The 57,671-nt window shown below is 38.0% G+C and carries 57 protein-coding genes and 1 riboswitch (1 of these 58 running past the window's edge); of the genes, 39 read left to right on the forward strand and 18 right to left on the reverse strand.

The genetic code is table 11. The features are described 5' to 3' along the window. Positions 1–521 precede the first annotated feature (521 nt). The 11 genes from NC797_RS13050 to pepF all read left to right on the forward strand — a co-directional run bounded on the left by NC797_RS13050 (position 522) and on the right by pepF (position 13,773). Positions 522–2,225, forward strand: a complete 1,704-nt coding sequence (locus NC797_RS13050; protein ID WP_272437236.1) for a peptide ABC transporter substrate-binding protein — start codon at positions 522–524, stop codon at positions 2,223–2,225. Between the two features lie 144 nt (positions 2,226–2,369). Next, a complete protein-coding gene (opp3b, locus tag NC797_RS13055; RefSeq protein WP_272437237.1) occupies positions 2,370–3,299 on the forward strand; it encodes an oligopeptide ABC transporter permease in 930 nt (309 codons plus the stop codon). Between the two features lie 2 nt (positions 3,300–3,301). Further along, on the forward strand, positions 3,302–4,447 hold the full coding sequence (gene opp3C, locus NC797_RS13060; RefSeq protein WP_272437238.1) for an oligopeptide ABC transporter permease: 1,146 nt from the start codon (positions 3,302–3,304) through the stop codon (positions 4,445–4,447). A gap of 16 nt (positions 4,448–4,463) precedes the next feature. Continuing rightward, entirely contained in the window at positions 4,464–5,522 is a 1,059-nt protein-coding gene (locus tag NC797_RS13065; protein WP_272437239.1) for an ABC transporter ATP-binding protein, read from the forward strand. Further along, complete coding sequence (locus NC797_RS13070) at positions 5,519–6,451, forward strand: ABC transporter ATP-binding protein (RefSeq protein ID WP_272437240.1); 933 nt, start codon at positions 5,519–5,521, stop codon at positions 6,449–6,451. Before NC797_RS13065 ends, NC797_RS13070 begins: the two co-directional genes overlap by 4 nt. Positions 6,452–6,682: 231 nt before the next feature. Continuing rightward, positions 6,683–7,903 carry a putative glycoside hydrolase gene (locus tag NC797_RS13075; RefSeq protein ID WP_272437241.1) on the forward strand — a complete coding sequence of 407 codons (1,221 nt, stop codon included), beginning with the start codon at positions 6,683–6,685 and terminating at the stop codon, positions 7,901–7,903. Positions 7,904–8,210: 307 nt separating this feature from the next. After that, positions 8,211–8,804 carry a GNAT family N-acetyltransferase gene (locus NC797_RS13080; RefSeq protein ID WP_272437242.1) on the forward strand — a complete coding sequence of 198 codons (594 nt, stop codon included), beginning with the start codon at positions 8,211–8,213 and terminating at the stop codon, positions 8,802–8,804. Between the two features lie 324 nt (positions 8,805–9,128). Then, positions 9,129–9,524, forward strand: coding sequence for a transcriptional regulator SpxA (gene spxA / locus NC797_RS13085; RefSeq protein ID WP_272437243.1), 396 nt, complete (start codon positions 9,129–9,131; stop codon positions 9,522–9,524). 385 nt (positions 9,525–9,909) lie between these two features. Then, positions 9,910–10,581 (forward strand): adaptor protein MecA, encoded by a 672-nt coding sequence (gene mecA, locus NC797_RS13090; protein WP_272437244.1) that lies wholly within the window; start codon positions 9,910–9,912, stop codon positions 10,579–10,581. A 109-nt stretch (positions 10,582–10,690) separates the two neighbouring features. Then, positions 10,691–11,887: a competence protein CoiA gene (locus NC797_RS13095; RefSeq protein WP_272437295.1), complete on the forward strand. Its 1,197-nt coding sequence runs from the start codon at positions 10,691–10,693 to the stop codon at positions 11,885–11,887. A gap of 86 nt (positions 11,888–11,973) precedes the next feature. Beyond that, on the forward strand, positions 11,974–13,773 hold the full coding sequence (gene pepF / locus NC797_RS13100) for an oligoendopeptidase F (RefSeq protein ID WP_272437245.1): 1,800 nt from the start codon (positions 11,974–11,976) through the stop codon (positions 13,771–13,773). 970 nt (positions 13,774–14,743) lie between these two features. Here pepF and NC797_RS13105 read toward each other — a convergent pair. The 5 genes from NC797_RS13105 to NC797_RS13125 all read right to left on the reverse strand — a co-directional run bounded on the left by NC797_RS13105 (position 14,744) and on the right by NC797_RS13125 (position 18,889). Further along, the gene (locus tag NC797_RS13105) at positions 14,744–15,442 is read right to left on the reverse strand and encodes a hypothetical protein (protein WP_272437246.1); all 699 of its coding nucleotides are present in this window, start codon (positions 15,440–15,442) and stop codon (positions 14,744–14,746) included. A gap of 986 nt (positions 15,443–16,428) precedes the next feature. Next, positions 16,429–16,629 (reverse strand): site-specific integrase, encoded by a 201-nt coding sequence (locus NC797_RS13110; protein ID WP_272437247.1) that lies wholly within the window; start codon positions 16,627–16,629, stop codon positions 16,429–16,431. A 211-nt stretch (positions 16,630–16,840) separates the two neighbouring features. Further along, the gene (locus NC797_RS13115) at positions 16,841–17,734 is read right to left on the reverse strand and encodes a ClpXP adapter SpxH family protein (RefSeq protein WP_272437248.1); all 894 of its coding nucleotides are present in this window, start codon (positions 17,732–17,734) and stop codon (positions 16,841–16,843) included. Further along, entirely contained in the window at positions 17,731–18,132 is a 402-nt protein-coding gene (locus tag NC797_RS13120; protein WP_272437249.1) for a globin domain-containing protein, read from the reverse strand. The genes NC797_RS13115 and NC797_RS13120 overlap by 4 nt, the downstream gene beginning before the upstream one ends. Positions 18,133–18,310: 178 nt before the next feature. Then, positions 18,311–18,889, reverse strand: a complete 579-nt coding sequence (locus tag NC797_RS13125) for a CYTH domain-containing protein (protein ID WP_272437250.1) — start codon at positions 18,887–18,889, stop codon at positions 18,311–18,313. A 157-nt stretch (positions 18,890–19,046) separates the two neighbouring features. Here NC797_RS13125 and yjbM point away from each other — a divergent pair, with 157 nt between their 5' ends. The 3 genes from yjbM to NC797_RS13140 all read left to right on the forward strand — a co-directional run bounded on the left by yjbM (position 19,047) and on the right by NC797_RS13140 (position 21,436). Next, the gene (gene yjbM / locus NC797_RS13130; protein WP_272437251.1) at positions 19,047–19,661 is read left to right on the forward strand and encodes a GTP diphosphokinase; all 615 of its coding nucleotides are present in this window, start codon (positions 19,047–19,049) and stop codon (positions 19,659–19,661) included. A gap of 38 nt (positions 19,662–19,699) precedes the next feature. Then, positions 19,700–20,500, forward strand: a complete 801-nt coding sequence (locus NC797_RS13135) for an NAD kinase (protein WP_272437252.1) — start codon at positions 19,700–19,702, stop codon at positions 20,498–20,500. A gap of 96 nt (positions 20,501–20,596) precedes the next feature. After that, positions 20,597–21,436 carry an RluA family pseudouridine synthase gene (locus NC797_RS13140; protein WP_272437296.1) on the forward strand — a complete coding sequence of 280 codons (840 nt, stop codon included), beginning with the start codon at positions 20,597–20,599 and terminating at the stop codon, positions 21,434–21,436. 205 nt (positions 21,437–21,641) lie between these two features. On the opposite strand, the gene prpE is transcribed toward NC797_RS13140, so the two are convergent. From prpE to NC797_RS13170, 6 genes are all read right to left on the reverse strand, one after another. Continuing rightward, positions 21,642–22,382: a bis(5'-nucleosyl)-tetraphosphatase PrpE gene (gene prpE / locus NC797_RS13145; RefSeq protein WP_272437253.1), complete on the reverse strand. Its 741-nt coding sequence runs from the start codon at positions 22,380–22,382 to the stop codon at positions 21,642–21,644. Positions 22,383–22,682: 300 nt separating this feature from the next. Further along, positions 22,683–24,113 (reverse strand): aldehyde dehydrogenase family protein, encoded by a 1,431-nt coding sequence (locus NC797_RS13150; RefSeq protein WP_272437298.1) that lies wholly within the window; start codon positions 24,111–24,113, stop codon positions 22,683–22,685. Positions 24,114–24,166: 53 nt separating this feature from the next. Further along, positions 24,167–25,042 (reverse strand): dihydrodipicolinate synthase family protein, encoded by an 876-nt coding sequence (locus tag NC797_RS13155; RefSeq protein ID WP_272437254.1) that lies wholly within the window; start codon positions 25,040–25,042, stop codon positions 24,167–24,169. Positions 25,043–25,120: 78 nt separating this feature from the next. Then, entirely contained in the window at positions 25,121–26,320 is a 1,200-nt protein-coding gene (locus NC797_RS13160; RefSeq protein WP_272437255.1) for an NAD(P)/FAD-dependent oxidoreductase, read from the reverse strand. Then, positions 26,320–26,652 carry a (2Fe-2S)-binding protein gene (locus NC797_RS13165; RefSeq protein WP_272437256.1) on the reverse strand — a complete coding sequence of 111 codons (333 nt, stop codon included), beginning with the start codon at positions 26,650–26,652 and terminating at the stop codon, positions 26,320–26,322. The genes NC797_RS13160 and NC797_RS13165 overlap by 1 nt, the downstream gene beginning before the upstream one ends. Positions 26,653–26,654: 2 nt before the next feature. Beyond that, on the reverse strand, positions 26,655–26,921 hold the full coding sequence (locus NC797_RS13170; RefSeq protein WP_272437257.1) for a (2Fe-2S)-binding protein: 267 nt from the start codon (positions 26,919–26,921) through the stop codon (positions 26,655–26,657). Between the two features lie 306 nt (positions 26,922–27,227). Here NC797_RS13170 and nhaC point away from each other — a divergent pair, with 306 nt between their 5' ends. Further along, positions 27,228–28,649: a Na+/H+ antiporter NhaC gene (nhaC, locus tag NC797_RS13175; protein WP_272437258.1), complete on the forward strand. Its 1,422-nt coding sequence runs from the start codon at positions 27,228–27,230 to the stop codon at positions 28,647–28,649. Between the two features lie 137 nt (positions 28,650–28,786). Here the strand turns inward: nhaC and NC797_RS13180 are convergent, their stop codons facing one another. Then, on the reverse strand, positions 28,787–30,532 hold the full coding sequence (locus tag NC797_RS13180; protein ID WP_272437259.1) for a sigma-54 interaction domain-containing protein: 1,746 nt from the start codon (positions 30,530–30,532) through the stop codon (positions 28,787–28,789). A gap of 184 nt (positions 30,533–30,716) precedes the next feature. Between NC797_RS13180 and NC797_RS13185 the strand changes: the two genes are divergently transcribed. The 9 genes from NC797_RS13185 (at position 30,717) to NC797_RS13225 (ending at position 41,399) form a co-directional block, all read left to right on the forward strand. Further along, entirely contained in the window at positions 30,717–31,895 is a 1,179-nt protein-coding gene (locus NC797_RS13185) for an NAD(P)/FAD-dependent oxidoreductase (RefSeq protein WP_272437260.1), read from the forward strand. Next, positions 31,892–32,914 (forward strand): 4-hydroxyproline epimerase, encoded by a 1,023-nt coding sequence (locus NC797_RS13190; RefSeq protein ID WP_272437261.1) that lies wholly within the window; start codon positions 31,892–31,894, stop codon positions 32,912–32,914. The genes NC797_RS13185 and NC797_RS13190 overlap by 4 nt, the downstream gene beginning before the upstream one ends. A gap of 12 nt (positions 32,915–32,926) precedes the next feature. Continuing rightward, on the forward strand, positions 32,927–33,862 hold the full coding sequence (locus NC797_RS13195; RefSeq protein WP_272437262.1) for a proline racemase family protein: 936 nt from the start codon (positions 32,927–32,929) through the stop codon (positions 33,860–33,862). 485 nt (positions 33,863–34,347) lie between these two features. Continuing rightward, positions 34,348–36,387, forward strand: coding sequence for a hydantoinase/oxoprolinase family protein (locus tag NC797_RS13200; protein ID WP_272437263.1), 2,040 nt, complete (start codon positions 34,348–34,350; stop codon positions 36,385–36,387). Next, complete coding sequence (locus tag NC797_RS13205; RefSeq protein ID WP_272437264.1) at positions 36,384–38,138, forward strand: hydantoinase B/oxoprolinase family protein; 1,755 nt, start codon at positions 36,384–36,386, stop codon at positions 38,136–38,138. The genes NC797_RS13200 and NC797_RS13205 overlap by 4 nt, the downstream gene beginning before the upstream one ends. A 13-nt stretch (positions 38,139–38,151) precedes the next feature. Continuing rightward, on the forward strand, positions 38,152–38,592 hold the full coding sequence (locus NC797_RS13210) for a DUF3830 family protein (protein WP_272437265.1): 441 nt from the start codon (positions 38,152–38,154) through the stop codon (positions 38,590–38,592). A gap of 41 nt (positions 38,593–38,633) precedes the next feature. Continuing rightward, a complete protein-coding gene (locus tag NC797_RS13215) occupies positions 38,634–39,974 on the forward strand; it encodes a purine-cytosine permease family protein (RefSeq protein ID WP_272437266.1) in 1,341 nt (446 codons plus the stop codon). 92 nt (positions 39,975–40,066) lie between these two features. Further along, entirely contained in the window at positions 40,067–41,176 is a 1,110-nt protein-coding gene (locus NC797_RS13220) for a M24 family metallopeptidase (protein ID WP_272437267.1), read from the forward strand. Between the two features lie 127 nt (positions 41,177–41,303). Beyond that, complete coding sequence (locus NC797_RS13225) at positions 41,304–41,399, forward strand: putative holin-like toxin (protein WP_272437268.1); 96 nt, start codon at positions 41,304–41,306, stop codon at positions 41,397–41,399. 292 nt (positions 41,400–41,691) lie between these two features. Here NC797_RS13225 and NC797_RS13230 read toward each other — a convergent pair whose 3' ends face one another. Then, positions 41,692–42,867 carry an FtsW/RodA/SpoVE family cell cycle protein gene (locus NC797_RS13230; protein WP_272437269.1) on the reverse strand — a complete coding sequence of 392 codons (1,176 nt, stop codon included), beginning with the start codon at positions 42,865–42,867 and terminating at the stop codon, positions 41,692–41,694. Positions 42,868–43,152: 285 nt separating this feature from the next. Between NC797_RS13230 and mgtE the strand changes: the two genes are divergently transcribed. From mgtE to NC797_RS13245, 3 genes are all read left to right on the forward strand, one after another. Further along, positions 43,153–44,520: a magnesium transporter gene (gene mgtE / locus NC797_RS13235; RefSeq protein ID WP_272437270.1), complete on the forward strand. Its 1,368-nt coding sequence runs from the start codon at positions 43,153–43,155 to the stop codon at positions 44,518–44,520. A gap of 287 nt (positions 44,521–44,807) precedes the next feature. After that, on the forward strand, positions 44,808–45,584 hold the full coding sequence (fabI, locus tag NC797_RS13240) for an enoyl-ACP reductase FabI (RefSeq protein WP_272437271.1): 777 nt from the start codon (positions 44,808–44,810) through the stop codon (positions 45,582–45,584). A 650-nt stretch (positions 45,585–46,234) separates the two neighbouring features. Further along, positions 46,235–46,882: a CotO family spore coat protein gene (locus tag NC797_RS13245; RefSeq protein WP_272437272.1), complete on the forward strand. Its 648-nt coding sequence runs from the start codon at positions 46,235–46,237 to the stop codon at positions 46,880–46,882. 301 nt (positions 46,883–47,183) lie between these two features. On the opposite strand, the gene NC797_RS13250 is transcribed toward NC797_RS13245, so the two are convergent. Continuing rightward, positions 47,184–47,654 (reverse strand): CotY/CotZ family spore coat protein, encoded by a 471-nt coding sequence (locus NC797_RS13250; protein WP_272437273.1) that lies wholly within the window; start codon positions 47,652–47,654, stop codon positions 47,184–47,186. Between the two features lie 219 nt (positions 47,655–47,873). On the opposite strand from NC797_RS13250, the gene NC797_RS13255 reads away from it, so the two are divergent. From NC797_RS13255 to NC797_RS13270, 4 genes are all read left to right on the forward strand, one after another. Further along, entirely contained in the window at positions 47,874–48,056 is a 183-nt protein-coding gene (locus NC797_RS13255; protein ID WP_272437274.1) for a hypothetical protein, read from the forward strand. Between the two features lie 91 nt (positions 48,057–48,147). Then, positions 48,148–48,363, forward strand: coding sequence for a hypothetical protein (locus NC797_RS13260; RefSeq protein ID WP_272437275.1), 216 nt, complete (start codon positions 48,148–48,150; stop codon positions 48,361–48,363). Positions 48,364–48,435: 72 nt separating this feature from the next. Beyond that, the gene (locus NC797_RS13265; RefSeq protein WP_272437276.1) at positions 48,436–48,708 is read left to right on the forward strand and encodes a hypothetical protein; all 273 of its coding nucleotides are present in this window, start codon (positions 48,436–48,438) and stop codon (positions 48,706–48,708) included. Between the two features lie 22 nt (positions 48,709–48,730). Further along, positions 48,731–49,630, forward strand: a complete 900-nt coding sequence (locus NC797_RS13270) for an MBL fold metallo-hydrolase (RefSeq protein WP_272437277.1) — start codon at positions 48,731–48,733, stop codon at positions 49,628–49,630. A 25-nt stretch (positions 49,631–49,655) separates the two neighbouring features. Here the strand turns inward: NC797_RS13270 and NC797_RS13275 are convergent, their stop codons facing one another. The 4 genes from NC797_RS13275 to NC797_RS13290 all read right to left on the reverse strand — a co-directional run bounded on the left by NC797_RS13275 (position 49,656) and on the right by NC797_RS13290 (position 52,289). After that, complete coding sequence (locus NC797_RS13275; RefSeq protein WP_272437278.1) at positions 49,656–50,333, reverse strand: DUF421 domain-containing protein; 678 nt, start codon at positions 50,331–50,333, stop codon at positions 49,656–49,658. 128 nt (positions 50,334–50,461) lie between these two features. Further along, on the reverse strand, positions 50,462–50,884 hold the full coding sequence (locus NC797_RS13280; protein WP_272437279.1) for a GNAT family N-acetyltransferase: 423 nt from the start codon (positions 50,882–50,884) through the stop codon (positions 50,462–50,464). Between the two features lie 8 nt (positions 50,885–50,892). After that, the gene (locus NC797_RS13285; RefSeq protein ID WP_272437280.1) at positions 50,893–51,408 is read right to left on the reverse strand and encodes a YjcG family protein; all 516 of its coding nucleotides are present in this window, start codon (positions 51,406–51,408) and stop codon (positions 50,893–50,895) included. Between the two features lie 155 nt (positions 51,409–51,563). Further along, positions 51,564–52,289, reverse strand: coding sequence for an alpha/beta hydrolase (locus NC797_RS13290; RefSeq protein WP_272437281.1), 726 nt, complete (start codon positions 52,287–52,289; stop codon positions 51,564–51,566). A 620-nt stretch (positions 52,290–52,909) separates the two neighbouring features. Beyond that, a riboswitch (cyclic di-GMP riboswitch) is annotated at positions 52,910–53,003 on the forward strand. A 102-nt stretch (positions 53,004–53,105) separates the two neighbouring features. Here NC797_RS13290 and NC797_RS13295 point away from each other — a divergent pair. The 8 genes in view from NC797_RS13295 to NC797_RS13330 are tightly spaced (at most 47 nt apart) and all read left to right on the forward strand, a layout consistent with a single transcriptional unit that may run on beyond the window. After that, the gene (locus NC797_RS13295; protein ID WP_272437282.1) at positions 53,106–53,468 is read left to right on the forward strand and encodes a DUF192 domain-containing protein; all 363 of its coding nucleotides are present in this window, start codon (positions 53,106–53,108) and stop codon (positions 53,466–53,468) included. Further along, positions 53,465–53,644 (forward strand): Flp family type IVb pilin, encoded by a 180-nt coding sequence (locus NC797_RS13300; protein WP_272437283.1) that lies wholly within the window; start codon positions 53,465–53,467, stop codon positions 53,642–53,644. The genes NC797_RS13295 and NC797_RS13300 overlap by 4 nt, the downstream gene beginning before the upstream one ends. A 47-nt stretch (positions 53,645–53,691) precedes the next feature. Beyond that, entirely contained in the window at positions 53,692–54,207 is a 516-nt protein-coding gene (locus NC797_RS13305; RefSeq protein WP_272437284.1) for an A24 family peptidase, read from the forward strand. After that, a complete protein-coding gene (locus NC797_RS13310) occupies positions 54,204–54,587 on the forward strand; it encodes a TadE/TadG family type IV pilus assembly protein (protein ID WP_272437285.1) in 384 nt (127 codons plus the stop codon). Before NC797_RS13305 ends, NC797_RS13310 begins: the two co-directional genes overlap by 4 nt. A 9-nt stretch (positions 54,588–54,596) precedes the next feature. After that, positions 54,597–55,502, forward strand: coding sequence for a Tad domain-containing protein (locus NC797_RS13315; protein WP_272437286.1), 906 nt, complete (start codon positions 54,597–54,599; stop codon positions 55,500–55,502). 9 nt (positions 55,503–55,511) lie between these two features. Further along, positions 55,512–56,180, forward strand: coding sequence for a Flp pilus assembly protein CpaB (gene cpaB, locus NC797_RS13320; RefSeq protein WP_272437287.1), 669 nt, complete (start codon positions 55,512–55,514; stop codon positions 56,178–56,180). A 23-nt stretch (positions 56,181–56,203) separates the two neighbouring features. Next, on the forward strand, positions 56,204–57,031 hold the full coding sequence (locus NC797_RS13325) for an AAA family ATPase (protein ID WP_272437289.1): 828 nt from the start codon (positions 56,204–56,206) through the stop codon (positions 57,029–57,031). Continuing rightward, positions 57,028–57,671, forward strand: the beginning of a protein-coding gene (locus NC797_RS13330) for a CpaF family protein (RefSeq protein ID WP_272437290.1). Its footprint extends 790 nt past the window's final position; 644 of the gene's 1,434 nt are visible here — the first part of the coding sequence; its start codon is at positions 57,028–57,030; its stop codon lies beyond the right edge, outside the window. The genes NC797_RS13325 and NC797_RS13330 overlap by 4 nt, the downstream gene beginning before the upstream one ends.

A 57,671-nucleotide genomic window follows, 5' to 3' on the forward strand; every position in this document is an offset into this window, starting at 1 on the left:
TGGCACGATTGAAGTTAACAAGAACATCCGTAATGGCGTTGACATATGTAACGGCTATCTTGTTTTTATAGACTCGATTAGAGAAGTACGTTTTTGTGCCCATCGCCATTCTCCTTTCCCTTCATAATTAAATTTTATCAGAACAAATGTTCTAAGTCAAGAAATTTCATCTCCTTCGGTGGGGCGATTCATCCCCCACTTATTATTGGTGTTACCCACCTTCACATAATGGAAGTGGGGGTCTTCTCGCCCGTAAAAAGATAAAAGGTGCTATATTTCTCAATACGGATATTAAATAAGCATAATTTGACGAATATATAGTGCTTTGACTGTAGATTCTACTTTCATTTTATAGGTATAAAGTACTAATTTGCGTAATCAGAACGTAATGTTTAAGCGGTTTCATGAAAAATATTTAAAAAAACTAATGCAAACAGTTGAGAAAACTTGTATAATTCGAATTGTGGATGTTACATCTGCGTAAAGATTTAGAAAATTCAATTAGGGGAGGTCGTTTCTTCATGAGAAAGAAAAATTGGCTTTTGCTTGTACTAGCCTTAGTACTAAGCGTGTTTCTTGCAGCATGTTCTGGTGGTTCAGAAGAAGGCGAAGGAACAGATGAAGGTAATACTGAAAGTGAAAGCGAAGGTACAACAGAAGAAGGCGGAGAAGAAGCCGCTGAAGTAGAACAAATATTGCGTATCACCGACAGTACGGAAATTCCAACTATGGATCCTCAACTGTCAACGAATACAGTGTCATCACAATGGTTAGGTGCTACAATGGAAGGCCTTTATCGTGTTGGTAAAGATGGAGAGCCTGAACCAGGTATAGCAACAGGTTATGAAGTGAGCGATGATGCACTTACTTGGACATTCAATCTACGTGAAGATGCTGTTTGGTCGAATGGTGATCCTGTTACAGCAAATGATTTTGTTTATTCTTGGAGACGTGCGGTAGATCCTGATGTAGGGTCTGAATATGGTCCATACATGATGGGTGGCGTAATCAAAAATGCCAACGAAGTAGCATCTGGAGATTTACCAATAGAAGATCTAGGTGTAAAAGCTGATGGAGACTATACGTTTATAGTAGAATTAGAAAAACCAACTCCATACATGGAATCGTTAGCTACATTTACAACTTTCTATCCAATGAATCAAAGCTTTGTTGAAGAACAAGGCGATCAATTTGGCCTTGAAGCTGATACACTTGTTTTTAATGGTGCATTTGTAATGTCAGAATGGAACCATGGTGAAGGCTGGGTTCTTAAGAAAAATGAAGATTATTGGGATAGTGATACGGTAAAACTTGAAACAATCGATGTTAAAGTTACAAAAGACGTTCCAACAAACGTTAATTTGTACAATAATGACCAAATAGATCGTACTGGTTTAACTGCGGACTTTGTTGATCAGTATAGAAGTAATGAAGAATTTAAAACAGTGTTAAATCCTGGGGTATTTTATTTGAAGTTCAACCAAACTAGAAATGAAGCTCTTGCGAACGTTAATATTCGTAAAGCACTTGCAACTGCCTTTGATAAAGAAGGAATTGCTAGTACAATACTGAACAATGGATCTATTGCAGCTGGAGGTCTAGTAGCGAAAAAGTTCGTTTCTGACCCTGATTCTGGTGAAGATTTCCGCGAAATAAATGGGGATCTTTTACCTTATGACGTAGAAAAAGCGAAAGAATACTGGAAAAAAGGTTTAGATGAATTAGGAACAGATAGTGTAACTCTTGAATATTTAACTGGTGATACGGAAACATCTACAAATATCAGTGCTTTTATGAAAAACCAGTTGGAAACAAATCTTGAAGGGTTATCACTTGATATAAAGCAAGTTCCATTTAAAGAGCGTCTTCGTTTAGATACAGCAATGGATTATGATATTCAAGCGGCAGGCTGGGTACCTGATTACGCAGATCCAAATACATGGTTAAATATGTGGGTCACGGATGGTGCGAATAATAAAATGGGATTCTCTAGTGATAAGTATGATTCTATGTTAGAAAAAGCGAATAATGAGCTTGCCCAAAAACCAAACGAACGTTTCCAAACATTCTTAGATATGGAAAAATTACTTATTCAGGAAGAAGCTGCAATTGCTCCTATGTATCAAGAAGGTGTAGCACAGCTTTGGAAGCCATATGTGAAAGATGTTTTCAAGAACTTAATTGGTCCTGAATACAGTTACAAATTTGCTTATATAGAAAAATAATAGTTCCTGTTTTCTAACTATATAGGCTAGCTCGTTAGGATGAGAGAGTGTATGTCCACAGAAGTTGGCGTATACTCTCTTTCCTGTTTCATCAAAAAATTATACAATTCAAATTGTTGCGATAAAGGTATAGGAGGTGCTTGAATGGCGCGATATATCATGCAAAGAATTTTTTATTTGTTAATTACACTGTTTTTAATTGCGACGATTTCATTCTTCTTAATGAAACTTCTACCAGGAACTCCATTAACTGCTGAAGATAAGTTATCTGAAGAGCAAAGAGAAATAATTCTTGAAAAATACGGTTTGAATGATCCAGAACCAATACAATACGTAAATTATTTGGGTAGACTTGTCCAAGGGGATCTAGGTATTTCATTTCAATTTGATAATCGTGGTGTAACTCAAATTTTAATGAACAGGATTGGGCCTTCTGCTCAACTGGGTGTACAAGCATTAGTAATAGGGACAATTCTAGGCATCTTACTAGGGCTACTTGCTGCTATCAACCATACTGGATTTCTTGATTACGGTTCAACATTTGTAGCAGTTATGGGTAAGTCAATCCCTTCTTTCGTATTTGCTGGATTATTGCAGTATTTTGTCGGTGTAAAGCTAGGGTGGTTACCAGTAGCTCTATGGGATGGATTTGAATACTCCATACTGCCATCCATAGCATTAATGATATTCCCGTTGGCTACGGCTGCACGATTCACAAGAACAGAGATGCTTGAAGTTTTAGGGTCTGATTATATCACAACTGCCAGAGCTAAAGGGGTTAACGAATTAGGTGTCGTGTTTAAACATGGTCTCAGAAATGCCCTGATTCCTTTAGTTACTATAATTGGGCCATTGGCAGTGTCACTTATGACAGGAACATTAGTTATTGAACAAATTTTTGCTGTGCCTGGATTAGGTGAACAGTTTGTTTCTTCAGTTATGACAAATGACTTTCCAGTTATTATGGGAACAACGCTACTTTTTGCGTTTTTATTCGTTGTCATTATTTTAATTATTGATCTCCTCTATGGAGTAATTGATCCAAGGATTAGACTAGCAGGAGGTGACAAGTAGTAGTGGATAATAATCGGTTGTCAAAAGATTTATTCGTTCTTAAAGAAAAACAAAATGACGATGTTGATAAAATATCGAGACCTAGCACAACCTTTCTGCAGGATGCAACTAGAAGCTTATTAAGGAATATTCCAGCAATGGTGTCAATAGTAGCTCTACTTGTCATTATCATCATGAGTTTTATTGGGCCTAAAATGAACGACTATGGGTACGATGATCAAGATTTATCCAGGGCGAAAATGCCAGCTCGTATACAGTTGTTTGAAGATATTAGTTGGCTAGGCTTTGCTGGAACGCTCAGTGGTACCTTTGAAGGAGCCACTGTAGAAGAAGCAACACAAAACGCATTATCGCGCTATGGTGGCAATGAGGAATTTATAGATATAGAGATTAAAAACGAGGGTAATGGCACAAAAGATTCGGCTAAAGTCGATGCTACTTATCGAATTTATGAAGCAAAGGATATGGAAGAATCGTATTTTTGGTTTGGTACGGATTCACTTGGACGGGATCAGTGGACTCGGGCATGGCAAGGGACTAAAATTTCCCTTTACATTGCATTTCTTGCAGCGGCTATAGACCTTGTAATCGGGGTGGCCTATGGTGGGATCTCTGCTTATTATGGTGGTCGTGTTGACAACGTCATGCAACGAATTATTGAAATTCTAATTGGAATACCGAACTTGGTAGTTGTGATCTTAATGATTATTATTCTTAAACCTGGAATAATATCCATCACCATTGCCTTAACGATAACAGGTTGGATCGGAATGGCGAGGATAGTACGCGGCGAAGTTCTCAAACTAAAGAATCAAGAATTTGTGCTTGCGTCTAGAACATTGGGCTCACCTGACCGTAAGATTATTATGAGGCATCTTATTCCAAATGTAACAGGATTAATTATCATCAACACGATGTTTACGATCCCAAGTGCTATCTTTTTTGAAGCTTTCTTAAGTTTTATTGGGTTAGGTTTAGCTCCTCCTGAGGCCTCACTAGGTACGCTAATTGAAAGTGGGTTCAAATCATTGCAGATTTACCCATATATGCTCGTTTTTCCAGCGATATTAATATCGATTATTATGATTGCCTTTAACATATTAGCTGACGGACTTAGGGATGCATTTGACCCTAAAATGCATGATTAGGAAGGTAGGTGTAAGAATGGAAAACATGTTAGAAGTGAAAAATTTGAAAGTATCATTTGACACCCACAATGGTGAGGTTCAAGCTGTTCGAGGTGTGAATTTTAACTTAAAAAAAGGGGAAACCTTAGCAATCGTTGGGGAGTCAGGCTCAGGAAAATCCGTGACAACGAAAGCTCTCATGAGGTTGCTTCCAAAACCGCATGGTTATATTAAAGAGGGAGAAATTTTGTTTGAAGGAATGGATCTTGTAAAACAATCTAATAAACAAATGCAAAAACTCCGTGGGAAAGATATTTCGATGATTTTCCAGGATCCGATGACGTCCTTAAACCCAACGATGAAGGTTGGGAATCAGATTATGGAAAGCTTAATCAAACACCAAAAAATGAGTAGAGGACAAGCTAAGAAACGGGCAATTGAACTGCTTCACCTTGTTCAAATTCCAAATCCAGAGTTAAGAGTTAACCAATTCCCACATCAATTTTCTGGCGGAATGCGTCAGCGTGTCGTCATTGCGATTGCGCTAGCATGTAATCCAAAGGTGTTGATCGCAGATGAGCCTACAACTGCACTAGATGTGACAATTCAGGCGGAAATTTTGGATTTGATGAAAGATATTCAAAAGGAAATGGATACGTCTATTATCTTCATTACACATGATTTAGGCGTGGTTGCAAATGTTGCCGATCGTGTTGCAGTTATGTACGCAGGAAAAATAGTGGAAATTGGTTCAGTCGATGATGTGTTTTATAATCCTAAACATCCTTACACTTGGGGATTGTTGGGCTCTATGCCTACACTTGATAGTGAAGAAGCAGAGCTTTTCGCAATTCCTGGTACACCTCCTGATTTATTAAACCCTCCAGAGGGGGATGCTTTTTCATCGAGAAATCAATTTGCCTTAGAGATTGATTTCAAAGAAGAACCGCCAATGTTCCAAGTGTCAGAAACACATTTCGCTGCAACTTGGTTGCTTCATGAGTATGCCCCTAACATTGAACCACCGGCATCCGTGAAGAAAAGAATGAGGGGAATCGCTTCCACAGCTAGTGGCCCGAAAGGTGATGAACAGTGAGCCAAGAGAAATTAGTCGAAGTAAAAGGATTAAAACAATATTTTAAAGCAGGAAGAAAGAGTATTGTAAAAGCTGTAGACGGATTAAATTTTGACATATACAAAGGAGAAACCTTTGGTCTTGTAGGTGAATCAGGCTGTGGGAAATCTACTACGGGTAGAACGATCATTAAGTTATATGATGCTACGGATGGCGAAGTTTTATTTAAAGGTGAAAATGTACAAGGAAAGAAAAGTAAACAAGAACTAAAAAAGTTCAATAGACAAATGCAAATGATCTTTCAAGACCCATATTCCTCTTTAAACCCCAGGATGACAGTAATGGATATTATTGCTGAAGGGATTGACGTTCACGGGTTAGCAAAAAATGAGAAGGATCGTAAAAATAAGGTATATGAATTATTAGAAACAGTTGGACTGAATAAGGAACATGCAACCCGATATCCACACGAATTTAGTGGTGGGCAGAGACAGCGTTTAGGAATTGCACGAGCACTCGCAGTCGATCCTGAATTTATTATCGCAGATGAGCCAATATCAGCACTTGACGTTTCCATTCAAGCTCAAGTCGTGAACTTACTGAAAAAATTACAAGCCGAAAAGAAGTTGACGTATCTTTTTATTGCTCATGACCTTTCCATGGTAAAATATATTAGTGATCGAACTGGGGTCATGTATGCTGGTAAGCTTGTCGAACTTGCTGACAGTGATGAACTATATAAAAATGCCGTTCATCCATACACGAAATCATTGTTGTCAGCTATTCCGTTACCAGATCCAGATTATGAACGTAACCGTAAAAGAATTTCCTATGACCCAACGAACCATGACTCAAGCGAGGAACCTGAGTTTAGAGAAATTCGCCCTCGTCACTGGGTGTTGTGTACTTCAAAGGAATTTGAACAATACAAGCAAGATTTGGCTAAATAAGCTCGGTCATAAATAATGTTAAAAATAATATACTAATACTATCATTACCCTTGTCTAAGACATGGGTAATTTTTTTACACGATGACTTTTGAAGAACATTTAGAGTAGAAGTAATGACAAAAACCAACAAAGACCTACAAAAAGTTCTCCCATTATAAATCGATTTCTTTTATAATAAGGATAGGAATTATTTTGGGTTTGGATAACGAATAAATGGGGAGTTTGATGGTGATGGAGAGAAAACAACTTGCGATTTTTATGGTTCTAGGTATTCTCCTGCTTGGTTTGATTCTTCCGGTAAGCACTGCCAATGCTGCAAAATCGGAAAAAAATACCTTTCGTAAGCACTCGGGAAAAATGACAGCACTTGAGTCCTATAAGCTCCCAGAAAAAATCAAGCGATTCTCTTATGACTCAGGGGTATCCTTTGATTACCCTGACGCTGTTCGAGGGATTTACGTTACGGGACCGTCTGCTGGAGGAAGCAGATTTACAAAACTTCTGGACTTAGTTGAATCAACAGATCTCAATGCAATGGTTATTGATATCAAGGAGGATTTTGGTAATTTAACGTTTAAACCAGATACAGATTCGCCTTATGCAGAAACTGCACAAAATTTTATTGATAATCCAAGGGAAATGATAAAAACGTTAGAAGATAAAGGCATTTATCCAATTGCGAGAGTTGTTGTGTTTAAAGATTCATTCTTAGCAAAAAAACGACCAGATCTATCATTTACGAAAGATGGAAAAGTATGGACTAATGGAAAAGGGGAGGCATTTGTAAGTCCATTCCAAAAAGAAGTTTGGCAATACAATGTCGAAATAGCTAAAATGGCTGCAGAACTAGGCTTCCAAGAAATACAATTTGATTATGTTCGTTTCCCTGAAGGCTTTGAACGCCGTGATAAGGAACTTTCTTATGATCTTGGCGATTATGAAAATGAGGATTTAAATCCAATTCAAAAAAGGGTTGCAGCGGTTACTGATTTTGTTGCGTATGCAAAAAAAGAGCTTGAGTATTATGATGTAGACGTGGCCGTTGATATTTTTGGTTATTCCGCAACCATCAAAGAAGCACCAGGAATTGGTCAAAATTTCAGTAAAATATCTAGTAATGTAGACGTTATTTCTTCGATGATCTACCCTAGCCATTGGACATCCTATTTTGGGATTGATTTTCCTGACAAAGAACCATATCGCTTAGTAACGGAATATGCAAAAGTCGAAAATCAAGTGTTAGGAAAACTACAAAACCCACCGACATCCAGACCATGGATTCAAGATTTTGAAGCACCATGGCTCTATTCAGGTCCTGCAAAAGAGTATGGGAAAAAAGAAGTAGAAGCACAAATTAAAGCATTAAACGAAAATGGAATTAACGAATTTTTGTTATGGAATCCAGGTAATAACTACACGCCAAACGTAGATTATACACCATTAGATGAATGAATTAGAAAGCGCGCCTGTTATTATGATAGGTGTGCTTTTTTTTGGACGATATTTCTGTGTTATTTCGTACTTTTTGAACCCCACTTTTAATTTGCCATATATATTTTACTTCAAAAAGTCCTTATTAAGCCAAATAATAAGGAATGAATCCAAATATTTCTGTTAATGATAGAAAAGAGTCATTATAAATGTTCTTGCTTTGGAAAACGTAAACATACAATCTTTAGCAAAAGTTAACATGTGTGTATCTTTTCGTTATAATAACAGAGTATGCTTTACGCAATTCGAACAAAAAAGGAGTAGATCAATGAATTGGTATGAAAAGTTAAACAAATATTTCCCAGTAGAAGAAATGAAATCAAAAAAACATATGGAAATGCTTTTACAAGAAAAAGGAGACGTCTATTATAAGGATGAGGGTTCTAACCATGTCATGATGTATGCAGAGTTCCCATCGTTTCTATTTATCGATTATGTATATGTTTCTGCAGACGCGCGTGGACAAGGATTAGGCCACAAACTAATTGAAAAACTTAAATCAAAGGAAAAACCGATCATCCTTGAAGTGGAGCCTGTTGATTATGAAGAAACAGATACAGAAAAGCGGCTACGTTTTTACCAGCGTGAAGGCTTTGTACATGCACAATCGATTGGTTATAATCGGCGATCTTTAGCAACGAATGAGGAAACACCACTTGAAATCTTGTATTGGTCCCCTGAAGAAGAGTCTGAGGAAGAAATTTATAAAAAAATGAAAACGATGTATGAAGATATCCACACATACAAAGATAAGGAATTATACGGAAAATCCTACCAACCAGTTGAAGAGGTATTAACTTATGATGATAACCTAAATTCTAACAACATTTTTAATGGACTGAACGAAACAGAAAAGGCATAGGATGTTTGGCCCCCCAATTTAAAGGGGGGATTAGCACTTAAGGAAAAACAGTTATTTGTGAAAATATTATCAACTTTTTTAATAAAAAAGGTTTAATTGATAATGAATAGGGTATCGTAAGTGTAGTTACATAAATTTAATAAAAAATGCACGATGAAAGGGTTTTCATTGGTTTTAATCGTCGTAATAGGGTATTCATGGCTTGACAATTATAGTATACTTGTACATAGAAGAGGGTAAATTAAAGTAATTTTAATTTAATAAAATCTTCAATGTTCATGATTTGTTTAAATACCACATTTGTATATGAGGAGTGGAGTTCATATGGTAACACTTTATACCTCACCAAGTTGTACATCATGCCGTAAAGCGAAAGCATGGCTAGAAGAGCACGATATTCCTTTTAGAGAAAGAAATATTTTCTCTGAATCTCTTTCGTTAGATGAAATTAAAGAAATTCTACGTATGACGGAAGATGGAACGGACGAAATTATTTCTACAAGGTCGAAAGTATTCCAAAAATTGGATATGAATTTAGATCAGTTACCTTTAAAAGACCTATTTAATCTTATCCAAGACAATCCTGGCTTGCTTCGCCGTCCAATTATTCTAGATGAAAAGCGTCTTCAGGTTGGTTATAATGAAGATGAAATTAGACGTTTTCTTCCTCGAACAGTTCGGACATTTCAGCTTAGAGAAGCACAAAGAATGGTGAATTAGTTGATAAAGCGCAGATCATTTCTACAATTGGATCTGCGTTTTTTACTATCATTTCGGGTATCACTTCAAAGCATGAATATTTTAGCCCTTTGTTTCTTGTATGTGTATAACTGTTAATAATTCTCTTTTCATTTTGTGCGTTTTTTTGATGACAAATGGAGGTAAATAAGCTAAAATAAACACTTAACAATAATTTATAAATCTTTAGGCAAAGTTATCATTTTTTAGTTTGTAGGCATTTCGGTTTTCAAAAATTGATTTGTTATCATAAAATAGGAGTAAGAGAGGTAGAAAATTGGCTCGATCTACCCAAAGTTCTTTATATGGTAGCATATAGGTGAAGTTATCCCTTCCACCTAACCATTTTTAGAAGGGAGAGATATGTATGGAAATTGAAAGAATTAATGAAAACACGGTTAAGTTCTATATTTCTTATATAGATATTGAAGATCGTGGCTTTGACCGGGAAGAAATTTGGTATAACCGAGAGAGAAGCGAACAATTATTTTGGCAAATGATGGAAGAAGTTAACCATAAAGAAGAGTTTACTATAGAAGGACCATTATGGATACAAGTACAGGCTCTAGATAAGGGTCTAGAAATTATCGTTACGAAAGCACAACTATCAAAGGACGGACAAAATTTAGAATTGCCAATGGATTCTGGCAAAACAATTGATATGCCCGTTGATGAAAAAATTGAGTCGTTACTCGATCAAAAGTTTGGCTCAGAAGAGGAAAATGAACTGGATGATGATCAAAGCATTAGTTTCCTTGTTCGATTCCAGGATTTTGAAAATGTCATTCAGTTGAGTCATTACTTTCCGACGTTGGAAGGGATGTTCAATGGTCTTTATCATTTTGAAGATCGATACTATTTATATGTAGAATTTGAAAACGAAGAATTGGATGATGAAAAACAGGAAGACCTGCTCAGTCAGCTTCTTGAATTTGGCGAGGAATCACCATTGTCCATTTTCAGAATCGAAGAATACGGGAAAACAATTTTTGAAGAAGATGCATTAACACAAATAAAAGAACATTTCCCGCAAAAGTAAAAGGCATTCCCCAACAGAATGCCTTTTTTTTATATGAAAAAGTGTAGGTTGAAGCAGGATTTCCTCCCTCTCATAGAGAATAAATAAAGGGGAGGTGAGCTTGACAAGTATGCTACAAGCACATGACACGTTGAACAATGTAGTTAGCCTATTTAGTTTAGATCAGGAAACGATCGTACGCCATAAACGGAAAGGTCTTTTTTACTGTCCTGTTTGCAAGGAAAGGGTAGTAATAAAATCTGGAGGCAAAATGGTCCCGCATTTTGCACATTTACCTAGGAGTGCATGCTCTGAAAAAGGTGGCGGAGAGGGAGAATACCACGAACGAGGGAAACTAAAGCTGTATGAATGGATAAAAGCGCAAGGGATTCATACGAAACTAGAACCTTTTCTGCCCTCCATTCAACAACGCCCCGATTTACTACTCTCTATTCAAAACAAACGCATCGCAATAGAATACCAATGCGCAAGAATTCCAGCAGAAACATTTAAGAAAAGAAATATTGGGTATAAAAAATGTAACATCCATCCGATTTGGATCTTAGGTGGAAACAGAATGAATCGGCTAGATGGAAACACCCTTTCCCTCCATGAAAACGACCGTCTGTTTATTCATCAATTTACTTCGGGTTTTCCCCTTACGATGTATTTCTATTGTCCAAATTCAAATAAGCTATCTTTTTTTCAAGATATTATTTGCACAGGAAAGAAAAAATCATTTGGAATCATCTCCTTTCAGCATCTTCATCATCTATCTTTTCTCGACCTTTTTCAAAAAAAGACATGGAATCAAACACAATTACTCGCACATTGGCAGTGGGAAAAATACACACAAAGAACAAGATACAGTCCTTATCCTTCTAAAATGGAGCGAAAATGGAGAGGTATATTATATCAAAAAAATTTGCACCCAGTCCTACTGCCCTCAATTACACATCTACCTACAAGAGGTCAGCTTCAAGCGAAAGTACCTCCCTGGTTATGGCAGAGTAAACTTGTAGTGGAATTAATTGAAGTCTTACCAGTAGGTGCTATTTTCACAAGAAACAATTGTTATGCGCTTTTAAAACAGTTATTCTATCCTCCTTCGCGTTTCCCATTGATACAACAAATTCCTAATGCAATTGATTCCTACTTGCATCTCCTTACCAAACTGGAATATATTAAACCGACTTCCAGTTTTCATTTTCAAAAAATCAAACAGATCGATTATCCAAAACAGGTTGAAAAAGCAATTCAGGATGACAATGCACTAATGGAACAATTGCTCGTACAAAACGACGCGAATGTTTATGTAACATTTTAGATATAATAGAAAAAGTAGGACAAATAAAAAGGGATTTTATCTTTTATAAAGAAATAATGGGTATATAGAAAAAAGGAGGATTTATTTTGCCAAAAGCATTGCCAAAACGGGAAGAGATTTCCGTTGAAAAGACTTGGAAACTAGAAGACATTTTTGAATCAGAGGAAGAATGGGAGCAGGAACTTAAAGCCTTAAAAGAAAAAATCCCATCATTTGGACAGTATCAAGGAAAACTTGCTGGATCAGCTGATCAGTTATACGATCTACTACAGCTTCAGGACGAGGTGTCAGAGCGACTTGGAAAGCTTTATACGTATGCACATATGCGCTATGATCAAGATACAACGAATTCATTTTACCAAGGAATGAATGCGAAAGCGGAGAAACTAATTACGCAGCTGTCAAGTGCAACGAGCTTTATTGTTCCTGAGATTCTATCGATCGATGAACAAAAGCTACAGGAATACGTTAACAATAATAAAAAGCTAGAACCATACAAACATACTTTAAATGAAATTACCCGGCAGCGCCCACATATTCTTAGTGAAAAAGAAGAGGAATTGCTAGCCGAAGTTTCAGAGGTGACTGACAATGCATCCCAGACGTTTGGGATGTTAAACAATGCGGATTTAACATTCCCTACTGTTAAAAACGAAGAGGGGGAAGAAATTGAATTAACGCATGGCCGTTACATTAATTTCTTAGAATCCGACGACCAGCGAGTCAGAAGAGATGCATTTAAAGCAATGTACGACACATTTGGTAACTTTAAAAACACATTCTCTTCTACACTGACTGGGGCAATTAAAAAGGATAATTTTTACGCGAAAGCACGAAACTATAATTCTGCACGTCATGCGGCGCTTAATGGTAATAATATTCCTGAAACAGTATATGACAATCTTGTCGAGGCAATAAATGAACGATTACCACTACTGCACAGATACGTAGCCTTAAGAAAACAGGTTTTACAGTTAGAGGAGCTTCATATGTATGATCTGTATACACCACTTGTGAAAGATGTAAAGATGAAGATAAACTACGATGAAGCAAAAGAGTATGTAGTAAAAGGATTAGAGCCACTTGGATCAGAATATATCTCAATTTTGAAGGAAGGACTTGAGAACCGTTGGATTGATGTTGAAGAAAACAAAGGAAAGCGAAGTGGCGCATATTCATCGGGTGCTTATGGTACGAACCCGTATATTTTGTTAAATTGGCAGGACAATTTAAACAACGTGTTTACACTTGCCCACGAATTAGGTCACTCTATGCACAGTTATTATTCAAGAAAGCATCAGCCGTTTCGTTATGGCAACTATTCGATTTTTGTTGCGGAAGTAGCTTCTACATGTAATGAAGCTTTATTAAATGACTATTTGGTCAAACATACAGAGGATGAGAAAGAAAAATTGTTCCTACTTAATCATTTCTTAGAAGGCTTTCGTGGAACAGTATTCCGGCAGACCATGTTCGCAGAGTTTGAGCACCGTGTACATGTACTCATGCAAGAAGGAGAAGCACTAACATCAGATCGCTTGACAGAGCTTTACTACGAATTAAACAAAAAATACTTTGGCGATGATGTGATTGTTGATGAAGAAATTGGCTTAGAATGGGCAAGAATTCCACATTTCTACTACAATTATTATGTGTACCAGTATGCGACGGGATATGCTGCTGCAACAGCTCTTGCCAACCAAATACTAGATGAAAAAGATCCTGCGGTAGAGCGCTATGTAAACTTCTTAAAAGCAGGAAGTAGTGACTACCCAATAGAAGTACTGAAGAAAGCTGGAGTAGATATGACTGATAAAAAGCCAATCCTAGCAGCATTAGATGTATTTGAAGAGAAATTAACCCAAATGGAAAACCTATTAAAATAATAGTATGACATAAATGAATGTCACATATGTGACATTCATTTATGTATATAATTGGAATTACGATCTTGACCCTCGATACACTCTCTGATGCGTGAAAGAGTATATCGTTAAATAAATCGATACGAATAACAATGGTACAGTTATAATAATTGGAATTAATCGCATGAATCCAAGAAGATTTAAGAAGAAAGCGACGATCGTCAATAGTAGGAAGAATGTAGGGAAATATTTTTGCATGCTTTCCACCCCCAAATGTTTTTAATATATACTTATGTATGAATAGATATAATTAGAAGTTTGACATTTTTGTGAACTAATGAACAAAATAGTTGATCACATCATTGTTCCTTGTTATAGTATAAACGTGAGATAATTCACAAACAAACCCCTTTGTTTAACCGTGAAACTTTTCTCTCATCCCCCTTTGTCTTATGACATATAAATTAGAAGGATATACCTTTTTGGTGTATCCTTCTTTGTTTTTGTATAGGAGTGGGAATAGTTCTTTTTCTTAAAATAGCGGCTTCTCAGTCCGATCAGTATTTGTAGCGGTCTCAGAAGCCTCTATTCGGCAAAAATCTATGGTTTTGGTAAGTTTAGGGGAATGAGAGGCTACCAATTGTCAAAAAATTAGCCGCAAATAGCCTGTTTATAGCAAATAGGGTCCTGTGATTATATATGCTACTATAAGAATGTGTATATTGTAGTAAATGTTGAAAACGAGCACATTATTTCAGCATCCTATTTTTAAATTATTCCAGGAAATCTGAACTAATGTGCAAATTTTTTCACGTTAGTTCGGAATATGAAATACTTTGTTCAGATTAATCCAGACTTTAAACTGATTTTCACCAATATTTTGCGGAAAACATATGTTAAGCAAAATTCAAAACAAATTCATAGGATTAAGTTAATATAAAAACCGTATCATTAATGATACGGTTAAATAATAATTTCTTATTTTCAAATTTTAGTATAAAGAATAAGTGTAACTTATACTAACTTCATCTCTAGCATAATAGTCGGTCGAAGTAGTTTGGGATACTGTAAAACCAACTTGCTGAAGAGCATCTATAGAAAATTCACCGGATGTACTCGATGTTGTTTTTATCGTAACTGTGGCTGTACCAGAAGTCATGATTTCAGTAGTAGGCCAACTACCTGATGTTGAAATTGAATTAGAATGTTCATTCTCATGATACCAATTTCCAGAACTTGCTTCTGACCAATAAGTATCTAGTACCTCGTTTATTTGGCGGAATGAACCATAAGAATAAATTCTTAATGAAGTATATAATCTTGATTCTACTGGACCTACTGCTTTATCTTCGTAAATATTTGATATGTAATATGAGCCAGAGGTAGCTTGGTAATCTGAAGCCATCAACATATTACTTTTAACTTGGTTATCAGGAGTTATAACTTCACCATATGTTTTTAAAAGTTCCCCAGATTTTTTATCATATACTTTAATCTCTGCACTGTTTTCATCTTCATCTTTTGCTATATTAACTTCAGACTTTTCATAAGGGATAGTAATGAACAAGCTCTTCAATTTTACCTTGGATTCTGATTTCCCCTGTGCATTAGCCATTCCAGGGATAAACAATGAAACTAGCAATGTGGCAACCAAAAATAAAGATAGTTTTTTTCTTGATACTTTTAACATATTTACCACTTCTTAACAATTTGATAGTTTTATAATATAACAAAAAACTAATTTTGTCAAAAACAGATTTTTTGTGTAAAATCGTAGTACAAACTTTTTAAGGAGTGGTTCAGTTGGAAACCCAATATATTAACAAATTTATTAATAGAATCCAAGAGTTGAAGGATGTGACACGCTATTCATATGAATCAATTTCAAACTCTATAGATAATTTGGCAAGTACTCAAGAAACAACTAATATTCTTTTGATAGTTTTAATAGTTATATCTGCGATAAATACGTATTTAAGTTGGAGAAGACGTAAGAAAGACTAAAATATAATTATATTTTAGTTCATTTATCGGGAAACGTCTTAAACTTTGGAAAATACGAGAAAAAATAACTATTTTAAAATATTAATAAAATAGTTATTTATCCTTATTGTAAAAGTCTATTTTCAAGTTATGTGAATCTTTAGTCCCGATTTTGAACAAAGCAGATCTTAATATAATACCAGAAAAAGGGTACTTATTTATTAGGATTGTGCTAGCAAGATGCGGAAAACATACGCTAAGGGTTTGTTCAGAAAATCAGGAATTACTGAACATCCTATGAATAAAGGGTTTACATGGTTTATCCTTTTAGAATTGTTCAATAACCCATCTAATAACCTATGGACAGAAAAAACTAAAACACCAAGTTTTTGAATACTCTCAATTGCCTTAGTGTTTGAAATCCTATGAATTTGCTTGTCAAATTTTGCTTAGCGTATGCTTCCCGCAAAATGTATTTTTCAGTCGGTTTCCAAATAGTAAGTAATTTATGGTTAATGTGTTAATAACACTGTGATTGCAAGGCAATGAGTTCAATTGCTGCTTTCGTAAAAATTGACATCTTAGCTCTTGCAAGCTTCATATGGTGATTAAAATATTATGCTGAATAATCTTCTGATCACCTGTAACCAAACGGTTTGCGATGGACTTTTCGGCATAGTGTTTTCTTTTAATCTAGACTATAAAGTGATTTTTTAATATCTTGATTTTTCCAAATAGTACTTCTTCTGCTACCTCGGGACTTGTTTTCTTCATGGCATCATGAATCATATCTAACGTTGCAAAAGCATGGAAGTTCGATGTTGTTGATAGACTTTGATGACCAAGCATTTTCATGATGACTGTTAGGGGTATAACTTGTCGGTATAACTTCATAGCCCTTTATTTCCTGATTAAGAGACAGTGAACATGCTCTGGAATTTCAGGACAAATCGTTCTTACTTACAAGAAATGATGGCTTTTTTCTGAAAATAACCGCTTCTCAGTCCGCTTAACCACAGAAATCAGATAAAAAACTCCACGTCATGGAGACATGGAGTTTGTTTCATAATCGATGTACTCAAAAGGCACCATACGTAACAAATAGCTAACCAATATATTTCCAAAAGGTACCGTATTTAACTGGGACTTTTTTGGCAAGTTGTTTTAGCTGTAGTTTTTTCATTTCGTTCGCTGTTTTTACGTTTGACCAATCGTATACAACGGAAATTTCCTTGTTGCCGACAAAACCATAGTGTGCTAAGAAATCTTCTAGTTCAGGCTTTGGAGCTGGAGTTGGATCCTTTTGAAGCATTTGTTTCAATACTTTTACATAAATTGTATAAGGGTATAAACCAGATATTTTAATGCCCTCTTCATCTGCAGATTGGTTAAAGAAAACCATTGTTGGAATATACTCGACATCCATTTCTTTCGTAAGCTTTAAATCACACTGAAAAGCTTTTTTTGCTGAAGCAGAATAGAGATCATATTGAAACTCATCTAAGTCCAATTTTGATTCTACTGCACACTGGTATAATATTGTTTCATCAGCAATATTCATTTTGTGGAGAAACAAAGATTCTTGGAGTCTCCTCAAAAATCTTCTTCCAGCTTTTTTCCCTTGGAGCTCAGCAGCCTTGATCGCTAAAGATGCAAGCCAAGGAGTGGAAATAGGGTTTTCAATCCACAAATCACCATCACAACTCATACCAGTTCGTTTTGCAGTTTTTTCCCATATATCCCTCAAATCCTGAGGGCGGTCAAACTTGTCCTTATTTAAGGTGGCAAGCTGTCCACTCAGGATAGGACGGATCGTGAAATATCTTCCATATTCAATCGTGAGTTTTTTAAGATAGGGCTCTAGCGACCAACACTCTGGACATAAGGGGTCAATAAATACATAAATTTCAACAGGCTTTTGTAAAAAATCAACAAAGCCATATTGTGCTTTTACATTTGTGTTCTGGTTATCTGATATTCCAGACGATTTCCAGTTCACATGGATTCTCCTTTCTCGTCCTCTGGTGTGTTCATCATATGCTGAGCAGTTAACGTTAGACGATCAAAAATGGCACTGCGATAGGGTTCTTCAATTTCAGCCTCATCAAGAGCTGCCTCCATACATTCTAACCACGCATCTTTTCTAGTAGGTGTTATTTGAAACGGTAAATGTCTTCTTCTTAACATAGGATGGCCATGTTCTTCTGAGTAAAGAGCAGGTCCACCAAACAACTGTGTCAAAAATTGTATCTGTTTTCGTGCTGTTTCCGTCAAATCACTTGGAAAAATTGGGATTAAATCAGGGTGGTTTCCAACTCTCTTGTAAAATGCTTTCACTAGTCTTCCAATTGTTTTGTTACCACCAATTGCTTCATAAATCGTACCTGATCGAGTCATTTAAACCATCCTTGTATATTTAAATCCTATTATTTTTAAATACTTGTTTAAAAAGTCGATAAAAATGGAACAAGCAGACGCGCCGCGTATCATTTGCTGACCTTTTTAACATCCTCTTTAGAGAATTTCAAATTATAGTTGTAGTATATTTTAGCAACGTTCATGCTGGAAGGGCAACTTATTTGTTTGGTAGTGTGTTGAAGAAGCGCTGAATCTTATTCATTGTTGGAGTTGGACTAATATGTTCCATTGCAATTAGTTCGTTGAAAAACGTTTCTCCTGCGGCTTTGGTTTTTGCTTCTATTTCTAGTTCAAAGTCTTTCCTGCCATTATATTTACTAACATCTAAAACGAGTAGTACTTGTCCAACTGCTAATTCCTTTCGTTTTGTAACAAGAGATCCCCAGTAAACCAACTGATCATTGGAAACCTCCAGCTTTTTCAATTGCTTAGTCACATTTTGTTTAGGCAATATCTTTCCACTGATCCATGACATAGCCTCTTTTTCAGTAAGTGTGTCATGTGTTTCGAGTAGACCTTTGTGATGCTGTTCCTTTAAAGTTAGCTTCCAGGTGCTGTTTTTTTCTCTTATTCGCAAAGCTGCACCAACACGCTTTAATTGGAAATCGCGAGTCTCAAAGTAATAGTTCGTTTGAAGTTGGGAAGGTACGGTTGTGAATGAGAACCGTTCATGTATACGTTCATACTCCTCTTTGGTTAAAAGCTGTTTGTATTCGATTTCGATTTCCTGTGACATGTTTTCCCACCTCCTAATTATTTTTCATTATGGTGAAAAAGGAGCAAAAAAGCAAAAGATACCTTTTTTTACATATACGTTTTCCGTGCAATATATATTTTTGTGATACAATTACTTTGGATCACAACGATGAGAAAAAGGCAAGGTGATGCAGGATATGAACTGGGAGGTATTCCTTGCGCCATATGGACAGGTGGTTGAGGAATTAAAGGTAAAACTGAAAGGGATGAGAGCCCAATTTCAATATGAGTCAAGGCACTCTCCGATAGAATTTATTACAGGCAGAGTAAAACCAACATCCAGCATATTAGAAAAAGCAAAACGCAGAAATATAGGGAGAAATCATATTGAAGAAGAGATGCAGGATATAGCAGGGGTTCGTGTTGTTTGTCAGTTTGTTGATGACATTTACACCGTGATTGACATGCTCAAATCAAGAAACGATTTCGTAATTGTAGAAGAAAAGGATTATATTTCACAAAAGAAGGAAAGTGGCTATCGCTCCTATCATATTATTGTAAAGTACCCAGTCGAAACGATTCATGGTGAAAAGAACATTTTAGCTGAGATCCAAATCAGAACACTTGCAATGAATTTTTGGGCAACAAATGAACATTCTTTAAACTACAAATATGCAGGTCAAATACCGGACAAGATAAAATCAAGACTTAAACGAGCAGCAGAGGCAGCTTTTAAGTTGGATGAAGAAATGTCTCAAATTAGGGGAGAAGTACAGGAAGCGCATCTTATTTTTCAGCATAAAAAGAAATGAAGTAACCTATGATTATTCTAGAAGAAAGGGGTAGCGACATGAAATTTGCCATACTGTCTAAGGGAGATAAGAAATCAGACGAAATAAAGACTAGAATTAAGCAATATTTAATCGATTTTGATTTAATATATGATGAAGATGCGCCAGATTTAGCGATTTCAGTAGGTGGGGATGGTACTTTTTTGGAAGCCTTTCATACATATGTGCACCGATTAAAAGATACTGCATTTATTGGGGTGCATACTGGGCATCTAGGATTTTACGCAGATTGGGTGCCAGAAGAAGTGGAAAAATTAATTATTGAAATTGCCAAAACACCTTTCCAGGTTGTAGAATACCCGTTATTAGAGGTGATCATAAATCCTAAATCCGATAGCCAAAAGGATCAATTTCTAGCTCTGAACGAATGTTCTGTTAAAACAACAGAGGGTTCGGTAGTACTTGACATAGAGATAAAGGGAGAACACTTTGAAACATTTCGTGGGGATGGACTATGTATTTCTACGCCATCTGGAAGCACGGCATACAACAAGGCTCTTGGCGGCGGTATTATTCACCCTTCGTTACCATCAATTCAAATTACGGAAATGGCTTCAATTAATAATCGGGTATTCCGTACGATCGGATCCCCACTTATTTTACCGCAACATCATGACTGTTTATTAAAGCCTTTGTATGATCGAAGCTTCTTAATTTCTATTGATCATATAACAAAAAGCTACGCAAATGTACAATCGATTGAATGTCGAGTAGCGAAAGAAAAAATTCGGTTTGCACGTTTTCGGTCTTTTCCGTTTTGGAAACGTGTGCGTGATTCTTTTGTTTCAGACGAACTATAAGTGTGTGTTCAAGCGAAGACACGAAATAACGGAGCATCTTCTAGAAAGAAAAGGTGGCACCAAGTGAAATGGGAAATTACAGCAGAACAGGAAGGCATGATCATCCGAGATTATTTAAAGGAAGTAAGAGGTTTTTCTAAAAGAATGATAAAGGTAGTAAAATTTGATGGTGGCGGCATCATCGTCAATGATACACCTGTAACTGTACGGTTTCACTTAAAAGCAGGGGATTGTTTGGAAATCCTACTTCCAGAAGAAGTGCGTGGTTCATTTATGAAGACAGAGGACATCGATTTAACGATCGTGTATGAAGACGATGATGTTCTTGTTCTGGAAAAACCACCAGGTATAGCGACAATCCCATCATTACACCATCCCTCAGGCACGATTGCGAATGGGTTGCTTGGATACTATGAGAAAAAGAACATCCAATATACGATACATGTTGTAACACGATTGGATCGGGATACTTCCGGATTGCTACTAATCGCAAAACATCGCTACAGTCACTCCTTGTTGTCAAGAGATCAAAGAAATGGGCTAGTAAACCGAAGCTACTATGCGATGATCGAAGGAAAGCTTACACAAAAAGAAGGAACCATCGATGCCCCAATTGGAAGAGATCCAACCTCTATCATACAAAGAAAAGTAACCGCGGATGGGAAGCACGCTGTGACACATTATCAGGTGGAACTGGAGAATTCCAGCTATACGCTTGTTCATGTGAAATTGGAAACGGGTAGGACACATCAAATTCGTGTGCATTTTGCTTTTATTAAGCATCCGTTAGTTGGAGATAGCTTATACGGTGGAATGACAGAAACACTGAACAGGCAAGCGCTTCATTGTAAATCCCTATCGTTTACCCATCCAACGACAAATGAAAGGTTAACCTTTCATTCAAAGTTACCCGATGATATTAGCCGATTACTGTGACGTATCGGCTTTTGCTTTTTTGGTGGACATTTGTTGCTTTAATCAAAATGGGTTAGCGGACATTTATTACACTGTTTGTGAGAATTAAAGCAAATCAGTTTTTTTTGATAAATAGTGGAACATATGTCCGCGAGCATTCCCAAAAAATCACTTTCACCTTAAATAACGGAATAAATGCCCACTTTTAAAATTATTACGATAACCTTTATAAAAAGGAATGAAATTTTTCCTCGACGAACGGCTGATTAGATGGAACAGAAATTGTTTTTTCCTCTGGTAGTTGAAAGCAAGTTAAGGCATTTCCAAACACACAGCCTGTATCGATGTTCATCGTTTTATTCACTTTCCTTGGTTCACATACAGGGGTATGACCATATACAATCCAACGGTTACCCGTATAACTCTTTGCCCAATCTCTTCTAACAGGTCGCCCGTCTTCATGAAATTCACCAGTGATATCTCCATACAAAACAAAAGTTTGTACCTTTTTGCTTTTATTGCCGATCATGTCTTCGCGAATTCCAGCGTGTGCAATAATGGCATCAACTTCTGAGATTTCCAGGTATAGCGGAGAAGTCTCATACAGCTTGATAAACATATGCTGGATCTGTTTTTGGTCTTTACTTGTTAGCTGTTTGAATTCTGCAACAGTTGTTTCAAGACCATGCTGTTCTTTAACTGGATTTCCTTGAAAGTAGCGATATAGTTTGTTGCAATGGTTTCCAGGAACATATCGAGCTGCTTTTTTTTCAATCACCATTCGATATACAAGACGGATTACGCCAATCGAATCAGGTCCTCGATCGGTTAAATCACCTATAAAGATCGGAACTCTTCCATCTGGATGAACTGGAATATCGCCTACTAAATCATATCCCAATTTCAAAAAAAGAGCATGAAGTTCTTCTGAGCAACCATGAATATCTCCAATAATATCGATCTTCATCAAATTATCCTCCATTGAAAACAGGGTGGGAAAGACATATTTATCTTTCCCACTTTTTTTCATAGTATAGGTAATGCGAATGTATTTGAGATAATTGTATTTCTTATAAAAAGTCCTCCAAAAGCTTCAAACAAAGTGCTACAACTTAGAGAGCTGTGAACAAGTTTATGTTCCTTTAAAAAACTGTTCAGTTTAGTATTGACATACCAATCAGTAGGGGGGAGTTACTGCCTGTTCTTAAAGTAATGGAGAAAGATCGTTAAATCTTTCTCCACAGCTTACAATCCATTCAATTTTTTGTTAATACTTAATGGCACACGTTTTAATATTGGAGTAGAAGCTTAATGCCGCCTGTCCTTGTTCTCGTGTATGAGAGCTGGATTGTTTTAACCCGCCAAACGGAGCTTGGTATTCTACCCCAGCAGTTTCCAAATTTACACGAACCATACCGATTTCAGCATCTTCCATAAACTGATGTGCTTTGTTCAAATTATTGGTGAAAATGGAGCCGCTAAGACCATAGCTAGATTTGTTTAAAACATTTACCGCTTCATCATAATCTTTGACTTTTATGACTACTGTGAGCGGACCAAACACTTCTTCTTGAAATAAAGGATGGTCACTTGTTACTCCGGTTACTGCAATTGGGTTGATGTAATAGCCGTCATAGCCTGGGTCATCTTCTTTTTCGTATATGACTTCTGCTTCGTTTTTTGCTAGTTCTACATATGATGTTACTTTTTCGAATTGTTCCTTAGATGCAACTGGTCCTAAATACGCATCTGCATTTAGAGCATGTTTTAATTGGACGTTTTTCATTTCCTGTTTTAATGCATCTATAAACTCGTCAAAAATGCCTTCTTCTACAATAATGCGGCTTGACGCTGTACATTTTTGGCCTGCAGAGCGAAATGTACCACTTACGATAGGAGGAAGGGCTGTTTGTAAGTCTGCATCATTTAGTACGACTGCAGCATTTTTTCCGCCCATCTCAGTCTGGTACTTGATGTTACGCTGTGCACAAATTCCTGCTAGCTTTGTTCCTGTTGCAGTAGATCCTGTAAATGAAACGGCATCCATATTAGCTTCTTCTGTAAGGTAAGCACCAACTTCTTTTCCTTGACCAATGACAAGATTAATAACGCCCTTTGGAACGCCTGCTTCTTCAACTATATTGCATAATTTAAATGCTGTGAGTGAACCATTTTCAGCCGGTTTCCAAACGATGGTGTTTCCGCAAATAAGGGCAGGTGCAAGCTTCCAAATGGGAATAGCAACAGGGAAGTTCCATGGCGTAATTAAAGCAACGACGCCTAATGGGATTCGTTTCGTATATTGTAGTACGCCCTTTGTAGTAGACGGAATTACGTCTCCATCTGAACGGACGCCCTCAGCAGCGTAATAGTTTAATAATTGAATGCCACGTACCACTTCCCCTTTCATTTCTCCGATGGGCTTACCCATTTCTCTCGATGCTAATTCAGCGAGCTCCTCAGCGTGGTTTTCTAGCGCTTGAGCCATTTTATAAAGGTATTGTCCACGCTCGTTGCCGGTTAAGCTTTTCCATTCTTTAAAAGCATTACGTGCAGAAACTTCAGCTGCTTTGGCTTGATCGGAAGTGGAAAAAGTAATCTCACCGACCGTTTCGGAAAGGTCAGATGGGTTTTTTACCGCAATGGACTTCCCATTACCTTTTTCCCATGCACTATTAATCCAGTTTTGTGTAACGATTCGTTGCTCTGTTACTGTCACTTTATCAGCTCCTTTTAAAATAAACTATAGTCTTAAGGTTGGCCTACTGCGTGTAAATAGGCATTTTTAATAGCAATATAGTCCTCATTTGTTAATGGTAAACGAGGTGGGCGTGTTGGTCCAGCGGGCTGGCCAGCAAGTTCCATCATATATTTAATAGCTTGAACTAATTGCGGTTCTGCATCGTAATGGAATAAAGGTAATAATTTCCGATATAAGGGTAATGCTTCGTCAATTTTACCGGTTCTTGCTAGGTTGAAAAGTTCAATTCCCTCTTTAGGAAGAGCGTTTGGAACACCAGAAATCCAGCCAGTTGCCCCGCTGATAGGGCCTTCCATAGCCAAATCATCTACACCAATTAGCACTTCTAAATCGGTTTTTTCTTTAATATCATGGACTCGACGAACATCCCCACTAAATTCCTTTACCCCAACCACATTGTCTAGCTTACTCAATTTGGTAAGAAAATCTGGAGTAAGATCTGTTGCGTAATCGCGAGGATTGTTATACACAATAATCGGTAACCCAACTTTTGACAATGCCTCATAATGATAGATCACTTCATTTTCTAATGGGTTGTAATTAATTGGTGGTAGAGCCATGAGACCTTCTGCACCTTTTTCTTTGGCGTGTTCTGCCCAGTATACAACGTCTTTTGTCGCTGGAGCCCCAGTACCAACTACAACAGGTACCTTGTTTTTACTAGCTTCCATTACGGTTTCTACAACAGTTGCTCGTTCTTGATCAGATAACGTTGCATATTCACCTAAAGAACCGGCAGGAATAAGACCAGCAACACCTTCATTTATTAACCATTCACAAATTTCGTGTAAGCGGTTTGTATCCACACTATAATCATCTGTCATAGGTGTAACGAGCGCTACATAGACTCCTTCAAAACGTGCCATAAAAAATCACTCCTCTATTAGTATTCAATGATAGTAATGCAATAATAATGCCAACTTTATAGAATTAGACAAGAAGATTTAGTTGGTTATCGATGCACCATTCAATTCATTTCTTCCTTTGTTAATATCAGGATGGAATTGGATTAGCGCATGATCACGCATTTTTTTTACGTGTTGAACTGCATCATCAATTGCGTTGTGATCTTGCAAGTAATGTAAGTCATGAGCAACAGATAACCCTGCAACTTTCCCTTGTGCTTTTGCCACTTTAGCGCTTTCTATCCCAGTTATGTTACCGGCTACATATAATTTTTCAACGGGTGTTTGCATTTGCTCATTGTGGACAGGAACATGTCCGCCAAGTGAAGGGATGAACTTAAAAGGACAAGCCGTTACCCCAATTAATTCTGTAAGCGGGTATAAGCCACCTGCGATACAAACAAAATCAACATCGATAATTTTTTCCGTCCCTTTCATAATGACCCCTGATGGTGTAATGTCCGCCACTTTCACACCTTCGACTTTTTCTTCTCCTAAAATTTCTATGACTGCTCTTCGTATCTGAATCGGTATTCCCCATGCTTTTAACCCATTTTTGGGAAAAGAGCGTACTACTAATTTTTCTAAAAACGACAATTTGTTGGTAAGGAACCCTCCCATTTTAAATAGAGGGGAGGGGGCAAGGTGAGCTAGTTTAGCAAGTTTTTGAAAAACTACTCCTGGTTGACTTGCTTCTTTGTTTAATAGATTGCAAGACGGTAAAACGATACTTTCTAGTTGAACCCCTGCTAATTTTAGTTCTCTTGCAATAGCTATCGATAACACGTTTATTCCGATAATGATTCCATGATGGCCTGGCTTTACATGATGGACATTGGCCATAACTTGTGCAGCTCCGATCGACATGACACCTGGTAACGTCCATCCTGGTAGAGGAATACTGTGCTCAGCCGCCCCTGTAGCAACAAGTAATGCCTGACTTTTAAACATTCCTTTGTCAGTTTGAATGTCCCAATGATTTGAATGCTTTTTGACATGGTGCACACTTGTTTCGAACTGAAATTGAATATGAAACTCGATTGCTTCGTTAAAAAGGTTAGTTGCTTCGTCTACGCCGTTCCACCAAATTCCATTAGACTCTTCATGAAGCTGGCCAAGTAACCGACCTCCAGGTTTCATAAACTCATCGATGACGGTCACGTTCACTCCATTTTTTGCAGCTGCAATAGCGGCAGACAGTCCTGCTGGTCCAGCGCCAACGATCACCAGTTGATTCATCATTCTTCTCCTTTCTTAAAGGGGGTGGGAAGTCGTTGACCTGAATGGATGACCATGCCATCTTCTAACGGGGTAAGACACGCTCTCTTTTCGGCTGTTTCGTTAACCGTTACTCTACATTCAAAACAGTGTCCGATATTGCAATAAATTCCTCGGGGCGAAGCTGTTTCTTCATGCACACGCAACGTACGAATACCGTTTAATAAAAGGGCACTTGCGATGGTATCGCCTTCTCTAGCGGTGTATATTTTCCCGTTAAATTCAAATTGAATTTCAGGAACATGTTGATCGACCGTTAGTATAGGATGTTCTTTTATTCTTAATGAAGCCATTTTTACTCCCCTCCAAATAACCTAAAAGGAATTGGGCGAACTGGAGGGCGATACGTTAACGGGATATTGTCAGCAGGCGGTTCGTTCTTTATTTCCGAAACAATTTGGTCGACTAGGTTTCGGCATGTTCTACCACCGCAGTAGCCCATAGCTGCTCTAGTTCTTAGTTTTATCTCTCTTGAGGAACACTGATATAATTCTGTTAGATGAACAATGTCTTCGTAACTAACTTCTTCGCAACGGCATATGATTATATCTTTTTCATTCATGACTGACCCTCCTTGTGTGGTTATAAATAAGAATTGCAATAATCATGCCAACTTTCTATTGCTTTTACCGAGTTCTGTGCCTTGATTTGATTTTTTTACACTGGTCTAAATTATTAGACGGTTGATGTTTAAATAATTAGACAAAGTGAAAGGTTGACCAGTATTTATGACGATATTCTGGATATTAAATGTACTGTCTTGGCTTGGCATAGTATTTGCATCATTGGTTGAAAAAGGGAGGATAGTAGATTATTATTTGAAAGCGTTACCAAACGGAATAATTTTAAGGGAGGATACTAATATTTTATGAGTCGTATTCAAGAGCCAAAACTATTGGAAGTTGTTACTGTCTTATGTTTGTTTTTAGTCATTATGTTTTTGTCAGTCTCGACGCTAGCATTACCTATTCAACTGGCATTATTTGCTTCCTGGTTTTTATTTATCGGTCTGGGGCTAAAGTTGAAGCATACGTACAAAGAATTACAAGATTCCATATTAACAGGGATTTACAATGGACTTGAGGCTACATTAGTGCTATTTACCGTTGGTGCCTTAATTGGTACGTGGATTGCTGGTGGCGTAGTGCCTGGGCTTATCTATTATGGTCTGCAAATGATACACCCGTCTATCTTTTTATTAGCTACGATGATCATTTGTTCCATCACATCACTGGCAACTGGTACTTCATTTGGAACTGCTGGAACAGCTGGTATCGCTATGATGGGAATCGGTGCGAGCTTTGGAGTTCCATTACCGCTAGTGGCTGGTGCGGTATTATCTGGTGCCTATTTTGGAGATAAGTTGTCTCCGTTGTCTGATACAACCGTTATGACGGCATCTTTATCTAAAATTGATGTAATAGACCACGTTAAAGGGATGCTTTTTATTAGTGTGCCTACTTATATTATAACAGCGGTGCTTTTTACTGTAGTTGGTTTATTTTATGTTAGTGGTTCAGCTGACTTAAGTCGTGCTGAATCTGTAGCGACTGCACTAGGTGAAAATTTCTCTATCCACTGGTACACCTTGCTTCCTGCCGTTATTGTTATTGCACTTTTAGCAATGAAAAAACCTTCTATTCCAACAATCTCGTTTGGCGCCCTGTTAGGTATTTTATGGGCGATTTGGTTCCAAGGAATGGATAGTGTGGAGGCAATAAAAACGGCTTATAATGGTTTTTCGATCGATTCAGGAATTGATTTTTTAGATAGTCTTCTGAACGCAGGAGGTATAGAAGCAATGCTAGGTGTCATTGCGCTTATATTGCTTGCTCTTGGTTTAGGAGGATTAATGGATCGTATTGGCGTTCTATATGCCTTCAGTAGTATGTTCAAAAATTGGGTAGAAAACGGGAAAGAGAAAAAGTCTGGTCGATTAACCGTGTCAACCGTTCTATCCGCATTCTTTGGTAATTTCTTTGGTAGTGCTGCTTACGTATCCATGATTACGGGAACAAAAATTACCGAAAAGTTATACGATGAGATGGGTGCTGATCGTAGAGCCTTATCACGAAACACAGAGGCCGGTGGTACGTTAACGGCTCCAATGGTACCTTGGTCGGATGCGGGTGTCTATATGACAGCAGTGTTGGGGGTTTCTACGTTAGAGTATTTGCCATTTATGTGGTTAAATTTTATTAGCATCATCGTGACAGTGTACTTTGGTTATAAAGGTAGAAATTTCTGGCTAGATAAGAAATCCCAGCAAAACGTTGATCAATCAGCATAGTGAGGAAAAGGCATCGGAACAATCCGGTGTCTTTTCCTCACTTTAAGAAAGCATAAATATTGAAGGATTAAAGCATAAGAAATTTCGGCACTTGCTATAAGAAAAGGCGAATGCCGATTTTTTAATGGATAATAAAATCAGGTGGTATCTGAAATGTTTAATTTATTCATTTTATTATAAAGCGTTGCTCTAGAAACACCTAACAATTCCGCTGCCTTGTTTTTATTATGTTTGGCTTGCTCTAATGCTATTATAATAATATCTTTCTCGTGCGTTTCCATTTCTTCTTTTAAAGAAGAAACACCCTTTTTCCTCTCTGTTAATGTTTGTGTATCAAAAATGTCGACGCTGTTCAATTGACTTGGGTCGGTTTGGAATGGAAGGTCGTGAATATCTAACTCTCCGTTAACGGAAAAGACGACAAGCCGTTCGATCGCATTACGCAATTCTCTTATGTTACCTGGCCAATGATGGCTTAGCAGAGCCCGCATGATCATTTTCGGAATTTCGTTGACTTCACGATTATATTTAGTAGCAAATTCATATAGAAACATGTGGCTTAATTCTACTACATCCTCAATTCGTTCTCGTAACGGTGGGATCTTTATACTAACAATGTTTAGACGATAATATAAATCTTCTCTAAACTTGCCTTCATCAATTAGCGTTTGGAGATCTTTGTTCGTTGCTGTTATGATTTGGCATTCGGTTTGCTTTTGTTTTGTCCCGCCAACAGCGTAATATTTACCTTCTTGCAACACACGGAGAAATTTTACTTGCATTTCTAATGGAAGCTCACCAATTTCATCGAGAAAGAGTGTGCCCCCTTTGGCTAAATCGAATTTCCCTTTTTTACCTTGTGTATTTGCCCCAGAAAAAGCTCCTTTTTCATAACCAAATAATTCACTTTCAAACAAAGATGGAGGAATTGCTCCGCAGTTAACAGCGATAAACGGAGCGACCTCGTCTGTGCGAATATCGTGTATGGCTCTAGCGAACAATTCTTTTCCAACGCCAGAGTCGCCAAGTAGTAACACTCTTGCTTGAGTAGTACCAATTTGTTTTACTTTTTCAATCGTTTTTCTTATTGGTGCGCTAGAACCTTTTATTGCATTAAAAGGATTGTAGGATGGCCGAATACGTGACACTTCTTCCCTTAGAGTTTGAATTGTCTTGTTCGCATTGTTTAATTCTTTATTGAGTTGCACTTGGTAGGTGACGTCTGTCTCCGTTACGACGACACCGACGATATCTTCACCGATCTTAACTGGATTTGTATTGATCAAGACAAACAAATCTTCTCTAGGCTGATGCTGTTTGTGACGAACACTTTTCCCGGTTTCTAATGTGTTTATATTTTCTAGCATTTGGTTTTGGAAAAAATCTGTCATTGGTTTGCCGATGATCTCTTCCTTTTTAATGGAAAACAATTTTTCTGCACCACTTGTCCAAACGACCGTATTTTTGTCTTTATCAATAACAGAAATACTAGAGTCAGTGGTATCTAGAATTGTATCATAATAGGTTTTTAAATAGGTGTAAGATTGGAGAGCGATATGGGCTATTTCAGAAGATACTAGGTAACCAATAACGGTGGATTGATTCATAACAAGTAGGTGATCGTAATTGGTGATTTTTTCAGCGATCGTTTGCCAGTCTTCGTTCAAATTTATGATCTCGGCTTGATTCCAAGGCATATCATCTGTTGATACATTGTAAGCAGTTAAGTTGCTAAAGACCGTATTGGAGAGCGAGTAATACTGGTTTTGTTTTTTTTGGAAAATAACAGGATTACAGTCATGTTGAAAAATATCTCCATTGTTCACTATCATAGTAAAATTTTTATGAATGAGTTTTTCTATACTTGGTAACAAATGTTTCACTTCGATTCCCCCTTGTAGCTAATCAAAAATTCTTTTGTCACAGATTCACGGGCAGTAAACCTCACCTTTATAAAAATTTAAACACATTTATCCTGAACTGTCTAATTATTTAGAAAAAAAGCGTTTGCTAAGTTGAATAGTTGGCATATTACTTGCATTACAAACGACAAGGGAGGGTTCAGCCATGAAGGAAAAACGTACAGAAGTTGCTGTGATAGGCGGAGGTATTGTTGGATGTGCTGTCGCCTATTACATTTCCAAATTAGGTTATGAAGTGACTATAATAGAAAAAAACGAATTAGCAAGTGGAACGAGTTCCCATTGCGACGGAAATATTTTGGCGATAGATAAAGATCCAGGATTTGATAGTCAAATGGCTTTAAAAAGTCAGAAACTAATTGGTCAGCTAGTAAAAGAGTTACCAATGGAATTTGAGTATAGACAGCCAGGTAGTATTTTAGTTTGTGAGACAGAAGAAGAAATGGGTGCCGCTGAACGATGGGTGAAATCACAACAAGAAGCTGGCTTACCGTTTCGGATGCTGGATCAATCTGATTTACGATACGAATCGAAATATTTGGCCGATGATCTGTTAGGAGGTCTTGAGTGCGGGTCTGATTCGACCGTTAATCCGTACTTATTAACGTACGCTTTGTATGAGGGTGCTAAACAATTGGGGGCTAGTTTAATGAAACAAACGTCCGTTAAAAATATGAGCTACGATAATGAAAACTATACGATTGAAACAGATCGTGGCGTGATTACCGCTAATCAGGTCGTAAACTGTGGAGGGGTTTGGGCACCTGAAATGGGGGAAATGTTAGATTTGAAAATTCCGATCTATCCACGAAAAGGTCACATATTGGTATCTTCTCGTCAAGTACCTGTGTCCCCAAGAAAAGTAATGGAATTCGGTTATTTGATGTCTAAATTTGGTGGCGAGAGAAAGGTAGATGAGGATATCGTGAAATATGGTGTTGCTTTAGTATTTGAGCCAACTCAGAGTCAAAATTTCTTACTAGGTTCTAGTAGGGAATTTGTCGGATTTAGTACGGATGTGGATTGGGATGTAGTAAAAAGTGTTGCGCGTAGGTGTATGCGCTTTTACCCAAAATTAAAAGATATGAATCTACTCCGTGCTTATGCTGGGTTAAGACCGTGGACAGCGGATAATTTACCGATTGTTTCTGACGTGAAACAGTACCCTGGTTACTATGTCGCCGCAGGGCATGAAGGGGATGGGATTGGTTTAGCAGCCATTACTGGGAAGGTAATAGCAGAAATGATCAGCAATCAATCGACGAGCATAGATTTGGAGCCTTTAAGGTATGATCGTTTCGAGAAAGAAGGTGTACAATTATGAAATTAGACAAACTCGTCACTACCATTGACACACATACAGGCGGAAATCCGACTCGAACAGTTATTAGCGGAACACCAAAGTTACAAGGGGAGACCATGAGTGAACGAATGTTGTATATGAAAAACCATTGCGATTGGTTTCGCCAAGCATTAATGAATGAACCAAGGGGACATGATATTATGTCTGGTGCAATTTTGCAGGAACCATGCCACCCTGATGCAGATATAGGCGTAATCTATATCGAAACGGGTGGGTACTTGCCCATGTGTGGTCATGACACCATCGGATTTTGCACCGCTTTGGTTGAAACTGGATTAATTGAGTATAAAGAACCTCAAACAACACTCACGTTAGATACACCAGCTGGATTGGTCACAGTAGATATTCAGATCGAAAACGGCAAAGCGAAGACCGTATCATTCAAAAATGTTCCTTCCTTTTTATATAAGCATGTGAACGTTAGCGTTGAAGGAATAGGGAACCTCGATGTTGACATTGCTTACGGCGGGAATTTTTATGGGATTGTATCAGCTAATGAAATGGGTCTTTCGTTAGAACCGTCTAATGCTAGTGAAATTATTGAAAAGGCTATATTGATCAGACAAACGATAAATAAACGGACGGAAATCGTTCACCCAGAAAATGAATTTATCAAAGGATTAACTCATATTGAGTTCTATACCACTCCGAGTCATCCAGAAGCTCATGTTAAAAACACGGTTGTCGTTCCTCCAGGTGGAATCGATCGTTCTCCCTGCGGTACCGGTACTTCAGCAAAAATGTCGATGTTATTTTCAAAAGGTGAATTGCAAAAGGGTGAAGAATTTGTTCACGAAAGCATTGTTGGCTCTATTTTTAAGGGATACATCTCTGAGACTACTAAAGTAGGTGATTATCCAGCAACCATTAACTATATTGGTGGTTCTGCTTGGGTCACAGGACATCACCAATTTATATTGGATTATAATGATCCTTTATTAACAGGATTTTTACTAATACCAGAAATGGAAGACCACTAAAGGAGGGGCAGGATGAGAATGAATAACTATATCACAACAACGGATGTTCATGTTGCAGGAGAACCGATACGCGTGATTCATATTAATGCATTATTTAATTTAAAAGATACAATGGAGGGATATCAACAAGTATTGAACCGTCCTACCAATCAATCGAATTGGAAAAGGTTGTTGGAGGAACCTCGTGGACATAGCGAAATGAGACTTTGTTTTATTACACCTCCTGTTTCGGAAAATGCAGACGTAGGAATTTTATTCAAAGATATAGAAAAGGATATACCCCTTTTAACACACGGCCTAGTGGGGGTTGTTACCGTTTTAGCAGAAACGATGGGCATCATAAAAGATAACTATATACTGGATCACTTAGATGGACAATGCTGTGTTTCTGTAGATTTTAATGATGCTGATGAAAAAGTGACAGAAGTACGAGTTCAGGAAGAAGCGACTTTTATACAAAAAGATGTAGTAATGGAAGGATCGTCACTTGACCTTGTGGCAGTAAACGGAAATAAGATGGCTATTTTAAATGCAAGTGATGTGAATGTAACGTTGGGGATTGAGGATATGAATGTTTTAAAAGCAAAGTCCAATAAGATTTTTGAACAAATTAGTGAGGTGGAGTTAAGTCACATCTTGTTTTATGAAATTAACAGTGAAGGTGAGCATCCTATTTTAACGATCGATCGAATTGGCCATATCGACCGATCTCCATTCTCAGGTACAGCTGGATTTATTGCCTATTTGTACGGCGAGGGAGATGTGAGCGAGAGTAACTCGTATTCTCCAGTAAAAAACTTTTTAGGTCATATCGTAGATGCGCGAATTTTGGATGTAGAAAAGGAAACAATTCGTATCGAAACTAAGGGAGTAGGCTATATTACTGGTCTGCATCGTTTTGTTATCGATGCTACAGACCCTTTGAAAGATGGGTTTTTGGTTAAATGACGTGATATAATCATTTGAACCCTTCACGCCATAGTAAACCCTGACTTTGGCTCTTTTGTATTGAAATTTCTAGGATGTTAGACACATAAAGTAAATAATGTATAAATCTTTAGACCTAGATAATTAAAGCGATTTATATATAATAATTTTTTTCTTCATTCTAATGTGTAATTACAGGAGTATTATTCTAAATATTTTGTTAATAATGAATTTTGGCATATATATTGCATTTAATTTGACAAATACAGTTGCTTTGAATGGTTTTTTGATAAAACAAACAACTCAAAAATTATAAAAAAGCAGCTGTGCTCCATATGGGTGGATACAGGTTAAATTCTCTTAGGGAGGGATCAAAATTTGGAAAATTTTAAAATTAATTAGTGGAATTTAGTACAACATAATCTGAATAGTCGCTTTTAAGGTCTAGGGAAACTAATCATCCATAAGGGACGAAGAGGTTTATTTTTAAAATGGAGGAGATTAATATGGGACGTTATCGATTAGGCGTGGATATCGGTGGTACTTTTACTGATGTTGTATTACACGATAAACAAACAGAACATTATAGTACTGAAAAGATACCAACAACACCAGGTAATCTATCAGAAGGTGTATTGAACGGTGTTACAAAATTAGTAGAGGATTTTAGCGATGTTGATTTCTTTGTTCATGGAACTACAGTAGGATTGAATGCATTTTTAGAAAGAAAAGGTGCGAAAATGGCACTGATTGTAACGAAGGGATTTCGTGACCTATACGAAATAGGACGAGCTAATCGATCTGAGATTTATAATATACAATATCGCCAACCTAGCCCATTAATTAAACGTCGGAATATCTATGAAGTAGAGGAGAGAGTATTAGTAGATGGTAGTGTTGGAACCTCTCTAAATATTGAAAGTTTGGAGCAGGTGATAGAAAACATTTCCGAACGGGAGTATGATTCTGTTTCTGTCTGTTTATTGCATGCATATAAAAATCCCGATCATGAAAAGGAGATTAAAACAATAATTAAGGAAAAGCTACCAAGGATGTCCGTATCTTTGTCGCATGAAGTTGTAAGAGAATGGCGGGAATATGAGAGGACTAGTACAACAGTTATTAATGCGTATATAGCTCCTATCGTAGAAAATTATTTGACTAAGTTTGAAAAAGAAGCGGTGAATAAAGGATTGGATGGAAGTCTTTATATAATGCAGTCCAATGGTGGAGTTATGACTTCTGAAATTGCCAAGGAAAAGCCAATTCAAACGCTAATGTCCGGACCAGTTGGGGGTACAATGGGAAGTATTCAATTAGGTAAAACAACTGACCACAAAAATTTGATTTGTGTTGATATGGGTGGCACAAGTTTTGACGTTAGTATAGTAATTAACGGTGAACCTGATGTTACTGCGGAAGCAAGTCTGGAGAAATTTCCAATAATGTCTCCAATGGTTAATATCCATACTATTGGAGCTGGTGGTGGTTCAATTGCTTGGTTGGAAGGTGGAGGACTTCGTGTAGGGCCACATAGTGCAGGTGCTAATCCTGGTCCAGCTTGTTATGGTAACGGGGGGACAGAAGCAACTGTTACCGATGCTAACCTTGTCTTAGGTAGGATTGATTCTGAAGGCTTCCTCGGTGGCAATATGAAATTAGACATAGATGCATCATTTAAAGCAATTGAAAAGTTGGCAATCCAATTGAACTTAAGTGTTATTGAAACAGCGGAAGGGATTTGTGAAATTGCAAATGCAAAAATGGCAGATGCCATAAGGACTCTGACTATAAGTAAGGGAATCGATCCACGTGATTTTGCCCTAGTTGCATTTGGTGGGGCAGGTCCAATGCATTCGGTTCTAATTGCGGAACATTTAGGAATAGATAGAATTCTTATACCAACGGTAGCAGGTACTTTTTCTGCTTGGGGAATGCTTAAAACGGACATCCGCCATGATGATGTTCGCACATTTGTATCTTTGCTAAGCGATTGTGATAAAGAGAAAATGAATGCTCTTTATCAAGAAATGCAAAGGGGAACTTCTGATGTTCTTAAACAACAAAAAATGCAAAGTAATCAAATGCAATTTACGTGGTTAGCAGATTTACGATATGTAGGACAGGAATACACTGTAACTGTTACATGTTCTCCTGGCAAGATAACTGATCAGTCATTGAAACAACTTTCTCAACTATTTCATGAAAACCATCTGAAAATTTATGGGCACAATGATCCAAGTGGAATAGTAGAAGTTGTTAACCTTCGTGTAGTAGGTTATGGAAAGTTGGAAAATGAAGAAAAAGCAACAACTACTAATAAATCACAAAAAAAACCAGATCCAATACGGATGAAACCAATTGTTTGGTATGGTCAGGAAGAAGAGACACCGGTATATTCGATTCAAGATTTATCATATGGCCAGGAAATAAATGGGCCTACAGTCATTGAATCACCTACTTCAACTATTGTTGTACCTGCTAATTATCATGTTGATGTAGATCGTGTTGGAAATCTTGAAATTATAAGGAGGAATAATAGATGAGGGAAGAAAATCAATTTGATTTCTTAGAAAACCCTGTCACAACAGAAATCATCCGAAATGCATTAAGTTCTGCTGCTGAAGAAATGAATGAGAGTCTAGCTCGAAGTTCCTATTCTCCAATAATTTATGAGATGAAGGATTGTAGTGTTGGAATTTTTAACAAAGATGCAGAACTATTGGGGCAATCGTCTGGGCTTCCTATGTTTTTAGGAAATTTGGATGAGTGTATTAAACTAACTACAGAATATATAGGCGGTAATAATAAATATCAGCCTGGAGATATTTTTATCATGAATGACTCTTATATGGCTGGTACGCACTTAAATGATATTACAGTAATATCGCCCATTTTTTATAAAAACGATATAGTTGGCTTTTCAGCAACCCGTGCCCATTGGCTAGACTTAGGCGCTAAAGACCCAGGATATCCAATGGATGCTACTGAGATTTATCAAGAAGGGGTGCGTATCCCGCCGACTAAAATTTATGATGCAGGTCAACCCCGAAAAGATATAATTGACCTCATTACAATGAATAGCAGGTTACGAAAGTCTGCTTTAGGAGATTTAAACGCTCAAATTGCTGCTTGTCGTACGGGAGAAAACCGTATGCTGGATATCATAAAGAGACATGGACTGGATACTATCCAGCGCTCAATTGTTGATATTTTTAAGCAATCGGAAATAATGGATAAAGAACATATTTCCAGAATTCCAGACGGGGTTTACGAAGAAGAAGGTACTTTGGATAACGATGGCGTGACAGATGAACCTGTTCTTGTCAAGGTGAAAGTTACTGTAGAAGGGGAAAATTTAAAAATAGACCTAACGGGTTCTAGTAAGCAACGTAAAGGAATGACAAATTGTGGTTTAGCTCAAACCATATCAGCTTGTCGTGTTGCCTTTAAACACCTTATAAGCCCTGATTCTCAGGTGACTGGTGGTAATTTTAAAACTATGGAAATTGTTGTTCCAAAAAAGACAATTTTTAGTGCCGAGGAACCGGTTGCTTGTGGGTGGTATTTTTCAGCTTTAGGACTTTTAATTGATTTAGTTATCAAAGCTTTATCACCTGTACTAAAAGAAGAGAGCGCTGCTGCTCACTATGGTGATTCAATGGTTGTTACGTTTGCAGGCTATGATGATAAAAATGATTCTTCTTTCTTATATGTTGAACCTACAGCCGGAGGATGGGGAGCTTTTGCAGCAGATGATGGGCAGTCTGGCCTAATCAACAATGTAAACGGTGATTTTAAGAACTTACCAGTTGAGGTTTTAGAGGATAAATACCCTCTGAAAATTAATTCATATGGATTAAGGGCAAATTCAGGTGGGCCAGGGAGAAACCGTGGAGGCTTAGGAATTAAAAGGGAATATGAACTTCTCTCTAAGGATGCTAATTTATACCTTTGGTTTGAGCGGTCTAAAACACCAGCCTGGGGGTTATTTAATGGCGAATCAGGTCAAAAACCACGAGTAACCGTAAAGAGAAGCATCGAGGAAGAAACTATGCTTAAAGTAAATGCAAGGCCAATAACACAAGGAGATTTAGTAGTTGTTGAAACTGGTGGAGGAGGAGGTTTCGGGCATCCATTTGATCGAACTCCGGTATTAGTACTAGAAGATTTGCTTGATGGTTATATCGATAAGGATGAGGCGCAAAATAAATATGGAGTTGTAGTCGAGATGAAATTAGATTCCTATGAGATTGATTATAGTAAAACGGAGAAATACCGGAGAATAAACCGTTAGGGTGGTCATTTAAATGAGTGCAATTAAAATACGTTTTGAACAAGGTGAGGTGTTATCTGCTTTTTTACTTAAAGTAAAGGCACCTCAAACGTGCGAGCTAATTTTAAATCATCTTCCATTTGAAAGCGCTGTCACTCAATCAAGATGGTCTGGTAGGGAAATCAATTGTCGTTTTAGTGCATCATCCTATCCAATACGAGAAAATCAAACAATATATACAAGTATTGGTGAAGTTTGCTATTGGCGTGACTGGAACTGGGAGGGGAGCGGTGATCTCTCTCAGGCAATTGCGATTTATTACGGCGCTGAGTTAGCGAGAAGTCATAGAGGTTATGAGCCAGTCAATGTTTTTGCCCAGATTGATTATAGCCAACTCCATCAGATTAATAAAGTAGGAGAGCGTATTTGGTTAAATGGTACAGAAAAAGTTTGTTTTGAAAAGTTAAATGATTAAATTATGAGCAGAAATTTTGATTATGTAAAGGGGAGATAAATATGGGTACTTTTAAAAAAGATTCTGCGCTTTCTTCGGTTCCTAAGTCCGAACGGGAAAATTGGATAGTACCAGCAACTATTTTTGGTGGTTTAGAATTTGCCGTTCCGGTAATAATGGTTGGATCCACTCTGGCAATTAACTTTGGGCTTACGACAATCTTTTGGATTTTATTGGTTGGTCTGGTTATTATACAGTGGGTTGGCAATGCTTTACAGGGTTACCTTGGTGCTAAAACTGGACGTCCTTCGTCTGTTATTGCTAGATCAAGCTTCGGTTCAATCCAGGCAAGATTCGTTATAGGGTTAGCGCTTGTTGTTCTCAATGTTGGTTGGTTTGGTGTTAATACTGCTGTTGCGGGTAATTCGATTTCTGCTATGTTTGGAATAAATTATCAAGAAGAATTGTTTATCTGGATTTTGATAACAACAATTGCAGGTGTTCTATTTGCCTTACCAGCTGTCTTAGGATATAACTCAATGAAATGGACTGATTATTTAGCGGTTCCGGCTGGTCTAATTCTAATTGTTTCAGGCGTATTTTTTGCTTTGAGAGGTACTGGTTGGGACACAGTCGTCTCTTGGAATCCTACACCTTCTATAACTTTTTTTGGTGGGATTAGCCTTGTTCTTGGAGCTAATGTAGCACAATGGTTAATTGCATCCGACTACACTCGCTATTCTAAACCGAAGATTAAAGATCAAGCGTTAATTCCACTTGGCATTATTGTTATCGGATTTGTTTTCTTCCTCACTGGCGCAATAATGTCTGTAGGTGTAGGAGAAGCAGACATAGTAAACGTTATGGTAAATCTTGGATTTCCGTTTTGGGGATTTTTAATCTTATGGCTTGCTCTTTGGACTAGCCAACTTGTTGCCAGCTATTCAATTGGATTAGCTGCAGCAAACATGTTTAATATTGATACAGCAAAAGGGCGAGCAATATTAACTGTTGTTGGATCACTAATCGGTGTTGCCCTTGCATTAGTTGGAATATTAAATTACTTTACTGATTTTCTTGTGTTATTAGGCGTTATGTATCCGGCAATAGCGGGAATTATGTTTGCTGATTTTTTCTTTATTCGTAATAAAGAGTGGGAAGATAACCACGGATGGAACTGGGTAGCTACTATTGCTGTTTTATCTGGGGCGCTAATTGGCTATCTAACTCAATACGTAGCTCCGTTTGGAATACCAGCTGTACAATCATTAATATTGTCAGCTATTATATATTTAGTTGGTATGCAAATAAAGGCAAAAGTAAAGCCAGATCAATTTACAAAGAAAGATTTTGTTACTGCAGATGAAATTGCGAGTGATATAAAAGTTGAAGCTCAAAAATAAATTTTTGATTTTGATGTTGCCTTTTCGTCATGTCCAAGGAAAAGGCAACAAATTTTTGCTTTGGACCTAATTACAACTAAAGGTGTGAGATAATGGAACTAAACACATATGACCAACGACTAAATAAATTAAAAAATTTCATAGAAGAAAAGGAAGTCGATTTACTAATGATCACTTCTCCAGTAAACATCTTTTATTTTACTGGATTTTATTCCGATCCACATGAACGGTTTATGGCACTCGTTTTAGAGAGAAATAAAAATCAACCCTATTTATTTGTTCCTTTACTAGACTTTGAAGCGGCGGAAAGTCACTCGTATGTACGTGAAATTTTGACTGTTTCCGATTCACAAGATCCTTATCAAGTACTAGAGTCTAAAGTAGGACGAAAACCCACTTCATTTGGGGTTGAGAAGAAAAATATGAGTTTGTATCAGTATGAACGATTAAATCAGTGGTCACCTGTTAGGGATTGGATCGATATAGAAGGGTTTATTACATCCCAAAGAATTAGCAAGACGCCAGAAGAGATTACCAAAATAAAAAAAGCAATCGATATGATTGAGGAAGTAATGGAAGCTGGCAGGAAAAAGGTGCAAGTAGGGATGTTGGAAATAGATCTTTTGGCAGAGTTAGAATACCAAATGCGTAGGGTTGGGTCTGATGGGCCGTCATTTTCAACTATTGTGTTAACTGGAAAAAATTCCTCGCTTCCACATGGCCAACCGGTAACAACCCCAATTGAAAATAATGATTTCTTACTGATTGATATGGGGGTTAAAACAGAAGGATACTGCTCCGACATTACTAGGACGTTTATAGTGGGAGAGGCCTCGGCTAAACAGGAGCAAATGTATAATACTGTACTAGAATCGAATCAAAAAGCGATAGAATCTGTAAAAATAAACCAGCCTCTTAGCAAGGTAGATATCGCCGCAAGAGAATGGATCAAACGAGCCGGCTATGGCGACTATTTTAATAACCGAGTTGGTCATGGGATGGGAATGGAAGTTCACGAAGAACCCTCCGTCCACGAAAAAAATGCAGATCTAATTAAATTAGGAATGGTTTTTACAATTGAACCTGGTATTTACATTCCAAACTTTGGTGGGGTGCGCATTGAAGATGATGTTTATGTAAATGAAAAAGGTGAAGTTGAGGTATTAACGACATATCCGAAAAAGTTAATTAGTGTTGGGTGATTAGGAAAGGATCACATAAGGGAACATATTATCGCTTTTGATGGAAAACTATGCTAAGTTAATAGATGAGATAAAGTTCTTTTAGGGACGGGTCGGCTAGCCCTGCTTATGAAAGGGGGTGATGCCTATGAGTATGTACGAGATTTTGATGGTGCTTTTTGCTTTTGGTACCTTCTTACTCGCATTGCTTGCCTTGGTCATGAAAATGATCAATAGAAAATAGACCTCCCTACTACCAGCAAAGTTTTAGGAAGAGGTCTATTCCAAAGGGATAGCCGCTCCCGCTGGGGGAACCGCTTATCTTAGACCACAGTGGAAGCTGTGGTCTTTTTAGTGTATTTAGTATCTATATAAATTATACCATGATTTGTTTGAAATTAAAATGAATTGTTTTTTGAGCTTTTTGCGATGTTCGGTTAAGATCGCTACTTTGGTTGCAATACCGAACCACCCGTGTTTCTCGGGTGCAGTCCATACGTCGCTAGCTACACGGACGCCCCGCGCTTTTGTTCATTCTAATCAAACATATATTCTTTTGTTCGTGAATGAATGTTCAATACAATCCCAATCGCAAGTAGATAGGTTATGGTTGAACTACCTCCGTAGCTTAAAAACGGGAGCGGAAGACCGGTAATCGGAAGTAGTTGAATCGACATCCCGATATTCTGGAAAATTTGAAAGCTGAACATCCCGATCATACCTGTAACTAAATAGCTGCCAAATACATCGTTGCTTTGAAGTGCAACATGGATTAGTCGGTAGATGAGTAAAAATAACAGAGTGACTACGATACTTGCACCTACAAAGCCAAACTGCTCAGCAATGGCAGTGAATATCATATCTGTTTGACGTTCAGCAACATACACTTCCATATCCATCAGTCCTTTTCCGACCAATTGACCTGAACCAATGGCAAGTAACGCATAGTATAATTGGTTACCAGACGTCTGTACAAACTTTTCTGGCTGAAGCCATCCATAGAAACGGCCTGAAACGTATTTAAAAATGGATTCCTCCAAGAATGTCTGGATGGGACCAGGAAATAGAAAATAAGCGGCAACCAGGATCCCAGTAATAAAGAGAGCCCCAAATAAGAGACCAAAAAGGATTCGCCACCTAATGCCTGATATTAAAATGATGCTTGCCGTGATAGCAATAAACACGAGAAATCCACCTAAGTCAGGCTGAACAGCAATTAACAACATCGGTGGAACAGACAAAATTAATATTTTAAATAAAAGAAGTAGATCACTTTTGTTTGTGCGTTTTTTATGGATGTCATTATGCTTAACCAACACATGTGCTAGTGTTATGATAAGAATAACTTTCATAAATTCAGATGGCTGGATCGTCCCTATGGCTGGAAAGGAAAACCAACTTGTTGCACCGTTGGCCGTTCGGATGAAAGGTTCACCTGGAAAATTAAAGAAAAGCATAAGCAGTGCTATCATTCCGATTGCATATAGAGGCCAGACAATTTGTCGTAAACGATCATAATCGAACAGCATTATCACAACAATGAACATTGATCCAACTATATACCAAACAATCTGCTTTAAATAAAACTGATCATCCTGTAAATCCGGCCTCAGACCCGGCTGCACCGTGTACAGGGCAAAACAACTAACAATACCAAGTAATAGGACGATCGAAATCAATGTATAATCTAACTTTGTATTTTTTGTTTGCATAATATACCTTACTTTCTATTTAAGAGCTTGTTTAAAAGGTAATGTCGAATTTTACCATAATTCCCCTTACAATCAAACATATAAATCAATTCTACATCATATTGGATTATTTTTTAAGTGGCAGTATGATTTCTTTTCATTTCATTTGGTGACTTTTTTAACTTTCTCTAAAAAAGAGTTTGTCCACGAAGTTTCCCATCATGCAATCATAGGTGTTATATTGACAAAAAGAGGCTTGCCGACTATGATAAAACGATTAAAGTTAGGAACGAATGGAGGCGGAAGATGGAAAACTTAAATGAAACGGAACGCGAACGCCTGTGGGAGGACATTCAGAATGCGTTATTGAATGACCGCATTGACGAATTTCGTGCTGATTTCTTAGAAATGCATCCTTATGATCAGGCCAAAATATTTGAAGAGCAAACACCAGAAATTCGTATGCAAATATATACTTACTTGTCTCCAGAAGAAGTAGCGGACGTAATGGAGCAAATAGATGTTGATCACGTAGAACGCTTTTTTACAGAAATGGATCCAAGATTTGCAGCACAAATACTAGGAGAAATGTCTACTGACGATGCGGTAGATATTCTGAATCAATTGAATAAAAATCAAGTAGCTAGCTTTTTAACGATAATGAATTCACAAGCATCTAACGAGATAAAAGAATTACTGCATTATGAAGAAAAAACAGCTGGTAGTATTATGACCACAGAATTTGTGGTCATCCACGAAAAACAAACGATTAGACAAGCTTTGCAACACTTAAAGATGGAAGCGCCTGAAGCCGAAACAATTTACTATACCTATGTCGCTGATGACGATAAGCGTTTAGTGGGAGTTATTTCCTTACGTGACTTAATCATTGCTGAAGCTGATTGGCTGATTGAAGATGTGATGAGCGACCGTGTTGTATCCGTAGTGGTCGGAGAGGATCAGGAAGAGGTAGCCAAAATGATGCGTGATTATGACTTTCTTGCCTTACCAGTTGTTGACTTTCAAAACCACTTACTGGGAATTATTACTGTAGATGATATAATGGATGTCATGCAAGAGGAAGCAAGTGAAGACTATTCAAAGTTTGCAGCGGTGTCCGATTTGGATCACACGGATGAAAGTGCTTTTTCCTCAGCAAAAAAACGCCTTCCATGGCTTATTATACTATTGTTTATGGGCATGTTTACCGCAAGTTTGATTGGTAGCTTTGAAGCAGCATTGAATCAATATGCAATTTTAGCTATTTTTATTCCATTAATTGCAGGGATGGCAGGGAATACTGGGACTCAAGCCTTGGCTGTTGCGGTTCGTGGAATAGCAACAGGTGATATTGAAAAACAAGGTAAAGCAACGCTTATTCTACGAGAAGCGGTTACTGGACTAATAACAGGAACATGTTGTGGCATCCTGATCACGGCGATCGTTTATTTGTGGAAGGGTAATATTTACCTTGGTATTTTAGTCGGAATTTCTATTATGGTTACATTAATTGTTGCTACAATTGCAGGTGCCCTTATTCCCATTATAATGGATCGTTTAAAGATAGACCCTGCTGTTGCGTCCGGCCCTTTTATTTCAACGATCAATGACATTATCTCCATATTAATATATTTTGGGTTGGCAACTGCATTTATGAATTTACTGTTAGGTTAAAGAAGTCAACAAATGATAATTTGGTTACCTAACGAAAGCGATGATGCCGGCGCTTATAAAAAAGTAGGATCAAGGTAACGACGTATTAAATGCATACGTTCGTTACTCAAAACTATGTCGCCTCGACCTGCTTGCGACGCACAGGACGTGGCGACATTAGTCGACCTTCTAATTTGCCTGCTTTTTGAACACACGCTTAAAATAATTGTTTTTTTGTTCACGATTCGCTAAAATAGTAGTAGGTACTAATAACAAGCAATAGTTAAACCTCAAGGAGGGTTATAAAATTGAATTTATCTTTAGAAGGACGTACATATGTTGTAATGGGAGTTGCGAATAAACGGAGTATCGCTTGGGGGATTTCTCAAGCTCTGCATGACGCTGGTGCTCGATTGATTTTCACCTATGCATCCGAACGATTTGAAAAGCCTGTTAAAGATCTTGCAACAACACTTGATAGACAAGATTCTTTATTTTATGAATGTGATGTAACAGATGACGCCGCAATTAATGCGACGTTTGACCAAATTCAACAAGATGTAGGAACGATACATGGACTAGCACACTGCATTGCTTTTGCAAAGCGTGAGGAATTAAATGGTGAATTCGTGAATACGAGCAGAGACGGCTTCTTGTTATCTCAAAATATTAGCGCTTATTCGTTGGTTGCTGTAGCGCGGGCTGCACAGCCATTGATGACAGAAGGTGGAGGTATCGTTACATTAACATACCTTGGTGGAGAACGTGTTGTACAAAACTACAACGTGATGGGTGTTGCAAAAGCAAGCCTTGATGCAAGTATGCGTTATCTTGCAAACGACCTCGGAAAGCACGGAATCCGCGTGAATGCGATATCTGCAGGCCCAATTCGTACCGTATCTGCAAAAGGAGTTGGTGACTTTAACACGATTCTAAAAAAGATCGAAGAAGAGTCTCCGTTACGAAAAACCGTTTCACAAGAGGAAGTTGGCGATACAGCTTATTACTTGTTAAGTGATCTTTCTCGTGCCGTAACAGGTGAAATCATCCACGTTGACTCAGGCTACAACATCCTAGGACTTTAATAATGCAAAAAAAGCACTCCAGTCTTTTCTGGGTGCTTTTTTTATCGTTTAGTTTAGGAAATTAAAATTATTTGCATATAAATCGTGGGTAATGGCGGGTTTAGCGGACTGAGAGGCCGTTATTTGGCAAAAATCCATGGTTATGATGTGTTTCGCGGACTGAGAGGCCGTTAATTGCCAAAAAGCCAGCCAAAAACAGTCCATTTAGAGCAAATAACGGCCTGTGAGTCCGTTAAACCATAGAAATCAGGCTTTTTTCTGAAAATAGCGTCCTGTGAGTCCGCCTAGGATTTTTAGCGGACTGAGAGGCCGTTATTTGGCAAAAATCCATGGTTTGGGCGAGTTTCGCGGACTGAGAGGCCGTTAATTGCCAAAAAGCCAGCCAAAAACAGCCCATTTAGAGCAAATAACGGCCTGTGAGTCCGTTAAACCATAGAAATCAGGCTTTTTTCTGAAAATAGCGTCCTGTGAGTCCGTTAAACCATAGAAATTAGGCTTTTTTCTGAAAATAAGGGCCTGTGAGTCCGCACAGAATTTTTAGCGGACTGAGAGGCCGTTAATAATATGATGGGGTTATTAGTGGGCACATAACTTTTTATCATTCATATACTGTCTTTGAAGAGTTTTGAACAAAGGGGAGACATCGATTTATGAGGAAAAGGAAAAAGATGGAGCGTGGGCCGATGTTATACATCACTCAACCAGATCTGCAATCACCAAAAGCAAGAATGCAATATGACTATCGGACACCAAAACAGAAAAAAAAACAAGCGTCCGCTATAGAGAATGAAAAAAGAAGGCGTTCAGCGAAACAACAAAAGTCGAAAAAAAATAATGAGGCAAATGAGCCTGTTTCAAATAAACAGAATGAAACGGCTGAAAATGTTGATGTTCAACAATTGGATGATGAAGTCACAGAAGATCAGATGACACATTCAGAAACCGAAAATCAACATTCAGAAACAGGAAATCAAGATTCAGAAACCAAAAACCACCATACAGAAAAACTGTCTGATGAAGGATCAGGATTGGAGACAGGGGAAGAAGTAAAACAAAAAGCACAGAATAAACGTCGCCCTTTTAATAATATGACAGTAGAAGAAAAAGTCCATTATTTTTTAAAAATACCACCACAATTACCAAAAATGAAATGTGAAGTGATTACGAATAACAAATCCTATCGCGGTGTTGTGACAGATTATCAGGACGGGCTTGTCCACATGCGTACATTCCGTAGTCCGTTTAAAGTAGATGTTCCAATTGATGACATAGAAAACATTCGGATAATCGGCTTTTAATTTTTATTTTAAGAAGATGTTCAAAAAGTCACCAAATGATAAGCTACGCATCTCGGGCCCACACGATGTGGGTCATGCAGGCGTTGCCACGACGTGGCGGTCTTAGCCTGTATTCCTTAAATGGCTCGTTCTTCCGGTCCTCATGTAGGGAAAGTCTACACTGCGGTCCTCAGAAGCATCTCCGCATCGACCTGCTTGCTTCTAATTTGCCGACTTTTTGAACACACACTTTAGCCCAAAAAAATGGGGGGCAGACCTCATTAGAGATCTTGCCCCCCATTCAGCAATATTTAACGTAGAATTACAATGCACTAATTGCTGGTAGGCAAGTGATGTGGCAGAAGCAATTTACATTAACAGTGATACAAATACCAGTTGCTTCAAGGTTATCTGTACTTTGATCTGCTGGAGAATCAGGGTTATCATTGTTGTCGTTAGGATCACGAAGCAATTCTAGCACTGTACAGCAGTTATCATCGACAGACTTCACTCGGAAGAAGAAGCTTCCAACAACATTTCCAAATGAACCGAGATCTCCAGTTGTTCCTGTTGGTGCTCCAAAGCCTTTAAATGGCTCACAGTCACAGTAAAGGATTACTGGTACGGTATCTAAGTCATTGGCTGCAGGCAACGTGCCACCCAATAAATCATTAATAGATTGTTCACAGCTAGTTGTACATTCATTTGTAACAACATCAGATTGGGCATCTGCAATTTGTCTTAAGATGTCGCAAACACAGTTCCCAGTTTCAAAATGACTTCCACAGGCCATTTATATCTGTCCCCTTTCTAAATTCTTATTTTGACGTATTGTCCCTAATAGAATATGACTGCTACGAGGTAATGTGTAGGCATCTATCTTTTCTTTAAAAAAAGAAGCGCAAATTAATTTAATCGTTGAGAAACGGGCGTATGTCCATACCCTTTCGTTAGTAGGTTCATAGACTAATATCGATCAAGTTTTATATATGCCAAAGGAGTGAAAGTGAGTATGTCTGAAAAGAAGAAAAAGGTTATTCATGTGAAGGACTTAGTGATAAAAGCAGATCATGTTCGGATCGAGCCACCACGTCCGCTTCGTCCATTAGGTCCGTACGGAAGGCCTGGCAGAGAGCCGCTTAGCGAAGAGGAATCATCAGAAGAAATTGGGGAAGAAAGCCCTGATGAGGTATAATACGTTATGAAAAAATAGGTAGCAAGTATTTGCTGCCTATTTTTTCAAGCATTCATGAATTCTAGGTTTAAATAGGAAGGCAGAGTGATCGATGAGTAAAAATAAACCAGGTGATCCCAGGTGGATGAAACACATCAAGGCCATTGAAAAACATTTAGCAAAAAATGAAAAATGGTTCCAATCACCAGAACAAAAGAAGCAGAACTTTGAAAAAGAAATGAATGATTGGAACAAAAACTTTGAACAAGGAATACAAGATATGGAGCAATCTTTTAAAAATTTTGAAAAAAAGATGGATGAGGATTAAAATATGTGCATAATTTTCCCCGTTTCGGGTATAGTTAGGTAAATAGTTCATTATGTTCTAGGGGGAATGCTAATGGGGTACATCCTTCCGACTCAAGAATATGGATATAAAGATTACCACGAACGGCTTACCATAAAAGAAAAGGGTCCTTTTTATGTGGATGAGATCCAGAAATTGCGGCACAATCCACAAAAAAAAGAACGGCTTTCGAATCGACAAGATCCCAACATCCCACCAATGAAACAAACCCTTTATGCACCACAAGAAATACATGCAAGTCAGGCAAGAGAAAAAATATATGCAGATTTAACAGGAAAAGGCAGGTACTTTAGCGAAACAATATAAAAAAATCTAAGGAGTAGAGAATATGGAATTTCGCAAATTAACGAGTACCTGTTATTATTTTGACGGCCCTGTCAACATTGGGTACATTCACCATGGAGAAGAAGGAATGTTAGTCGATGCTGGTATCGATGCATCCACCATGAAAAAGGTGCTAAAGGTTTTAGAAAAAAAGGCATTTCCAATAACCCATCTTTTTATTACACATGCACATGCCGACCATTACGGCGGGGCCGACCATTTACATCAGAAATATTCTGTACATACGATTGCTCCCGTTTTAGAGGAAGCCATATTGCGCAATCCAATGCTTGAACCATTATACCTATTTGGAGGCAATGATCCTCTACCGGAACTTCGCAACAAATTTCTGGAAGGAAAATCGATCACAATCGATCAAACAATTAAGGAAGGAAGCACTCAAATCGGGAGCTTTGCTTTCACAGCTCACCATCTCCCAGGCCACAGTTATTATCAGCTTGGTATCGTAGTCGATGATATTTTATTTGCTGGAGACAGTTATTTTGCTGCGGATCAATTGAAGAAACACAAAATCCCATTCATTACGGATGCATTTCAAACGTTAGGAAGTCTGGAGAAAATAAAAAAAATAAACTGCAAAGGTGCTTTTCCAGGCCACGGAACGTTTGAAGAGGAATTCTGTGTGACAGTAGATAAAAACATACATTACCATCAAGCATTATTGGACTGGCTGGAACAAAAAATTGGAGAACAACAAAAGGGAATCACACACGAGACAATTGTATCTGAAATGTGCCAGCATTTTGGCGTGGATACACCTAAACTCTCCCAATGGCTCTTAATTCGTACAGCAATTACTGGATATCTGATTGGTTTAATCAAACAGGATAAGATCAGCTATTCTATTGAAATGGGTCGTTGGCTATTTCGTCCATCCTCATAAAGTAGTTCCGACCCGAAAGGAGAACCTAGTATGTTAAAACATACAGTGGTTCTCCTTCTTTCCATTCAGCATATAGGACATCTTTAACTGCTTCTATACTCTGTGCTTGAAGCTGTTGGTGTAGCCATGCTTCATCGCGTTTTGCTTCCTTCAAGTTATCTTTTACCAATTCACCGTCCAATATTAAAGCAAGTGGCATTGACACAACCTCTTGTGGTAATTGAAAGTCCTTTCGTGTCGGTGCTTGTTCCAGTGATTTTTTTAAAATTGATATTGTTCCATCTGTTTCTAAAACGGCATACTCCACTTCTTTTATTGAGAAAGCTCCTTTGGATCGTAACAAATGTTGCAGCTCATTTAGATCAAGTTTCGCTTTTTTCATTTCATTATACTTAATCTTTCCTTTATGAATAACGATCGAAGGAATACCTTCCAATAGGGAGCGGGAACGCTTGAATTTTTGTGTTATAACTTCTGATAGGTATAGCAGACCTCCCCATAAAAATATCGCCAGTGCCATTTCGTAAAGGCCATATTGATCATCAAACAAGGCATTCCCTACTAATTCACCCATAATCAAAGCCGAAATAAAATCAAACGCGGTGAGTTGAGAAATTTGCGTTTTTCCAAGTACTTTTGTAATAGCAAATAATGCAACAAAGCCAAATAAGGTTTCCGTAATAATAAGTCCAGTGTTACCCATTTCGGTCATCCTCCTATTTAAACTACACTAAAATAGGATAGACAAGCTGAGTTGATTTCATACAACAAAAACCTAACATTGACCTGTTTTAACAGATGGTCAATGTTAGGTTGGTATAAAAAACTATGTTAAAGTTCCTTAATCATGGTAACATGCGGAATTCCTGCGTCTAAAAATTCGTCTGAAATCGTACGATAACCAAGCGCCTTATAAAATTCTTCTGCATGTGTTTGGGCATTTAGTTTTGCTTTTTTGTATCCTTTATTCTTTATGCTTTGTTCCATTTCATTTATGATTTGCTTCCCAAATGTACGTCCGCGAAAAGGCTGAAGAACACAAATACGCTCAAGTTTTCCGTAGTCATCCATAAAGCGTAGTCGACTTGCAGCAATAGGTTCGTCATTTTCATAGCCAATAAAGTGGGTGGAAGCCTTTTCGTGTTCGTCCATTTCGATGGCTGGGTCAACGTTCTGTTCTTCAACAAACACGATCGTTCTTACAGTGTATGCTTGGTCTAATTCTGCTTCGGTTTCTACAATCTTCACTTCCACGATCGTTCTCACTCCTTCCCAAATCGGAACGTTTCATATACGGTCCAAGAACCATTTTCTAGCTGATAAAGTAGTTGGAATCGATCAACCGTTTCCTCCATATTGAAGTCTCTCATTTTCAAGCTTCCAAATACATCGGAATATTCATCATCGGACAGCTTTTGTGCAATCGTGATATGTGGGATGTACGCATAGGTTTGCGTATCTGGAATCTTAGAACCCTGGTGGAGTCTTTTATTTAAGTGCATCAATTCTTCAACAGGTTCCACTTTTAAGTAGATGGTATTCGTTACAGGAGAAAAAGAGCTCACTTTATGAATGCTAAGTGGGAATGGGTTCGTTTGATTCGCAATTTGTCTCAGTTCTGTAACGATCTCATGAATGGAATCATCATCTGCCTGAAAAGATTCCTTTAAGGTGATGTGTGGTGGTATTAGAGCATAATGTGGATCGTAACGCTTTCGATAAGAATTAGCCTCGTCTTGAATTTTTTTTGACGGAAAAATAGCAATGCCATATTTCATTGGAAATCCCTCCTAAAATCTGAATGTAGTGCGTTTATAAGTGTAGTTCATAATCAATTTGCTCGTTGCCCGCATTGATACACTCATCCCATGTTTTTTCATGAAGCTTTTTATTTATTATAGCAAATGGTTACAAAATACGTAATAGCGAATCCTTATCCAAACATAGTCGAAAGGGCACGTTTTAAATCCTTTTGCCAAAATTTCCACGTGTGATTTCCTTCTAGCTCATGATAACGATAATCAAATTGATGATGCTGTATCAGAAGTTCGTGTAAGGTACGGTTTGGGGCAAGGAAATCCTGAATGTTTCCCCCTGTAGTTTCGACCTCTGTTTCCTCTGTTCCAATTGTATGGTATATATCAAGAGAGTAAATTGGATTCGCATTTTCCACCGAAGCAAGTACCTTGTCATCAACGTAAGGGGACTGCATGATCACCTTTCCAAAAGTATTCGGATATTTTAATGCGGTCATAAGTGCAACCGTACCACCGAGTGAATCCCCCATTAATGCACGACTACCTCCAACTTGATAAGTAGGTAGAACGTCATCTAAAAAAGGTACAACCTCCTTCACAAGAAAGTGCATATAATTGGATTGTTTCACTCCATCTGGATGATATTTGTCTTTGCGATCATACCTATCTTTGTAATGGATCCCAACAAAAACAGTATGGTGTATCTCGTCTTCCTGATGCAGTTGATCACTGAATGTAGCGACTCGGCCAAGCTGGTAATAATCATTTCCATCCTGCATGATACAGATATGATATTTATATAAATCGGAAAAGGATTCAGGTTCATACCAACGAATCGTTATCCTCTCCTGAAGATAGGCGCTTTCGATTTCTTTCTCTTTCATAGTACCCTTACGTCTCATCTGTTACACCTCTTTTACATCATTGCTCTTACCCAACAGTTTATCATAAAAGAAAGGTAAACGTTGAAGTAAGCACTCAAACATTTTTTGAACAACCTCTAATAGTGCGTGTTCATAAAGTCGGCAAATTAGAAGCAAGCAGATCGAGGCGGCGATGCTTCTGAGGACCGCAGTGTAGGCTTTCCCTACATGAGGACCGGAAGAACGAGCCATTTAAGGAATACAGGCTAAGACCGCCACGTCCTGTGGCAACGCCTGCATGACCCACATCGTGTGGGCCCGAGATGCGTAGCTTATCATTTGGTGATTTTTTGAACAACCTCTAATAAAGTTAACCGAATAAATCATAATGCCCAATTGAGTATAAAGCACTACAAAACCGTACTTTTGGACTAATTTTTTCTGTTTGATAGATAAATGTAACTAGGGAAATCGTATATTTTAGAAAATTAAAACAATAATCTTAAGGTGAGAGTGATTGACAACGAAAAAAAAACGGGTATTTTGGCGGATTACGTGATTATTTGTAGTGTTATATGATAGTGCTAAGAGATCAGTCGGAAAAAGTCTATTAGATGGACGTTGTTCAAAGATGAACACGCATATCTATATATACTGAATCTCGACAAAGGCAAACCTGGTGAAAACCAGCGACGCAAAGCTAGAGGGGCTAAAGTGTGGATATACAACACACAATGCCAGCCAGTTACCGAAAGATCAGGGAGGCATCGTTTTCTTCTATTAAAAGAACGATGCCATGATGAACCCCCCTTTCGGTAAAGGCGGGGATTATTTGTTTGTATGGGAGGTGGAGCATTGCAGCTAGTAAACCTGAGCAAGGATCGCAAAATCGCAGTCGAAATGGCGTGTGCCTACACCTTTTTTAGTAGATTAAAAGGTTTAATGTTTACAAGACAACTGCACTCAGGCACTGGTTTACACATAAATCCCTGCCCATCCGTACACACCTTTTTTATGAACTACGCCATTGATGTTGTTTATCTGGATCAACAACATGTTGTTGTTGCAGTAGATCATCAATTGGAGCCAGGTAAGCTAGGGCGACGGTACAAACATGTAGTATCAGTTGTTGAACTATCCGCAGGTACAGCGCAGAAAACCAAATTGGAAATTGGTGATCAATTAAAATTTAGTTATAAGGGAGAGGGAAAAGTATGATGAACAAGCTAAAAGGATTATTCACAGAAGAGCAAGGACAAGGTATGACAGAGTACGCGTTAGTGTTAGGCGTTATTGCAGTTGGTGTTGTAACAATTATCATTACACTTGGTGACACGATCAAAGATCAATTCCAAAAAGTGATTGATAAGTTAACTGGAACCACTGCTGCATAAAGTGTACGTTAACTGAAGTAAACTTTGGCAAAGGAGGCAATGATGGTATGTTAACGGCATTATTACTTTCCATATTAATTATTTGTGTGATTACCGATGTAAAAAGTCGCAAAATTTACAACAAAGTCATCTTTCCATCATTGCTTCTTGGCATTATTTTGAACGGAATTCTTTTTGGCTGGACTGGCGTTACGACAAGCCTATTAGGATTTCTCACTGGTTTTGCAATTTTATTGATTCCATATCTGATGGGCGGCATGGGCGCTGGGGATGTCAAGTTATTAGCATTAATTGGAGCCTTTCAAGGTACTTCTTTTGTTTTTGCGACAGCGATATACATGGCTGTAATTGGCGCAATTGTCGGTTTACTTGTATTATTTTTCCGCATCGGTCTTTCTGGCCGTTTGAAGCAAATGGCCTATCTCTTATGTGGTATCAGATATGGAATCAAACCTTCTTTCTTGCCTTTTAAAGAAGGACTGCAAACGACTTATCCATACGGTGTGGCAATTGCCGGTGGAGCTATTGCAAGCCTGTTCTTTAATGGAGTTGTACCATTATGATTCGGAATGAAAAAGGGCAATCTTTAGTGGAAATGACATTAATCATACCCGTCCTATTATTTGTATTACTAGGCGTGTTTGATTTAGGGAGAACCTTATATACGTATACCAACCTTCAATTCACTGGTCAGGAAACAGTTCGAATCGGTGGATTAGGCGGAACCGATGAAGAAATCACCCAATTCGCCTATGATGAATTTAATGCTGGTGATTCCGCCATGCTTAAGGTGAACATCGATCCTACTCAAGATACCAGAGCCTCAGGTGATTACATAACCGTCACGTTATCCTATCCGATCCAACCGATTACACCACTGATCGGCACCTTTCTTCCAGATCCAATTTTATTACGAGTCGATTCGACGATCCGAGTAGAGTGAGGGATAAACATGAAAAAGCTATGGAGCCTGTTTAAAAATGAAAACGGCAATGTACTTGTCCTTGTATCTTTATCCTTTATCGGGTTATTAACAATGGCAGGGCTAGTGATTGATGGTGGAACACTTTATTTGACGAAAACTGAACTACAAAAAGTCGCAAATGCCTCCGCATTATCAGGGGCGCAAGCATTAACTACAGATAGTGAGAGCAACGTTCAAGCAATTATTGATCAAATTTTAATGAAGCATGATGAAGCCGATGCGCTAGACGGTGTATTTATTAATTTAAACGATAAAGTAGAAATCGACTTAGGGAAAAAAGTTCCACTTGCATTTTCCAAGTTATTTGGAATCGAAACAGTGAATGTAACTGCACATGCGGCAGCCCAATTAGGCGTAATGGGCAAAGCCAAAGGTGCCGCACCACTCGGTATCCCAGAATCTGTTTCATTGGTATATGGGGAAGAATACCAGCTGAAAGTGGATTCCTCAGATGTCGATACAGGGAACTTCGGAATTCTAGCATTACAAGGACCTGGAGCCAAAACATATGAGTATAATCTGGCGAATGGCTATCAAGATCCCCTTCAGGTTGGTGAAATTGTAGACACGCAAACAGGAAACATTGCTGGTAAAACAGTTTCTGTCATAAATGATTTAGTACAAACATGTAGTAGCCAAGATGAACGAGACTGTCCAAGGATTCTATTAATTCCTGTATATAAGCCTTACAGCTATGATCAGAATCAAATGAAACAGGTGGAAATTACTGGGTTCGCTTATTTTTATATAACCGAACCGATGAGTCAAAATGATACATCTATTAAGGGGATTTTTTTAGAAAGAACTGGAACAGGATTTGACGATCCGAACGCCGTCAATCGCGGTGCATATAGCATTAGATTAGTAAAGTAGGTGGAAAAAATGCGAGCTAGCGTAATCTTCATCCTGGCATTGGCGATGGGTGGATTGACGACTGTTTTACTCTTTACATATTTAAACGATGAAGGCAAAGCAGAAGTGAAGAAAAATATGGTGCAAGTCGTAAGAGCAACGGAAGACATCGAACAAAACACAACGATAACAAATGACATGCTTGAGACGGTCGAAGTTTCTGAGAATGAGGTACATCCTCAAGCGGTCAAAAATAAAAAAGAAGCAGAAGGAAGATTTGCAACAGGAAGGATTGTGAAAGGGGAAATACTCCTGTCACATCGACTTCAGACTCAAGTGGATGAAAAACGAATCGTTTCAAATAAAATAAAACCAGGCTTTCGAGCAGTGTCTGTTGGCGTAAATGCAGTACAGTCTGTTTCCAACTTAATTGAACCAGAAGATTTTGTTGATATTATGTACACAGAACTTTTAAAGGACGGTTCTGTAGGACAAACGAAACAAATCCTATCAAACGTTCGCGTGCTGGCGATTGGACAAAGTATGACCCCCCCAACATCGAGTGAGGAAGCGTTTAGCGAATACAATTCAATTACAGTCGAATTAAAGCAAGACGATGCAAAAGAACTTGTGAATGCTTCTGAAAAGGGAAAAGTTCATTTCACGTTGCATTCGGGCGTTGACCAAACAAATAAGTAACATGTAGTAAGGGTGGGAGTTCTGTGGTCGAGGAAAAACAAATCAATGAAGGCAGAATTGTTGCTGTATGTAGTGCAAAAGGCGGTATTGGAAAAACACTTCTTTCTGTCAATCTGGCAGTAGCATTAAATAAAAAAAATCTAAACACTACTATTCTCGATGGCAACTTCCAGTTTGGTGATGTAAGCCTTGCAATGGATCTCCAGCCATCGTTCACGATAAAAGATGTCATGGAAGAAATGAGTGAAAATGAAATCGATAAAGAATCCATTCGGCATTACATGACAACCCATTCTTCAGGGGTGGATGTATTGGCCACCCCTGAACGGCCAGAATATGCAGAGTTAGTAACAAATGATCGATTGATTAAGGTAATGGAACTTTTTAAAAACCAGTATGATTATGTAGTAATTGATACTGGTGTGGGCATTCACGATCAAACCCTAGAAATAATAGAACGAGCAGATGACATTCTCATTGTGACCAATTTAGAAATGACCGCATTAAAAAACACGAAACTATTACTTGGAACGTTTGATCAGCTTGGTATTCGACATAAAGTACGACTCATCGTCAATCGATTCAATATGGATAGCCTAATAAAAGCAGAGGATATTACAGAAATGCTGGATGAGCAGCCGATTAGTTATATTCCGAACAATTTCAAATTAGCCTCCCAATCCTTAAACTTAGGCATTCCATTCGTTATTAGCCAAGGACATTCAGACTTATCCAAGGCTATTTTTAAAATGACGGAGCAGTTAACATCAGACCAAACCAAGAAATCAACGAAAAAGAAAAAACGTCCAAAACGTTGGCTTGGTATGAGTAAAGGGGCGGATGGCGTATGAGTTTACTAAACCGTATAAAAGACAAAAACCCCCAAACAGTTCAAGAGATACACAAGCAACAGCCACGACCACAGGATCAGCAGCAAAATTCGTCGGGTAGAACTGTTGTCGTACAAGAGGGGCAGAAAAAATTCAATCAAAAGTCGTCAGAGCAAACAGAAAAACAAAACAAATACAGAGAACTAAAAAGAATATTGCACAACCAAATTTTACAAGAGTTAAAGGAAACGGACGACATCGACGCTATTATTCCGAAAATTGATGAAATGGCAATTGATATTATTAAAGAAAACGATCAGTTCAAGGGGAGTATCGACCGCAAAAAGGTTGTCGAAGAGATTATGAACGACCTGACAGGTTTTGGACCAATCAACCCACTACTATTAGATGAGGATGTCTCGGAGGTAATGGTAAATGGTCCTAATCAAGTGTATTGTGAGCGGAAAGGAAGGCTAGAGTTAACGAATATTTCGTTTCGTGATAATGAACATGTCCTGCATGTGATTGAAAAAATCGTTGCACCGATCGGGAGAAGAATAGATGAGAGCAGCCCAATGGTAGACGCTAGATTACCCGATGGCTCACGTGTAAACGCAATTATTCCCCCACTAGCGCTAAATGGACCAACGATAACCATTCG

It is taken from the genome of Terrihalobacillus insolitus (assembly GCF_028416575.1).
Lineage (GTDB): Bacteria > Bacillota > Bacilli > Bacillales > Amphibacillaceae > Terrihalobacillus > Terrihalobacillus insolitus.

What these genes read in the sequence shown, in the direction of transcription:
- NC797_RS13095 (WP_272437295.1), top strand. Translation starts at nt 10,691, where the DNA reads ATGCTACAAGCACATGACACGTTGAACAATGTAGTTAGCCTATTTAGT.
- opp3b (WP_272437237.1), top strand. Translation starts at nt 2,370, where the DNA reads ATGGCGCGATATATCATGCAAAGAATTTTTTATTTGTTAATTACACTG.
- cpaB (WP_272437287.1), top strand. Translation starts at nt 55,512, where the DNA reads ATGCGAGCTAGCGTAATCTTCATCCTGGCATTGGCGATGGGTGGATTG.
- NC797_RS13120 (WP_272437249.1), bottom strand. Translation starts at nt 18,132, where the DNA reads ATGACTCGATCAGGTACGATTTATGAAGCAATTGGTGGTAACAAAACA.
- NC797_RS13210 (WP_272437265.1), top strand. Translation starts at nt 38,152, where the DNA reads ATGAGTGCAATTAAAATACGTTTTGAACAAGGTGAGGTGTTATCTGCT.
- NC797_RS13135 (WP_272437252.1), top strand. Translation starts at nt 19,700, where the DNA reads ATGAAATTTGCCATACTGTCTAAGGGAGATAAGAAATCAGACGAAATA.
- NC797_RS13105 (WP_272437246.1), bottom strand. Translation starts at nt 15,442, where the DNA reads ATGTTAAAAGTATCAAGAAAAAAACTATCTTTATTTTTGGTTGCCACA.
- NC797_RS13170 (WP_272437257.1), bottom strand. Translation starts at nt 26,921, where the DNA reads ATGAATGAAAAAGATATAATCATATGCCGTTGCGAAGAAGTTAGTTAC.
- NC797_RS13205 (WP_272437264.1), top strand. Translation starts at nt 36,384, where the DNA reads ATGAGGGAAGAAAATCAATTTGATTTCTTAGAAAACCCTGTCACAACA.
- nhaC (WP_272437258.1), top strand. Translation starts at nt 27,228, where the DNA reads ATGAGTCGTATTCAAGAGCCAAAACTATTGGAAGTTGTTACTGTCTTA.
- mgtE (WP_272437270.1), top strand. Translation starts at nt 43,153, where the DNA reads ATGGAAAACTTAAATGAAACGGAACGCGAACGCCTGTGGGAGGACATT.
- NC797_RS13185 (WP_272437260.1), top strand. Translation starts at nt 30,717, where the DNA reads ATGAAGGAAAAACGTACAGAAGTTGCTGTGATAGGCGGAGGTATTGTT.
- NC797_RS13275 (WP_272437278.1), bottom strand. Translation starts at nt 50,333, where the DNA reads ATGGGTAACACTGGACTTATTATTACGGAAACCTTATTTGGCTTTGTT.
- NC797_RS13065 (WP_272437239.1), top strand. Translation starts at nt 4,464, where the DNA reads ATGGAAAACATGTTAGAAGTGAAAAATTTGAAAGTATCATTTGACACC.
- NC797_RS13215 (WP_272437266.1), top strand. Translation starts at nt 38,634, where the DNA reads ATGGGTACTTTTAAAAAAGATTCTGCGCTTTCTTCGGTTCCTAAGTCC.
- NC797_RS13155 (WP_272437254.1), bottom strand. Translation starts at nt 25,042, where the DNA reads ATGGCACGTTTTGAAGGAGTCTATGTAGCGCTCGTTACACCTATGACA.
- NC797_RS13310 (WP_272437285.1), top strand. Translation starts at nt 54,204, where the DNA reads ATGATTCGGAATGAAAAAGGGCAATCTTTAGTGGAAATGACATTAATC.
- NC797_RS13245 (WP_272437272.1), top strand. Translation starts at nt 46,235, where the DNA reads ATGAGGAAAAGGAAAAAGATGGAGCGTGGGCCGATGTTATACATCACT.
- NC797_RS13305 (WP_272437284.1), top strand. Translation starts at nt 53,692, where the DNA reads ATGTTAACGGCATTATTACTTTCCATATTAATTATTTGTGTGATTACC.
- NC797_RS13165 (WP_272437256.1), bottom strand. Translation starts at nt 26,652, where the DNA reads ATGGCTTCATTAAGAATAAAAGAACATCCTATACTAACGGTCGATCAA.
- NC797_RS13110 (WP_272437247.1), bottom strand. Translation starts at nt 16,629, where the DNA reads ATGAAGTTATACCGACAAGTTATACCCCTAACAGTCATCATGAAAATG.
- NC797_RS13290 (WP_272437281.1), bottom strand. Translation starts at nt 52,289, where the DNA reads ATGAGACGTAAGGGTACTATGAAAGAGAAAGAAATCGAAAGCGCCTAT.
- NC797_RS13285 (WP_272437280.1), bottom strand. Translation starts at nt 51,408, where the DNA reads ATGAAATATGGCATTGCTATTTTTCCGTCAAAAAAAATTCAAGACGAG.
- NC797_RS13080 (WP_272437242.1), top strand. Translation starts at nt 8,211, where the DNA reads ATGAATTGGTATGAAAAGTTAAACAAATATTTCCCAGTAGAAGAAATG.
- NC797_RS13250 (WP_272437273.1), bottom strand. Translation starts at nt 47,654, where the DNA reads ATGGCCTGTGGAAGTCATTTTGAAACTGGGAACTGTGTTTGCGACATC.
- NC797_RS13075 (WP_272437241.1), top strand. Translation starts at nt 6,683, where the DNA reads ATGGAGAGAAAACAACTTGCGATTTTTATGGTTCTAGGTATTCTCCTG.
- NC797_RS13230 (WP_272437269.1), bottom strand. Translation starts at nt 42,867, where the DNA reads ATGCAAACAAAAAATACAAAGTTAGATTATACATTGATTTCGATCGTC.
- NC797_RS13125 (WP_272437250.1), bottom strand. Translation starts at nt 18,889, where the DNA reads ATGTCACAGGAAATCGAAATCGAATACAAACAGCTTTTAACCAAAGAG.
- mecA (WP_272437244.1), top strand. Translation starts at nt 9,910, where the DNA reads ATGGAAATTGAAAGAATTAATGAAAACACGGTTAAGTTCTATATTTCT.
- NC797_RS13140 (WP_272437296.1), top strand. Translation starts at nt 20,597, where the DNA reads ATGATCATCCGAGATTATTTAAAGGAAGTAAGAGGTTTTTCTAAAAGA.
- prpE (WP_272437253.1), bottom strand. Translation starts at nt 22,382, where the DNA reads ATGAAGATCGATATTATTGGAGATATTCATGGTTGCTCAGAAGAACTT.
- NC797_RS13260 (WP_272437275.1), top strand. Translation starts at nt 48,148, where the DNA reads ATGAGTAAAAATAAACCAGGTGATCCCAGGTGGATGAAACACATCAAG.
- NC797_RS13190 (WP_272437261.1), top strand. Translation starts at nt 31,892, where the DNA reads ATGAAATTAGACAAACTCGTCACTACCATTGACACACATACAGGCGGA.
- NC797_RS13270 (WP_272437277.1), top strand. Translation starts at nt 48,731, where the DNA reads ATGGAATTTCGCAAATTAACGAGTACCTGTTATTATTTTGACGGCCCT.
- NC797_RS13220 (WP_272437267.1), top strand. Translation starts at nt 40,067, where the DNA reads ATGGAACTAAACACATATGACCAACGACTAAATAAATTAAAAAATTTC.
- yjbM (WP_272437251.1), top strand. Translation starts at nt 19,047, where the DNA reads ATGAACTGGGAGGTATTCCTTGCGCCATATGGACAGGTGGTTGAGGAA.
- NC797_RS13195 (WP_272437262.1), top strand. Translation starts at nt 32,927, where the DNA reads ATGAGAATGAATAACTATATCACAACAACGGATGTTCATGTTGCAGGA.
- NC797_RS13200 (WP_272437263.1), top strand. Translation starts at nt 34,348, where the DNA reads ATGGGACGTTATCGATTAGGCGTGGATATCGGTGGTACTTTTACTGAT.
- NC797_RS13225 (WP_272437268.1), top strand. Translation starts at nt 41,304, where the DNA reads ATGAGTATGTACGAGATTTTGATGGTGCTTTTTGCTTTTGGTACCTTC.
- NC797_RS13050 (WP_272437236.1), top strand. Translation starts at nt 522, where the DNA reads ATGAGAAAGAAAAATTGGCTTTTGCTTGTACTAGCCTTAGTACTAAGC.
- NC797_RS13255 (WP_272437274.1), top strand. Translation starts at nt 47,874, where the DNA reads ATGTCTGAAAAGAAGAAAAAGGTTATTCATGTGAAGGACTTAGTGATA.
- spxA (WP_272437243.1), top strand. Translation starts at nt 9,129, where the DNA reads ATGGTAACACTTTATACCTCACCAAGTTGTACATCATGCCGTAAAGCG.
- NC797_RS13300 (WP_272437283.1), top strand. Translation starts at nt 53,465, where the DNA reads ATGATGAACAAGCTAAAAGGATTATTCACAGAAGAGCAAGGACAAGGT.
- NC797_RS13160 (WP_272437255.1), bottom strand. Translation starts at nt 26,320, where the DNA reads ATGAATCAACTGGTGATCGTTGGCGCTGGACCAGCAGGACTGTCTGCC.
- NC797_RS13315 (WP_272437286.1), top strand. Translation starts at nt 54,597, where the DNA reads ATGAAAAAGCTATGGAGCCTGTTTAAAAATGAAAACGGCAATGTACTT.
- NC797_RS13265 (WP_272437276.1), top strand. Translation starts at nt 48,436, where the DNA reads ATGGGGTACATCCTTCCGACTCAAGAATATGGATATAAAGATTACCAC.